Origin of the sequence: Escherichia sp. WS33 (assembly GCF_046486385.1) — a bacterium.
Lineage (GTDB): Bacteria > Pseudomonadota > Gammaproteobacteria > Enterobacterales > Enterobacteriaceae > ECMA0423.
The window spans coordinates 1-57,671 of the sequence record NZ_JBJQLJ010000023.1; the positions used below are offsets into that span (position 1 = coordinate 1).

52 protein-coding genes and 1 pseudogene (1 of these 53 running past the window's edge) are annotated in these 57,671 nt (G+C 50.9%); 27 read left to right on the top strand and 26 right to left on the bottom strand.

What is annotated here, in order from left to right; genetic code table 11:
- Positions 1-180 precede the first annotated feature (180 nt).
- The gene (gene gcd / locus ACJHXA_RS17400; protein ID WP_001307572.1) at positions 181-2,571 is read right to left on the bottom strand and encodes a quinoprotein glucose dehydrogenase; all 2,391 of its coding nucleotides are present in this window, start codon (positions 2,569-2,571) and stop codon (positions 181-183) included.
- Positions 2,572-2,776: 205 nt separating this feature from the next.
- Here gcd and hpt point away from each other — a divergent pair, with 205 nt between their 5' ends.
- Positions 2,777-3,313: a hypoxanthine phosphoribosyltransferase gene (hpt, locus tag ACJHXA_RS17405; RefSeq protein ID WP_000683335.1), complete on the top strand. Its 537-nt coding sequence runs from the start codon at positions 2,777-2,779 to the stop codon at positions 3,311-3,313.
- 40 nt (positions 3,314-3,353) lie between these two features.
- On the opposite strand, the gene can is transcribed toward hpt, so the two are convergent.
- Positions 3,354-4,016 carry a carbonate dehydratase gene (gene can, locus ACJHXA_RS17410; protein ID WP_000651599.1) on the bottom strand — a complete coding sequence of 221 codons (663 nt, stop codon included), beginning with the start codon at positions 4,014-4,016 and terminating at the stop codon, positions 3,354-3,356.
- A gap of 108 nt (positions 4,017-4,124) precedes the next feature.
- Here can and ACJHXA_RS17415 point away from each other — a divergent pair, with 108 nt between their 5' ends.
- From ACJHXA_RS17415 to ACJHXA_RS17430, 4 genes are all read left to right on the top strand, one after another.
- Positions 4,125-5,051, top strand: a complete 927-nt coding sequence (locus ACJHXA_RS17415) for an ABC transporter ATP-binding protein (RefSeq protein ID WP_000150637.1) — start codon at positions 4,125-4,127, stop codon at positions 5,049-5,051.
- Positions 5,048-5,818, top strand: coding sequence for an ABC transporter permease (locus tag ACJHXA_RS17420; protein ID WP_000972203.1), 771 nt, complete (start codon positions 5,048-5,050; stop codon positions 5,816-5,818). The genes ACJHXA_RS17415 and ACJHXA_RS17420 overlap by 4 nt, the downstream gene beginning before the upstream one ends.
- A 104-nt stretch (positions 5,819-5,922) precedes the next feature.
- Positions 5,923-6,363, top strand: coding sequence for a PTS sugar transporter subunit IIA (locus ACJHXA_RS17425; RefSeq protein ID WP_000901989.1), 441 nt, complete (start codon positions 5,923-5,925; stop codon positions 6,361-6,363).
- Between the two features lie 63 nt (positions 6,364-6,426).
- Positions 6,427-7,656 (top strand): polysaccharide deacetylase family protein, encoded by a 1,230-nt coding sequence (locus ACJHXA_RS17430; RefSeq protein WP_000277877.1) that lies wholly within the window; start codon positions 6,427-6,429, stop codon positions 7,654-7,656.
- Between the two features lie 3 nt (positions 7,657-7,659).
- Here ACJHXA_RS17430 and panD read toward each other — a convergent pair whose 3' ends face one another.
- On the bottom strand, positions 7,660-8,040 hold the full coding sequence (panD, locus tag ACJHXA_RS17435; RefSeq protein ID WP_000621515.1) for an aspartate 1-decarboxylase: 381 nt from the start codon (positions 8,038-8,040) through the stop codon (positions 7,660-7,662).
- A gap of 273 nt (positions 8,041-8,313) precedes the next feature.
- Between panD and rpnC the strand changes: the two genes are divergently transcribed.
- Complete coding sequence (gene rpnC, locus ACJHXA_RS17440) at positions 8,314-9,216, top strand: recombination-promoting nuclease RpnC (protein WP_000339945.1); 903 nt, start codon at positions 8,314-8,316, stop codon at positions 9,214-9,216.
- 73 nt (positions 9,217-9,289) lie between these two features.
- Here rpnC and panC read toward each other — a convergent pair whose 3' ends face one another.
- The 15 genes from panC to thpR form a co-directional block, all read right to left on the bottom strand.
- Positions 9,290-10,141 carry a pantoate--beta-alanine ligase gene (gene panC, locus ACJHXA_RS17445; RefSeq protein ID WP_000905383.1) on the bottom strand — a complete coding sequence of 284 codons (852 nt, stop codon included), beginning with the start codon at positions 10,139-10,141 and terminating at the stop codon, positions 9,290-9,292.
- 11 nt (positions 10,142-10,152) lie between these two features.
- Entirely contained in the window at positions 10,153-10,947 is a 795-nt protein-coding gene (gene panB / locus ACJHXA_RS17450) for a 3-methyl-2-oxobutanoate hydroxymethyltransferase (protein ID WP_000805455.1), read from the bottom strand.
- Positions 10,948-11,059: 112 nt separating this feature from the next.
- Complete coding sequence (locus ACJHXA_RS17455; RefSeq protein WP_001331232.1) at positions 11,060-12,403, bottom strand: fimbrial-like adhesin; 1,344 nt, start codon at positions 12,401-12,403, stop codon at positions 11,060-11,062.
- A complete protein-coding gene (locus ACJHXA_RS17460) occupies positions 12,387-12,983 on the bottom strand; it encodes a fimbrial-like protein (protein WP_000553764.1) in 597 nt (198 codons plus the stop codon). Before ACJHXA_RS17460 ends, ACJHXA_RS17455 begins: the two co-directional genes overlap by 17 nt.
- A gap of 26 nt (positions 12,984-13,009) precedes the next feature.
- Positions 13,010-13,612, bottom strand: a complete 603-nt coding sequence (gene yadL, locus ACJHXA_RS17465; RefSeq protein ID WP_000143205.1) for a fimbrial-like protein YadL — start codon at positions 13,610-13,612, stop codon at positions 13,010-13,012.
- A gap of 14 nt (positions 13,613-13,626) precedes the next feature.
- Complete coding sequence (locus tag ACJHXA_RS17470; RefSeq protein ID WP_000591057.1) at positions 13,627-14,196, bottom strand: fimbrial protein; 570 nt, start codon at positions 14,194-14,196, stop codon at positions 13,627-13,629.
- A 16-nt stretch (positions 14,197-14,212) separates the two neighbouring features.
- On the bottom strand, positions 14,213-16,813 hold the full coding sequence (htrE, locus tag ACJHXA_RS17475) for a Yad fimbria usher protein HtrE (protein ID WP_000153176.1): 2,601 nt from the start codon (positions 16,811-16,813) through the stop codon (positions 14,213-14,215).
- Positions 16,814-16,847: 34 nt separating this feature from the next.
- Positions 16,848-17,588 carry a fimbrial chaperone gene (locus tag ACJHXA_RS17480; protein ID WP_000465930.1) on the bottom strand — a complete coding sequence of 247 codons (741 nt, stop codon included), beginning with the start codon at positions 17,586-17,588 and terminating at the stop codon, positions 16,848-16,850.
- A gap of 104 nt (positions 17,589-17,692) precedes the next feature.
- Positions 17,693-18,277 carry a fimbrial protein gene (locus tag ACJHXA_RS17485; RefSeq protein ID WP_000038438.1) on the bottom strand — a complete coding sequence of 195 codons (585 nt, stop codon included), beginning with the start codon at positions 18,275-18,277 and terminating at the stop codon, positions 17,693-17,695.
- A 369-nt stretch (positions 18,278-18,646) separates the two neighbouring features.
- Complete coding sequence (gene folK / locus ACJHXA_RS17490) at positions 18,647-19,126, bottom strand: 2-amino-4-hydroxy-6-hydroxymethyldihydropteridine diphosphokinase (RefSeq protein ID WP_000215124.1); 480 nt, start codon at positions 19,124-19,126, stop codon at positions 18,647-18,649.
- Positions 19,123-20,520, bottom strand: coding sequence for a polynucleotide adenylyltransferase PcnB (gene pcnB, locus ACJHXA_RS17495; protein WP_203226324.1), 1,398 nt, complete (start codon positions 20,518-20,520; stop codon positions 19,123-19,125). Before pcnB ends, folK begins: the two co-directional genes overlap by 4 nt.
- Positions 20,521-20,579: 59 nt before the next feature.
- Positions 20,580-21,476 carry a tRNA glutamyl-Q(34) synthetase GluQRS gene (gene gluQRS, locus ACJHXA_RS17500; RefSeq protein ID WP_000132718.1) on the bottom strand — a complete coding sequence of 299 codons (897 nt, stop codon included), beginning with the start codon at positions 21,474-21,476 and terminating at the stop codon, positions 20,580-20,582.
- A 66-nt stretch (positions 21,477-21,542) separates the two neighbouring features.
- Positions 21,543-21,998: an RNA polymerase-binding protein DksA gene (dksA, locus tag ACJHXA_RS17505; RefSeq protein WP_001155227.1), complete on the bottom strand. Its 456-nt coding sequence runs from the start codon at positions 21,996-21,998 to the stop codon at positions 21,543-21,545.
- 177 nt (positions 21,999-22,175) lie between these two features.
- On the bottom strand, positions 22,176-22,880 hold the full coding sequence (gene sfsA, locus ACJHXA_RS17510) for a DNA/RNA nuclease SfsA (protein WP_000396036.1): 705 nt from the start codon (positions 22,878-22,880) through the stop codon (positions 22,176-22,178).
- A gap of 14 nt (positions 22,881-22,894) precedes the next feature.
- Entirely contained in the window at positions 22,895-23,425 is a 531-nt protein-coding gene (gene thpR, locus ACJHXA_RS17515; protein ID WP_001294700.1) for an RNA 2',3'-cyclic phosphodiesterase, read from the bottom strand.
- Between the two features lie 73 nt (positions 23,426-23,498).
- On the opposite strand from thpR, the pseudogene hrpB reads away from it, so the two are divergent.
- The 6 genes and pseudogenes from hrpB to fhuB all read left to right on the top strand — a co-directional run.
- Positions 23,499-25,925: pseudogene (hrpB, locus tag ACJHXA_RS17520) on the top strand (ATP-dependent helicase HrpB); the annotation flags it as partial.
- 198 nt (positions 25,926-26,123) lie between these two features.
- Positions 26,124-28,658: a bifunctional glycosyl transferase/transpeptidase gene (gene mrcB / locus ACJHXA_RS17525; RefSeq protein WP_000918166.1), complete on the top strand. Its 2,535-nt coding sequence runs from the start codon at positions 26,124-26,126 to the stop codon at positions 28,656-28,658.
- Positions 28,659-28,877: 219 nt separating this feature from the next.
- A complete protein-coding gene (fhuA, locus tag ACJHXA_RS17530; RefSeq protein WP_000124438.1) occupies positions 28,878-31,121 on the top strand; it encodes a ferrichrome porin FhuA in 2,244 nt (747 codons plus the stop codon).
- Between the two features lie 50 nt (positions 31,122-31,171).
- Positions 31,172-31,969 carry a Fe3+-hydroxamate ABC transporter ATP-binding protein FhuC gene (fhuC, locus tag ACJHXA_RS17535; protein ID WP_001315242.1) on the top strand — a complete coding sequence of 266 codons (798 nt, stop codon included), beginning with the start codon at positions 31,172-31,174 and terminating at the stop codon, positions 31,967-31,969.
- A complete protein-coding gene (gene fhuD, locus ACJHXA_RS17540; RefSeq protein WP_000015997.1) occupies positions 31,969-32,859 on the top strand; it encodes a Fe(3+)-hydroxamate ABC transporter substrate-binding protein FhuD in 891 nt (296 codons plus the stop codon). The genes fhuC and fhuD overlap by 1 nt, the downstream gene beginning before the upstream one ends.
- The gene (gene fhuB, locus ACJHXA_RS17545; RefSeq protein ID WP_000044100.1) at positions 32,856-34,838 is read left to right on the top strand and encodes a Fe(3+)-hydroxamate ABC transporter permease FhuB; all 1,983 of its coding nucleotides are present in this window, start codon (positions 32,856-32,858) and stop codon (positions 34,836-34,838) included. The genes fhuD and fhuB overlap by 4 nt, the downstream gene beginning before the upstream one ends.
- Positions 34,839-34,872: 34 nt before the next feature.
- Here the strand turns inward: fhuB and hemL are convergent, their stop codons facing one another.
- Positions 34,873-36,153, bottom strand: a complete 1,281-nt coding sequence (gene hemL / locus ACJHXA_RS17550; RefSeq protein ID WP_000045305.1) for a glutamate-1-semialdehyde 2,1-aminomutase — start codon at positions 36,151-36,153, stop codon at positions 34,873-34,875.
- 165 nt (positions 36,154-36,318) lie between these two features.
- Between hemL and yadX the strand changes: the two genes are divergently transcribed.
- The 4 genes from yadX to erpA are packed head-to-tail and all read left to right on the top strand — an operon-like array spanning position 36,319 to position 38,225.
- A complete protein-coding gene (gene yadX, locus ACJHXA_RS17555; protein ID WP_211180485.1) occupies positions 36,319-36,366 on the top strand; it encodes a protein YadX in 48 nt (15 codons plus the stop codon).
- Between the two features lie 11 nt (positions 36,367-36,377).
- Complete coding sequence (clcA, locus tag ACJHXA_RS17560; protein ID WP_000845394.1) at positions 36,378-37,799, top strand: H(+)/Cl(-) exchange transporter ClcA; 1,422 nt, start codon at positions 36,378-36,380, stop codon at positions 37,797-37,799.
- A 23-nt stretch (positions 37,800-37,822) separates the two neighbouring features.
- The gene (gene yadW / locus ACJHXA_RS17565) at positions 37,823-37,888 is read left to right on the top strand and encodes a small protein YadW (RefSeq protein WP_120795373.1); all 66 of its coding nucleotides are present in this window, start codon (positions 37,823-37,825) and stop codon (positions 37,886-37,888) included.
- On the top strand, positions 37,881-38,225 hold the full coding sequence (gene erpA, locus ACJHXA_RS17570; protein ID WP_001295564.1) for an iron-sulfur cluster insertion protein ErpA: 345 nt from the start codon (positions 37,881-37,883) through the stop codon (positions 38,223-38,225). Before yadW ends, erpA begins: the two co-directional genes overlap by 8 nt.
- Positions 38,226-38,271: 46 nt before the next feature.
- On the opposite strand, the gene ACJHXA_RS17575 is transcribed toward erpA, so the two are convergent.
- From ACJHXA_RS17575 to mtnN, 3 genes are read right to left on the bottom strand one after another with little or no spacing between them, the layout of a single operon-like run.
- Entirely contained in the window at positions 38,272-38,895 is a 624-nt protein-coding gene (locus tag ACJHXA_RS17575) for a TRIC cation channel family protein (protein WP_000964221.1), read from the bottom strand.
- Between the two features lie 37 nt (positions 38,896-38,932).
- Positions 38,933-39,733, bottom strand: a complete 801-nt coding sequence (gene btuF / locus ACJHXA_RS17580) for a vitamin B12 ABC transporter substrate-binding protein BtuF (RefSeq protein WP_001129927.1) — start codon at positions 39,731-39,733, stop codon at positions 38,933-38,935.
- Positions 39,726-40,424, bottom strand: coding sequence for a 5'-methylthioadenosine/S-adenosylhomocysteine nucleosidase (gene mtnN / locus ACJHXA_RS17585; protein WP_000689844.1), 699 nt, complete (start codon positions 40,422-40,424; stop codon positions 39,726-39,728). Before mtnN ends, btuF begins: the two co-directional genes overlap by 8 nt.
- An 83-nt stretch (positions 40,425-40,507) precedes the next feature.
- On the opposite strand from mtnN, the gene dgt reads away from it, so the two are divergent.
- The 3 genes from dgt (at position 40,508) to cdaR (ending at position 44,891) form a co-directional block, all read left to right on the top strand.
- The gene (dgt, locus tag ACJHXA_RS17590) at positions 40,508-42,025 is read left to right on the top strand and encodes a dGTPase (protein WP_000057067.1); all 1,518 of its coding nucleotides are present in this window, start codon (positions 40,508-40,510) and stop codon (positions 42,023-42,025) included.
- Positions 42,026-42,154: 129 nt separating this feature from the next.
- Positions 42,155-43,579: a serine endoprotease DegP gene (degP, locus tag ACJHXA_RS17595; protein WP_000753946.1), complete on the top strand. Its 1,425-nt coding sequence runs from the start codon at positions 42,155-42,157 to the stop codon at positions 43,577-43,579.
- A gap of 154 nt (positions 43,580-43,733) precedes the next feature.
- Positions 43,734-44,891 carry a DNA-binding transcriptional regulator CdaR gene (gene cdaR, locus ACJHXA_RS17600; protein WP_000929439.1) on the top strand — a complete coding sequence of 386 codons (1,158 nt, stop codon included), beginning with the start codon at positions 43,734-43,736 and terminating at the stop codon, positions 44,889-44,891.
- An 88-nt stretch (positions 44,892-44,979) separates the two neighbouring features.
- Here cdaR and ACJHXA_RS17605 read toward each other — a convergent pair whose 3' ends face one another.
- The 4 genes from ACJHXA_RS17605 to map all read right to left on the bottom strand — a co-directional run bounded on the left by ACJHXA_RS17605 (position 44,980) and on the right by map (position 50,064).
- The gene (locus ACJHXA_RS17605; protein WP_000272188.1) at positions 44,980-45,366 is read right to left on the bottom strand and encodes a DUF3461 family protein; all 387 of its coding nucleotides are present in this window, start codon (positions 45,364-45,366) and stop codon (positions 44,980-44,982) included.
- Positions 45,367-45,680: 314 nt separating this feature from the next.
- Positions 45,681-46,505, bottom strand: a complete 825-nt coding sequence (gene dapD, locus ACJHXA_RS17610; protein ID WP_001186650.1) for a 2,3,4,5-tetrahydropyridine-2,6-dicarboxylate N-succinyltransferase — start codon at positions 46,503-46,505, stop codon at positions 45,681-45,683.
- 30 nt (positions 46,506-46,535) lie between these two features.
- Complete coding sequence (gene glnD / locus ACJHXA_RS17615; RefSeq protein WP_001094583.1) at positions 46,536-49,208, bottom strand: bifunctional uridylyltransferase/uridylyl-removing protein GlnD; 2,673 nt, start codon at positions 49,206-49,208, stop codon at positions 46,536-46,538.
- A 61-nt stretch (positions 49,209-49,269) separates the two neighbouring features.
- The gene (gene map, locus ACJHXA_RS17620; protein WP_001018194.1) at positions 49,270-50,064 is read right to left on the bottom strand and encodes a type I methionyl aminopeptidase; all 795 of its coding nucleotides are present in this window, start codon (positions 50,062-50,064) and stop codon (positions 49,270-49,272) included.
- Positions 50,065-50,431: 367 nt separating this feature from the next.
- Between map and rpsB the strand changes: the two genes are divergently transcribed.
- From rpsB to rseP, 8 genes are all read left to right on the top strand, one after another.
- A complete protein-coding gene (gene rpsB, locus ACJHXA_RS17625) occupies positions 50,432-51,157 on the top strand; it encodes a 30S ribosomal protein S2 (protein ID WP_000246884.1) in 726 nt (241 codons plus the stop codon).
- Between the two features lie 257 nt (positions 51,158-51,414).
- Entirely contained in the window at positions 51,415-52,266 is an 852-nt protein-coding gene (tsf, locus tag ACJHXA_RS17630) for a translation elongation factor Ts (RefSeq protein ID WP_000818114.1), read from the top strand.
- A gap of 146 nt (positions 52,267-52,412) precedes the next feature.
- Positions 52,413-53,138 (top strand): UMP kinase, encoded by a 726-nt coding sequence (gene pyrH / locus ACJHXA_RS17635; RefSeq protein WP_000224573.1) that lies wholly within the window; start codon positions 52,413-52,415, stop codon positions 53,136-53,138.
- Between the two features lie 290 nt (positions 53,139-53,428).
- Complete coding sequence (gene frr / locus ACJHXA_RS17640; RefSeq protein ID WP_000622418.1) at positions 53,429-53,986, top strand: ribosome recycling factor; 558 nt, start codon at positions 53,429-53,431, stop codon at positions 53,984-53,986.
- A gap of 91 nt (positions 53,987-54,077) precedes the next feature.
- A complete protein-coding gene (gene ispC, locus ACJHXA_RS17645) occupies positions 54,078-55,274 on the top strand; it encodes a 1-deoxy-D-xylulose-5-phosphate reductoisomerase (RefSeq protein ID WP_000811923.1) in 1,197 nt (398 codons plus the stop codon).
- A 188-nt stretch (positions 55,275-55,462) separates the two neighbouring features.
- The gene (gene ispU, locus ACJHXA_RS17650; RefSeq protein ID WP_001295562.1) at positions 55,463-56,221 is read left to right on the top strand and encodes a (2E,6E)-farnesyl-diphosphate-specific ditrans,polycis-undecaprenyl-diphosphate synthase; all 759 of its coding nucleotides are present in this window, start codon (positions 55,463-55,465) and stop codon (positions 56,219-56,221) included.
- A 12-nt stretch (positions 56,222-56,233) separates the two neighbouring features.
- On the top strand, positions 56,234-57,091 hold the full coding sequence (gene cdsA / locus ACJHXA_RS17655) for a phosphatidate cytidylyltransferase (RefSeq protein ID WP_000922446.1): 858 nt from the start codon (positions 56,234-56,236) through the stop codon (positions 57,089-57,091).
- A gap of 11 nt (positions 57,092-57,102) precedes the next feature.
- On the top strand, positions 57,103-57,671 hold the beginning of the coding sequence (rseP, locus tag ACJHXA_RS17660) for a sigma E protease regulator RseP (protein WP_001295561.1). 784 nt of this gene lie beyond the right edge of the window; 569 of the gene's 1,353 nt are visible here — the first part of the coding sequence; it begins with the start codon at positions 57,103-57,105; its stop codon lies off the right edge, out of view.

The window sequence follows — 57,671 nt, forward strand, 5'->3', positions numbered from 1 at the left end:
GCGCTGTGTCTGGCATGCCTGCAATCCGGGAAACCGGACCAGGAAAAAACTTGCAGGCCATAACAGTATCTACGCTAGCTGTGCAATCCATTGATTTTGCACAATTTTGTAGGCTGGATAAGGCGTTCACGCCGCATCCGGCATGAACAACGCGCACGTTGTCAGCAATCTGAGCAAGTCTTACTTCACATCATCCGGCAGCGCATAAGCCACAATATAGTCGCCCATCTTCGTACCAAATGAACCGTGACCGCCTGCGGAGATCACCACATACTGCTTACCATTCACTTCATAGGTCATTGGCGTAGCCTGACCACCCGCTGGTAAACGACCCTGCCACAGTTTTTCACCGTTGCTCATGTTGTAAGCGCGCAGGTAGTTATCTGCCGTAGCGGCGATAAACAGCACGTTACCCGCCGTGGAGATTGGCCCGCCCAGCATCGGCATACCCATATTGAACGGCACCGGTACAGGCATCGGGAACGGCATACTGTCCTGCGGCGTACCAATACGTTTCTTCCACACCACTTCATTGGTTTTCAGATCCAGCGCCGAGATATAACCCCATGCTGGCTGTTTACATGGCAGACCAAACGGTGAGAGGAACGGGTTGAGCGTGACACCATACGGTACACCGTACTGTGGCTGAATGCCGGATTCCGTACCCGTGCCTTTGGCATCTTTCGGCTGCTCCATCGGGTTACCCGGACCGCGTGGGATCAGTTTCGAAACAAACGGCAGTGCCATTGGGTTGGCAATTGCCACTTCACGATTTGGATCAACGGAAATCCCGCCCCATTCAAACATTCCCAGGTTACCCGGGAAGACCAGCGTGCCCTGTTCAGATGGCGGCGTGAAAATGCCTTCATAGCGCAACTGGTGGAACATCACGCGGCACACCAGTTGGTCAAACATGGTGGCTCCCCACATATCCGCACCGCTCAAATCTTTCTTCGGACGGAAGCTCAGTTCAGAGAACGGCTGGGTCGGAGTAACGTAATCGCCTTTCGCAGCACCTTGCGGCACCGGTTTTTCCGGGGCCGGAACCACCAGTTCGCCATTGCGACGATCGAGCACAAAAATGTTGCCGGTTTTCGCCGGAGCGTAAATAACTGGCACTTTCTGACCATTAACGGTGATGTCCGCCAGCGTCGGCTGTGCCGGAAGATCCATGTCCCACAGGTCGTGGTGAACGGTCTGGTAGCTCCACGCCAGTTTCCCGGTAGTGGCATTCAGCGCCAGAATCGAGCTGGCATAACGTTCCTGTTCCGGTGTGCGGTTACCGCCCCAGATATCCGGCGTGGTCACGCCCATCGGCAGATAGACCAGATCCAGCTTCGCGTCATAGGCCGCTGGTGCCCAGGAGTTTGGCGAGTTAAAGGTAAAGGTGTGTTCGTCAGACGGGATTGCGTTCGGATCTTTCGCGCCGGGATCAAAAGCCCACAGCAGCTCCCCGGTGTTGACATCAAAACCACGGATCACGCCAGACGTTTCGCGGGTTGAGAAGTTATCGGTAACTGAACCGGCCATCACGATGGTTTTATCGGTGATAATCGGTGGCGAAGTCGGTTCATACAGACCCGGTTTGGTGTCTGGCATATTGCTTTGCAGATTGAGCACGCCTTTATTGGCGAAGGTTTCGCACAGTTTGCCGTTTTCAGCGTTAATCGCAATCAGTCGACCATCATTGACCGGAAGAATGATACGACGCGGGCAATCCGCCATCACTTCCGGCGAAGCCGTTTCTGCTTTGGCTTCATGATAAGAGACGCCACGGCAGGTTACGTGCTGGAAAGACTCGTTAGTTTTCAGCTCAGGATCGTAATGCCATTTCTCTTTGCCGCTGGCGGCATCGAGCGCAAACAGGCGCTGGTGAGCGGTACACAGGTAAAGGGTGTCGCCCACTTTAATCGGCGTCACTTCATTGGTGATTTCGCCCGGATCGTTCGGCTGCTTCACATCGCCAGTACGGAACACCCAGGCTTCTTTCAGATTATGGACGTTATCGGCGTTAATTTGTTTCAGAGGTGAAAAGCGTTGACCTTCCTGATTGCGACCATAGGCAGGCCAGTCCTGATCGGCAACGGGTGAGATAGCTTCCGCAGGTGTGGCATTGGCGCTTAAGGTGCCGTTGATTTCCTGCGGATCGTTAAATCCGGCCCAGGTCAGGATACCACCGCTAATCAGCAGTGCCACCACCAGTGCGGCAACTGCGCCGCTGGCAGGAATGACCAGGCGACGCCAGACAAACGGCAGGATCAGCCAGATGCCGAAGAAGACCAGAATGTCGCTGCGCGGAGTCAGCGCCCAGAAGTCGAAACCAACTTCCCAGACGCCCCAAATCATGGTGCCGAGCAGCAGGGCTGCGTACAGCCAAAGCGCGGCACGTTTACTGCGCCACAGCATCCAGGCGACGCCGAGCATCACAAGACCAGCGATAGGGTAGTACCAGGAGCCGCCAATCGCGACCAGCCAGCCTCCGCCAATGAGTAGATACAGCCCGCAAAGCGCTGCAAAAAGGGCTGTTAGCGTGACGAGTAATCGTCGCGAGCCTGTATTGTTAATTGCCATAAAGAGACACCATTTCAATTCATTAATATTTTAGTAGCAATTAATTATAGGTTTTAACATGTGTGATCGTCATCACAATTCGAGCTTTATTAACAGATTCCGCGAATGAATAGTTTTACTGGTATACTGCGTGTCTTGCGCTTTGTTGCGGTGCCAAAACCTGCCCGTGCGAAGTGATTTGTTTTTAAATCATATGGTTAGAGATATGAAACATACTGTAGAAGTAATGATCCCCGAAGCGGAGATTAAAGCGCGTATCGCCGAACTGGGTCGTCAGATTACTGAGCGTTACAAAGACAGCGGCAGCGATATGGTGCTGGTTGGTCTGCTGCGTGGCTCATTTATGTTTATGGCGGACCTGTGCCGTGAAGTTCAGGTATCTCATGAAGTCGACTTTATGACCGCCTCCAGCTACGGTAGCGGCATGTCCACCACCCGTGATGTGAAAATCCTCAAAGATCTGGATGAAGATATCCGTGGCAAGGACGTGCTGATTGTTGAAGATATCATCGACTCGGGGAATACACTGTCGAAAGTGCGTGAGATCTTAAGCCTGCGCGAACCGAAGTCGCTGGCGATTTGTACGCTGCTGGATAAACCGTCCCGTCGTGAAGTGAACGTCCCGGTAGAATTTATCGGTTTCTCGATCCCGGATGAGTTTGTGGTGGGTTACGGCATTGATTACGCACAGCGTTACCGTCATCTGCCGTATATCGGCAAAGTGATTCTGCTGGACGAGTAAGTGTGAAGTTGCCGGATGTGTTGCATCCGGCATGGCATTTTTATTTGTGGTTGGCGTGTTTCAGCTTGAGGTTGGAAATCCCGTGACGGTAACGTTGCTCAAGGGTTTCGCGGTTGGTCGCTGTGACATCCAGATCACGCAGCAAGCCGTCGTGAATGCCGTAGGCCCAGCCGTGAATGGTAACTTTCTGCCCGCGTTTCCACGCTGATTGCATAATGGTGGAGTGGCCCAGGTTATACACCTGTTCCATGACGTTCAGTTCACACAAGGTATCCAGACGGCGCTCTTGCGGCATTTCGCCGAGCAATGAGCTATGTTTGAACCAGATATCGCGGATATGCAGCAGCCAGTTGTTGATAAGCCCCAGTTCCGGGTTTTCAACTGCGGCTTGTACGCCGCCGCAACCGTAGTGGCCACAGATAATAATGTGTTCAACTTCGAGTACATCCACTGCATACTGAACCACGGAAAGGCAGTTCAGGTCAGTGTGAATGACCAGGTTAGCAACATTACGGTGAACAAAGAGTTCGCCCGGCTCAAGACCGGTTAAACGTTCTGCAGGAACGCGACTGTCGGAACATCCAATCCATAGAAAGCGCGGTTTTTGCGCTTGTGCCAGTTTCTCAAAAAACCCGGGATCCTCTTCCACCAGCATTTTTGACCATAGTGCATTGTTGCTGATGAGTGTATCTATGTCTTTCATGGAGGTTAACGACCTGTAACCAAATAATTACGTTTGGCTAATATAGGGCAACTCCGGGACGATTTAAACCACAGATAAAGTGTAAGAACGTAAGGTAAGTAAAAATTTATGACCATTGCACTGGAACTTCAACAGCTTAAAAAAACCTATCCAGGCGGCGTTCAGGCGCTTCGTGGGATAGATTTGCAGGTCGAAGCGGGTGATTTTTATGCGCTTCTCGGGCCGAACGGGGCCGGGAAATCGACCACTATCGGTATTATCAGCTCTCTGGTAAATAAAACCTCCGGGCGGGTCAGCGTATTTGGTTACGATCTCGAGAAGGATGTCGTGAACGCTAAACGTCAGTTGGGACTGGTGCCGCAGGAATTTAACTTCAACCCGTTTGAAACCGTGCAGCAAATTGTGGTGAATCAGGCAGGGTACTATGGCGTGGAGCGCAAAGAAGCGTACATCCGCAGCGAAAAGTATCTTAAACAACTCGATCTATGGGGAAAACGCAACGAACGTGCGCGTATGTTATCTGGCGGGATGAAGCGCCGTTTAATGATTGCCCGTGCGTTAATGCATGAACCTAAACTACTGATTCTCGACGAACCGACCGCAGGCGTGGATATTGAACTTCGCCGCTCAATGTGGGGCTTTTTGAAGGATTTAAACGACAAAGGCACCACCATCATTCTCACCACACACTACCTGGAAGAAGCAGAAATGCTGTGCCGCAATATCGGCATTATTCAACACGGTGAGCTGGTGGAAAATACCTCGATGAAGGCGCTGCTGGCGAAGCTGAAATCGGAAACCTTTATTCTCGATCTCGCACCGAAAAGTCCGTTACCGAAGCTCGATGGCTATCAGTATCGACTGGTCGATACCGCGACGCTGGAAGTTGAAGTGCTGCGTGAGCAGGGGATCAACAGCGTATTTACGCAGTTAAGTGAGCAGGGCATTCAGGTATTAAGTATGCGTAACAAAGCTAACCGTCTGGAAGAGCTGTTTGTTTCACTGGTTAATGAAAAACAAGGAGATCGCGCATGATGCATCTTTACTGGGTGGCGCTAAAAAGCATCTGGGCGAAAGAGATCCATCGCTTTATGCGTATCTGGGTGCAGACGCTGGTGCCGCCAGTCATCACCATGACCCTTTACTTTATTATCTTCGGTAACCTGATTGGTTCGCGTATTGGCGATATGCATGGCTTCAGCTATATGCAGTTCATCGTACCGGGGCTGATCATGATGTCGGTGATCACCAATGCCTACGCCAACGTTGCGTCATCATTTTTTGGTGCCAAGTTCCAGCGTAATATTGAAGAGCTGCTGGTAGCGCCGGTTCCGACTCACGTCATTATTGCCGGATATGTCGGCGGTGGCGTGGCGCGTGGTCTGTTTGTTGGCATTCTGGTGACGGCAATTTCACTGTTTTTTGTGCCGTTTCAGGTGCATTCGTGGGTATTCGTTGCCTTAACCCTGGTGCTCACGGCGGTGTTGTTCTCCCTTGCGGGTTTGCTGAACGGTGTGTTTGCCAAAACGTTCGATGACATCAGCCTGGTGCCAACCTTTGTGTTAACGCCACTCACGTATTTGGGTGGGGTCTTTTACTCACTGACTTTGTTGCCGCCGTTCTGGCAAGGGCTGTCGCACCTGAACCCAATCGTTTATATGATCAGTGGTTTCCGCTACGGCTTCCTCGGTATCAATGATGTTCCGCTGGTCACTACTTTTGGCGTACTGGTGGTCTTTATTGTGGCGTTTTATTTGATCTGTTGGTCGCTGATCCAACGTGGACGTGGTTTGCGTAGCTAAGGCTATTTCCTCTCCTCTGGATTTGGGGGAGAGGAGTTTTGACGGCTATCACCCTTTATCAACAATGGTCAGGGTAGACTGATTTTCGGCTAAGGAGGAAGGCGATGTTAGGTTGGGTAATTACCTGTCACGATGACCGGGCGCAAGAGATACTGGATGCGCTGGAGAAAAAACATGGGGCGCTTCTTCAGTGCCGGGCCGTGAATTTCTGGCGTGGGTTAAGCTCTAATATGCTCAGCCGCATGATGTGCGATGCTCTGCATGAAGCGGACTCTGGTGAGGGTGTCATCTTCTTAACCGATATAGCCGGAGCGCCACCGTACCGCGTGGCTTCATTATTAAGCCACAAACACTCCCGTTGCGAAGTGATTTCTGGTGTCACGTTACCGTTAATTGAACAGATGATGGCTTGCCGTGAAACCATGACCAGTTCAGAGTTTCGCGAGCGTATTGTCGAACTGGGTGGGCCGGAGGTGAGTAGTCTTTGGCACCAACAACAAAAAAATCCGCCTTTCGTCCTCAAACATAATTTGTATGAGTATTAACCCACGATTCTTATAGCGCTTTTGCTACAATAAAAGCGTTGTTTCACCCTCGGTTATTTTTTCATGTACAAACAAGCTGTTATTCTCCTGCTGATGCTGTTTACCGCAAGTGTCAGTGCCGCGTTACCTGCCCGTTATATGCAAACCATCGAAAATGCTGCGATCTGGGCGCAAATTGGCGACAAGATGGTGACCGTGGGGAATATTCGGGCCGGGCAAATCATTGCCGTGGAGCCCACTGCCGCAAGTTATTACGCATTTAATTTTGGCTTTGGTAAAGGGTTTATCGATAAAGGGCATCTCGAGCCAGTTCAGGGGCGACAAAAAGTTGAAGACGGTTTGGGTGACCTCAACAAGCCGCTGAGTAATCAGAACTTAATTACCTGGAAAGATACGCCGGTCTATAACGCGCCGAGTGCGGGCAGTGCGCCATTTGGGGTACTGGCGGACAATTTGCGCTACCCGATTTTGCATAAACTGAAAGACAGGTTAAATCAAACCTGGTATCAGATCCGTATTGGCGATCGACTCGCCTATATCAGCGCGCTGGATGCCCAACCCGATAATGGCCTGCCGGTGCTAACCTATCACCATATTCTGCGCGATGAAGAAAACACCCGTTTTCGCCATACTTCGACGACCACCTCGGTACGCGCTTTCAATAACCAGATGGCCTGGCTGCGCGACAGGGGATACGCGACACTGAGCATGGCGCAGCTGGAAGGTTACGTGAAGAATAAGATCAATCTCCCTGCGCGAGCGGTGGTGATTACCTTTGATGATGGCCTCAAGTCGGTGAGCCGCTATGCGTATCCTGTATTGAAACAATATGGCATGAAGGCGACGGCGTTTGTTGTTACCTCGCGCATCAAACGTCACCCGCAGAAGTGGAACCCAAAATCGCTGCAATTTATGAGCGTTTCTGAGCTTAACGAAATTCGCGATGTTCTTGATTTTCAGTCACATACCCATTTTTTGCATCGGGTGGATGGCTATCGCCGACCCATATTACTGAGCCGTAGTGAGCACAATATTCTGTTTGATTTTGCACGTTCACGCCGCGCTCTGGCGCAATTTAATCCGCATGTCTGGTATCTTTCGTATCCGTTTGGCGGATTTAATGACAAAGCCGTGAAGGCAGCAAACGATGCCGGATTTCACCTGGCGGTGACAACCATGAAAGGCAAAGTAAAACCGGGGGATAATCCGTTGTTACTAAAACGACTTTATATCTTAAGAACGGATTCGCTGGAGACGATGTCGCGGCTGGTGAGTAACCAGCCGCAGGGATAACAATCAAGCAACCTGTACCGGAATCGCTTTCGCGGTACGTTTCATTTCATTGTCGCCTTCAAAATAGGCGACATTGGGTCGCCAGGTGCGAGCTTCTTCATCTGGCATGGTAACGAAGCTGGCGATGATGACAATATCGCCGACGCTGGCGCAGTGGGCCGCCGCACCGTTAACAGAAATAATTCTCGAACCGCGTTCTGCCGCGATGGCATAAGTGGAGAAACGCTTGCCGTTGGTGACATTCCAGATATCGATGGCTTCGTTTTCGAGAATACCGGCTGCGTCAAGAAAATCCTGGTCAATGGCGCAAGAACCTTCATAGTGCAGGTCCGCATGAGTCACTTTCACGCGGTGGAGTTTGCCCTGCAGCATCGTGCGAATCATAACTTCTACCTTTCTACCCTGTCGTTAACGAAGCAGGCGGTGCCTGCTTTGAGGAAATTCTCACGCAGTATTGCCCGATTTTTGATGAGTGTCTACTCATCTGATGGCATTTGCGTCAGCAGTTTGCGTACCGCGCCGAAGCGTGCCATGTATCGCCTGTAACGAATTGAAATTTCTCTGAACGCTGCTCGGTAAACACTAAAGAGGCGGCTGACGACGGCGCGCCTTGACTGGATACTGCCTTCACGCAAGACAACACGGAAGACAGGGAAGATGGATGCACCGAGTACCACACCGCATGACGCGGTATTTAAACAATTTTTAATGCATGCGGAGACGGCTCGCGACTTTCTGGAGATACATTTGCCAGTGGAATTACGAGAACTTTGTGACCTCAACACGCTTCATTTAGAGTCGGGGAGTTTCATTGAAGAGAGCCTGAAAGGACACAGCACGGACGTGCTCTATTCCGTGCAAATGCAGGGCAATCCCGGTTATCTGCATGTTGTGATTGAACACCAAAGCAAGCCGGATAAGAAAATGGCCTTTCGCATGATGCGTTATTCTATTGCTGCCATGCACCGGCATCTGGAGGCGGATCACGATAAGCTGCCGCTGGTGGTGCCGATACTGTTTTATCAGGGCGAGGCCACACCTTATCCGCTCTCAATGTGCTGGTTTGATATATTTTACTCGCCGGAGCTGGCACGACGCGTCTATAACAGTCCTTTCCCGCTGGTGGATATCACCATCACACCGGATGACGAAATCATGCAACATCGGCGGATTGCGATTCTCGAACTACTGCAAAAACATATTCGCCAGCGCGACTTAATGTTATTGCTGGAGCAACTGGTCACGCTGATTGACGAAGGGTACACTAGCGGAAGTCAGTTAGTTGCCATGCAAAACTATATGCTGCAACGCGGTCATACTGAACAAGCGGATTTGTTTTATGGTGTGCTGAGAGACAGGGAAACGGGAGGGGAGTCTATGATGACGCTGGCGCAGTGGTTTGAAGAGAAAGGGATTGAGAAGGGGATTCAGCAGGGAAGACAGGAGGAAAGGCAAGAATTCGCCCTGCGTCTTCTAAGTAAAGGAATGTCTCGGGAAGACGTTGCAGAGATGACAAATTTATCTCTTGCTGAGATTGATAAGGTAATTAACCTTATTTAAGTTACCTGTGTTATGACAGATGACGTGGGGTAAATTAATAACTGGCGCCATCAGCCGTAGCGCCAGTTAAGTATTACGCCAGCTCGACCATTTTGTTGTCGATCAGGCGAGCATCGCCAAGCCAGGCGGCTACCAGAATTACTGCCCGTTTGCTGGTTTCAGAAACTTCCAGCAATGTGTCGGCATCGCGAATCTGAATATCATCGGCGCGGAAGCCTTTTTCATTCAGTTCTTGCCCCGCAATGGTAATAATTTCATCGAGATCCCGTTCCCCAGCCTGCAATTTGTCAGCAATCGAACTTAAAACTTTGTACAGACCAGGCGCAATTTTGCGTTGTTCCGCCGTCAGATAACCGTTACGGGAACTTAGCGCCAGACCGTCTTTGGCGCGCATAATTGGCACACCGACAATCTCAATATCGAAGCCCATATCGGCAACCATTTTGCGGATCAGCGCCAGTTGCTGAAAGTCCTTTTCACCGAAGCAGGCGATGTCCGGCTGGACCAGGTTAAACAGCTTGCTGACGATAGTCGAAACGCCGCGAAAATGCCCCGGACGGCTCGCGCCTTCCAGCATGGTCGAAAGCCCGGGAACGTCAACGTAAGTATGGGTTTCAGTACCGTTCGGGTAGATCTCTTTTACCGAAGGGGCGAAAACTAAATCCACTTTACGTTTGTTTAGCTTCTCGCAGTCCTCCTGCAAGGTCCGTGGATAACGTGCCAGATCTTCCGGGCGGTCGAACTGCATCGGGTTAACGAAAATACTGACGACGACCACATCGGCGCGGGCTTTGGCTTCGTCGACCAGCTTCATATGGCCATCGTGCAGATTACCCATAGTAGGCACCAGCGCCACGCGCTTGCCTTCCATACGCAGGCGGCGAATTTGCTGACGCAGCAGCGGCAGGGTTTCGATAATTAACACAACGTGACTCCTTAATGGAAACTGTGTTCTTCGCCCGGATAAACGCCGGACTCCACTTCAGCCATATACTGCCGCACAGCCGCGCGGATGTCGCCCGTTTCGGCGAGGAAATTTTTAGCGAATTTAGGAATGTGACCGCCGGTAATGCCGAAGGCGTCGTGCATCACGAGGATCTGCCCGTCAGTGACGTTGCCTGCGCCAATGCCAATAACCGGGATCGCCAGTGCTTCGGTAATACGTTTTGCCAGTTCAACCGGCACGCATTCCAGCACCAGCAGCTGTGCCCCAGCGGCTTCTAAGGCTAATGCATCGCTGAGCAGTTGATCGCCCGCTTCATCGCCGCGCCCCTGAACTTTGTAGCCACCGAAAATATTCACTGACTGTGGGGTTAAACCTAAGTGACCACATACAGGAACGGCACGTTCGGTCAGCATTTTTACGGTTTCGACCAGCCACTCACCGCCCTCAATTTTGACCATATTGGCACCGGCACGCATAACCGTTGCGGCGTTTTCAAAGGCTTGTTCCGGCGTGGCATACGCCATAAACGGCAGGTCAGCCAACAGCAGGCAGTTTGGCGCGCCGCGACGTACGGCGGCAGTGTGGTAGGCGATATCCTCGACGGTAACGGGAAGGGTGGAGTCGTGGCCCTGAACCGTCATGCCCAGCGAATCGCCTACCAGCATGACGTTAAGTCCTTCATCAGCAAATAGTTTCGCGAAGCTGTAGTCGTAAGCGGTGATGGTCGCGAAACGCTTTTTATCCTGCTTACATTTCTGAAGTGAAGCAATGGTGGTCGGTTTCATAACGTGTCCTGATAAATGATGTCGTGTTGCCTGGCATTTTATCAGTCACATTGGTGGGGGCAATGATTTATCAATTACCGCACCGCCAGATGATGGCGGTGCGGTGGACTTATTAAGGGTAGGTTACCTGGAAAGTACTGGTGGCTTTAAACTCACCAGCTTCTATTGGTATAGTTCCATCCTGTTGTAGCGTGGCCTGGAAATGGAGAGGGTATGTTATACCTGTATCTTGATCCGGGTAAACTCCTCCTGTTGTATCGTCTTTGCCTCTCGGGTCGTAATCTTTATAAACAGAATTTGAATCATTAGGTTTCAATGTCATTAGAGGATTTTTACTAGTTGCTAAACCTTCTATGAGTACACCGACTCCTTTTGCTGCGTCATTACCTGTGAGAGTATTACCAAGGAGTTGCCCGTTTTCAGTACCAACCTTTGTTGAAACTAATTTTGTCTCAATATTAGTCACACGAACGCAGTTTTGAAGTGAAATATCAAAAGGAACCGGTGTGGCACCGTTTCTGATTTGTTCTGCACTATATTCACCCATTTTTACCGTAGAACCAGTCACAGAAGTTCCACTAAGCATAGCGGTAAAACAAGTGGGATTAGTCAACTTGACATTGAGCAGATCGAAATCGATTTTGATAAAATAACTATGCTCATTTATACCTTGGCCTGCGCCATAGGCTTTAAATGAATACAGATAATTTGATGAGCTGGATAATTTGATCTGTTGAGTTACTGTTGGATCAAAGTTTGTATCTGTATAGAATTCAATTGTAAGGGTCTGATAAATACCACCTACAGCCCAGTATTTACGGGTGCTATTCGCATTATTGCAACTCCAATATAACACGTCTTCGCTTGGATTATACCACGAAAAATATTGTTCTGCAGAGTCACCAATGTATATCCCAGGTGAACTAACGTTAGTTACGGTACCGTAAGCTGACCACATGTTTGAAATTAATAATGTGTAATACAAACCAGGAACTGATGTATTAAATAATTTATGGGAGCCATACATTTTACCTGAGTCAACCATTGCATTTTCAATACGCATTGCGCTACCACTTGTGCTATCACTTCTGTTGCAATAAAGAAAACCACCACCAGAAGCGGTATCTAACTGACTCCACTGTAATTTTACACCTGTAGGTCCAAGCTGCGTCGGTTTGTAGAAAACTAAATTATTTGTACTTGTTGCATATCTGAATATGACAGTAGCATCGCCATTCGGCCCCGTTTCTCTCCATTTTTGATCTGACGGACCAACGCCGTAACTATTCCCAACAATATATCCTACGTTATCATCAGTGCCAGCACTCGCGGTATAACAACTCAAGCACAGAATTAAAAAAAGAAAATGTCTGAAGAATTTCTTCATTATCACTCCACCATCTACTGCTGTAACAGTCGCAGTTATTTGTTTTGATCTATTATTCGTAGTACACATCAACTAATATATGACTCATTACCTGGCCAGATATGACATCCAGCGCGGGATCGATTTTTTGCATTCTGGCATAAAATTTCCATGAAGAATTATGCAGGGCAGAAGTCATTACTGGATACACGGAACGAGAATTTCCTGCTGAACTAATAACATTGAATATATTGGTCGGGTCCTGAATGGAAAAGAGAACGACACCGACATTTTTAGCCCCGGTTGCGACTTCATTGGCAAATATTTGCCTTGAACCTGCAGCCATGACACCGCTAAGGGCTCTAAAATCAATATGTAACTGATTAAGCACATCGCCAGTTCCCTGTAATGCACAGTCTGATACTGTGACAGTGAACTCTTTTCCACCTGGTTGATAGCTTTCAGGAGTAACATTATCTGAAAAATATCCCACCCCAACGACGCCAAGATCAATATTACCCTGGTTACTGATTCCGCTTTTGCAAGTGCTGTTTTTTACATTGGCAACAAGGTCAATATCCTGCCCAGCGATGGCTGGATAGGTAATGGGAAACTGTAGTGACAGAAACAGAATTATTCTCTTCATCAGCTTACGTTGAGTGGGATGCATATATAGTTCCTGGATCTGTCAGTCTGTTAGTTATAGGTTACTGTAAATGTGGCAGGTGCAGAAAATTTACCCGCAGTGACATTGCTTACGGTTTTATTTTTTTCGACGACCAGTCGAGCACTCATCGGATAATAAACAACCGCGTTGGCTGCATTGGAGATAGTGACCTCTTGAGATGCTGGTGTCACACAACTAAATTGTGTTGCGCTCCCTGTTGCCGGAGTTTCGGTGCTCCAGACTTCAACGGCGACGGCACTTGCTTTATCTGCGGCTGTGGATCCATTTGCGAACCCCGCACCGTCATTAGCAGTACCTTCGCATGTGGCTCGCTTGGTTAATTTTATTTGTGCTTTTTTATTGGGGATACCCGCACAGTCTTTGAATTTGAGTTTGAATGTTTTAACTTTGGTCTTGGCATTGATTTCAGAAATATATACATCGCCAAAGTCAACAACAGAAATGTCCTGATCAGAGTCATTTACTAATGTAGCAGTACAAGTACCTATTTCTACGGTAGTAATCACGGTCAGCCCAATGCTGTCTGTTGCCGCATAAGAGGGTACGCTGAACAATGAGGCAGCCAAAACGACACTGCTGGATAATCCATAACGTAAATTTTTAAATGTCATCTTAATTATCCTTCTTATTGATAGATGAAATTAAACGTTGCCAGTGCACGAAAATTCCCCGGTACGCCTTGCCCTGCATCTGTTTCACGTAGCGCAACGGTCATTTCAAGACCCTTATCGGGCTGCATCTCGTCTGTGCTCCAGCGTATCTTTTCCGCACTGTTAGGTTTAAGGAAAGTGGCATCATCAGTAGTCCGTTTTTTGAAACCCATACCGATATTACTTGTCGTCGAAGATGAATCACCAGACTGCGGTATAATAAGCTTAGGTGAGCTTGATGATGCATTTCCGGTCAGAGTGGTATCAATCCAACTGATGCCACTGCTGCACCCACTAGCAACCAGTTTAAAATCAGCCTGAGATTCTGTCGTTTTATTCGCGATCTTATCCAGACCCATCTTAGGGATTCTCAATGTGTAGTTATTATTGCCATCATTCGTGACGTTATTACCAGTAAGTGTGATGTTACAGGTTGTCGCTTTGACAGTGGCTGTAAACTCTACATTAATATCCGTTGCAAATACTGATGGTGATAATAATATTCCCATCAGTATCGCTATTTTATGTGGCGTTATTTTTATCATTTGACGTCCCTTGTAGTTACTGAATCTGACACCGAATTCCATTCAGAATAATAGATTGCGCTATTTTTTCTGCTTCTGAACTTTGTTGATAATGCGCAAGACAACTTACGGGTTTACTTTCTTCGAGCCATTTAATGCTGATATTTCCCTGCTGCTCAATACCACGAACAAATGCTTGTCCACCCTGTCCAACATTACCAATGACATTGCCTTGCTCATCATAAATATCTGCAGCAAATGGAATATTTTTACCATCACTTCGTGTGATGTTCATAATGGCTGATTGCCCTTGCACGGTTTCAAAATCAGCAAAGACGACTGAACCCTGACGCGGTACAGCTACTGCACTGGTACTTTTTAATTCAACATCGTTCTCAAGATCGTTGATATCCAGCGCGATACGGTTTTCATGATAAGGAGAAAGAGCGCTGGTGACACCATAACCCCATCGATCGATAGTACTGTTGCCATAATTTATTCGCGCTCCTTGAGCACCTGGAGCCTGAACTACCGCCAGTGTATCGGAGTCGCTAAAACTGTCATTACTGAAGGTCAGGCCGCCGCTATGCAATACAAAACCACCGTCGGTGCTGAGAGACACTTGACGACTGTTATCGCTATTTGCAGAAACTGAACCTGCCAGGGTTCCCCACGGTGATTCATAGCTGGCATAACCCCCAACATAACTCAAATCTTTGCTGGCTTTATTCATCGTATAGCCAGTATTTACGCTATAACTGAGGCGAGCGTTATCACTATAGCCACTGCTACTGACGTTGAGTTGGTTATTACCCTTAAAGTCACTGCTCATTTGAGTATCAATACTCTGGAAACCTGAAGTCCGTTGTTCAGTGCCAAGTAATTTTTCAATAGGAATGGTGAAACTGAGATAAACGCTATCGTCAGTGTCGCCGTCTTCATTCCATGAACGCTGGGCACTGACACTGTAGCTGCCCCAGGATGCACTGTTACTGTAGCCAATAGAGTAATTGCTACGATTTTGTCCGGAAGCCCAGTAATCGGACCAACTTCCGGAAAGATAAAATGAACCGTAATCTTTTTTCTCAAATTTTAGCGGTTGGTTAATACTGACCGTAACCTGATTTTTCATGCGCGAGTAATTACGCATGGATTTCGGTTCAAGATCTTGTTCGGGATGTTTCACTTCATCAATTAGAGTTAGTGCATCATTAAGACCAAGGTAATTCTGTGTCGAATAGCGATAGGCCGCGATATTCAGTGAAGTACTTGTTTCTTCGAATAACTTGTTCCAGGAAACACGATAACTTTGTCCCTGATATGTTTTATCATCCGGTATACGAACATTGGAGTGAGTCACATCGAAAGAAAATGCACCGACTGAAGTATTCAGACCAAGACCTAACAAACCAGCGGTATAGTTATTATCGGTAATCTGAATACCAGTATAACCCGTTAGATAGTTATTCAGACCGTAGTAGTAGCTGGCCTGAAATAAATTAGGCTCATCCTGAATATCATCTTTTAAGACCTGGCCGCCGCTAATATCCCAACGTCCAACGCCAGGGCGTAACATTTGAACGACCGATGAAAAAGGTTGCGAGAATGTCCGCTTTGAGCCATCGGATTCTTCGACAGTAACAATAAGATCGCTGCCGTAACCTGACGGACTCAGATCATCAATGACGAAAGCGCCTGGCGGCACAGTCGTTTCATAAATCTTATAGCCACCTTGCGTAATAGTGACTTTGGCGTTGGTATTAGCAACGCCATGAATGATAGGCGCAAAACTCGCTAATGTCGGAGGCAACATGCGGCTGTCGCTGTATAAACGAATGCCGCGTATACTGACAGAATCAAAGGTTTCGCCCGTTGTATAAGACTCACCAAGAATGAGTTGAGAACGCAGCGAGGCGATATCACGCTGTATATACCGATTCTTAAAATCATAATTACTGCCAGAATCGGTCATCCAGTTGTAGTTGCCTGAGGCACGCAGTCGCCATGCACCTAAATTCATCCCACCGTTAAAAGCAGCATAAATGCTGTCATTTCTTCGACCAGGAGTTTCACTATGATATCCGTTGAGGTTGTATGACAACATGGCCGCATTAATGCCATTTTCCCATAACGATGGATCAACATAGTTTTGGTAATTTTTCATTACCCATGCCTGAGGAACGTCTATATCCAGACGTTGCTCGTTAACGTCATAACGAACAGAAGCCTGAGGGATAATTTCCGTCAAATTAAGGCAATTGCCGAGTGTTTCATCCCTGGCAAGCAGAACGGCTTTTTCGTTATTTATATCGGGAGAATTTATATGAAACTGCAATAAATTCTTAAGTGTGATACAGGCTTGTGCGTTTTTTTTTCCTTCAATTTCAATAAATGTAATGCTTTGGTTAATAATAGGTTGATCGTTGACATAAACACTGACGTCGTACATACCCGGTATAGCAGGGTTACCTTCACTATACCGGCTGAGATCAATATTTGAGGCATTCTGCCCCATCAGGAAGGTATGGTCATATTCAACAAGTTCAGCACAGAAAGCACTATTGCAATACAGCAGCGCGCAAAACGTAGCGATACGGGTCAGATGATTATGATAATTTTTAGTTGGTTTTATAGTCACGTTATGCTTCCTGCGGAATTATATCCTTGCCTGATTACAGACTGGCATTACCTTCAATGGCGCCACCAAAATCATTAATGGCGTAAAAATGTACTTTTGCAGAACTTGCTTTGCCATTAAGGCCAGTGACTTTCATGACCTCATCACTAAATGGTGCAATCATTTTCACATCAATCGGATAGCGTTTACCGCTAGCTTCTAAATCACCACTGCTAAAAGAGACGTAGTAAGGGGTTGGATTGGTCACTCGCAATGACGCCTTACCTTCTGAACCTGACCAGAACCACTTCAGGGCTAACGGGGCTTCAGAGGGATTTCCCTTCAATCCATCCGGGCGATAGAAAAGTTTTATACGTGTGCGAAATGCCAGTTGCAGCAGACTTTGATTCGCGACCTTTTCTGCATCTGGTTTTGGTGGAACTTCCAGTACGTTAAACCAGAACACGCTCTCTCTGTCTTTAGGCAGTGAGGTGCTGGCTGTGTACATTAATTTGATTGTTTGCCCACGTTTGGCATCAATACGCGATACTGGCGGCGTGGCAGTAAAAGGGACTGTAATACTGCCAGGCTCAGCGTTGTCATCGCCAGTATCTAACCAACTCTGGACAAGCAACGGGTTATTCCCTTTATTTTCCAGACGTACGTTGACACTTTTTTGATCGCTTTTATATATTACGCGAGTACCCGAAATGACAATGTCCGCAATAGACGATGAACTAAAAGCCATACAGGTTACGAAGCATAAAGCTGTTGTATGTTTGGTGTTAAAAAACATAAACCATCCCTGACAGAGTTAATTAAAACAGGGAATAATATAAAAATAGAAATTATTAACACTATTCCCTGTATATTCATTCAATCAATTTAATTGGTGAATACTTACTGATAAGTAATGGTGTATGCAGTGTTAGTTTTTACATAACCAGCAGTTGCTGTTTGGTCTGCGACGGCACGAACGTAAGACGCTTTAAAATCATAAACAGCAGATTTTGTCGTTGCATCCAGGGCTTTAGTATACACATCGCCAGGGTTGTTAATTTGAACCTGTTTGATAGTGGAACCATCAATATTGTGCAGAGCGATATTCACGCCGTCAGACGGGTTGTTAATAGACATGTCGTTGTTCAGCGTTCCTTTGCTATTACCAAAGAAAACAGAACCGAAGGTCATTTTAGCTGTACTACCTGGATTCGGATTTGCTTTGCTGCAGTCAACGGTGATGCTGAAAGGTTTGGCTTTAGCGCCAACGGTGTCATTCAGCACGCCAGCATCGATTTCACCAACAGTTGCAGTTTGCAGCAGGATCAGACCATCTTTATTACCGCCGTCAACGCGGGTTTCACAGGTGTTATCAACAACCAGACCACTGATATTTAACTGACCACCATCCATATCAGCAGAAGCAGTACCTGCAACCATTGCCAGCATAAGACCAGACAGGGCAAAACCTAATTTTTTAGACATAAAAATCCTTGAATAAAATTCCATTAGTCAGACTACTGGTTTGAAGAATGACTATTCATGACACAAATGTTATAAGCAGATGCTAGATATTAATGAGCAATGATATTTGTTACCAAAATTTACAACCATTGTTCATTAGGACGCCTATTGTGCACTTTAAGGGCTTTTGAACAAATTAAATTTTCTTAATTCAAAATTAAGCAAAAATAAATTCACAAGTGCAATTGGTTAGGGTATGGCGATGGGATTGATATTTATCTGCGGGAATTTATATTATGTTTCTGCAAAAATGTTTAAACTAAAATTTTTATTAAGGAAAGAGAGGATGTATGATTTTCAGAAAATATTTATATTCGTAATATAAATAAATTACCATTTGCTTAATTTGTCAAATGCTCTTGTATGTAAGACTTCACGCAACGTCTCCCCATCAGGAAACGCCAGCTCCGGTGCAATCTCAAACAGCGGCCACAGCATAAATCCACGATTCTTCATATCGTAGTGCGGAACGGTCAGGCGTTCGGTATTTATCACTTCATTACCAAACAGCATGATATCGAGATCCAGCGTGCGTGGTCCCCAGCGTTCAGCTTTACGAACACGACCCTGTTGCAGTTCTATGCGCTGTGTATGGTTGAGTAACTCTTCCGGGGCGAGCGAAGTTTCAAGCGCCACGGCGGCGTTGAGGTAATCGGGTTGATCTTGCGGCCCCAGCGGTGGGGTGCGGTAAAACGAAGAAACGGCAAGAATGTGGCTTTCAGGGATATCGCCTAATGCTTTCAGGGCAGCATTGACCTGCTCCAGCGGAGAGGCCAGATTGCTGCCTATGGCAATATACGCCACTGTCATGCGGTACCCTCACGACGCGGTGCGCGTTTGCGTGGACGACGAGTACGACGACGCGGTGACGGTTCTTCATCCAGCTCGTTAAGCATCCCTTTTTGATCTGGTGGTGCGGAAACCTGGAACTCACCCCACCATTTCACCAGACGCTGCAGTTCAGCATTACGTTCAACTTCAGCTCGCAAGGCCAACAGGTCATAAGCCGCACGGAACTTAGGATGCTCCAGCAGTTTCCATGCGCGTTTACCCTGACGACGGGACATACGCAACTGCAACTGCCAGATATCGCGGGTTAACGTCGTCAGACGTTTCGGGATTGCCAGTGAACGGCAGGCTTCGTCCAGCACGTCGTTCATCGCCAGCGCGAAAGCGTCGTGATAGGTCAGGCCGCTTTCCTGGGCAATCTTCTGTGCCGTCTCCAGCAGTGGGTACCAGAACATGGCGGCAAACAGGAACGCCGGGTTCACGCGCATATCGTTATGGATACGCGTATCGGTATTCTTCAGCACCTGTTCAATGATCCGCTCCATCGGGCTGTCGCCATTTTCCGTGAAGTAGCGGGTAATGGTCGGGAACAGCGGCTGGAACAGATGATATTCACACAACAGCTTATAGGTATCGTAACCGTAGCCCGCTTGTAGCAGTTTAAGCGATTCTTCAAACAGGCGTGCCGGTGGGATATCGTTCAACAGGGTAGCGAGGCGAGGGATCGGTTCTGCGGTTTCCGGGCTGATGCGCATACCCAATTTGGCGGCAAAACGTACCGCGCGCAGCATACGTACCGGATCTTCACGGTAGCGCGTTTCCGGGTTACCAATCAGACGGATAACGCCGTCCTTCAGATCCTTCATACCGCCAACGTAATCACGGACGGTAAAATCCGCTACGCTGTAATAGAGGCTGTTGATAGTGAAATCGCGGCGCTGGGCGTCTTCTTCGATGGAGCCGAAAATGTTGTCGCGCAGCAACATGCCGTTTTGCCCGCGTTGGGAGGTCGTGCGGTCGCTGACGTTACCTTCGTGGTGTCCACGGAAGGTCGCAACTTCGATAATCTCCGGGCCAAACATCACATGAGCCAGACGGAAACGGCGACCCACCAGGCGGCAGTTACGGAACAGTTTGCGCACCTGCTCAGGCGTGGCGTTAGTGGTTACGTCAAAATCTTTCGGCTTTTTGCCGAGTAACAGGTCGCGCACGCCGCCGCCAACCAGCCAGGCTTCGTATCCCGCTTTATTGAGCCTGTACATTACCTTCAGGGCATTTTCACTGATATCTTTGCGGGAAATAGCATGCTGCTCACGCGGGATCACCGTCACCTGTGGACGGGCGACTGCCTGTTCAGCCTCGCTTTCCTCGCGGCTTAGCACCTTGCGGCAAAAATTAGCGACTCGGGTAAAAATAGTACACCTCGGTAGTGTCAAACATCATTCAGGACAAAAAAATAGCGGCTAATCATAGCTCAGCATGACGCATTTGAGAATGTTGAATTTACAATTGCCGACTCGGGCACGGCGGTAAGCCGCCAGTTTTTGACGGCTGACTGAAGGATTTGCTCGACGCTGAAATCCTGCCAGTGTGCTTCTGCCTGCTGCCCCAGAAATTGAAGTGCCGCGATTAGTACCGGGCGTGGATCGCCTTTCGGCAACGCAGGCGCATGATTCTGCTTGGAAAGTTTAGCGCCTTGTGGATTAAGCGCCAGCGGCAGATGAATGTAATCTGGCACTTTCCAGCCAAAAAGCTGGTACAGCGAGATTTGCCTTACTGTTGGTTCAATCAGATCAGCCCCACGCACTATTTCTGTAACGCCCTGGAAATGATCATCAACCACAACAGCCAGGTTGTAGGCGAACAACCCATCACGGCGATGAATGATAAAATCTTCCCGTGCCAGTTTTTCGTCGGCGTGAATAATGCCGCGCAGCTGGTCAGTAAATTGCGTGACCGGATGCTGCTGGCGGATACGCACTGCGGCATTGTCTGGTCCATGATGCAACACCCGGCAATGACCGTCGTAAATACCGCCAATGCTTTGAATACGCGCACGCGTACAGGTGCAGTAATAACTTAGTCCTTGTTCATGTAACCAGGCGAGTGCTTCACGATAGGCGTGGTGACGTTGCGATTGCCAGAGAACATCGCCGTCCCAGTGCAGACCGTAATGTTCCAGCTGGCGCAGGATAGTTTCTGCGGCACCGGGAACTTCACGAGGCGGGTCGATATCTTCTATGCGTACCAGCCAGCGACCTTGCCGGGCGCGAGCCTGCAAATAGCTGCCGAGCGCGGCGATCAGAGAGCCAAAATGAAGCTCGCCGGAAGGAGAGGGGGCGAAGCGGCCAATATACTGTGTGTCTGTCATCTCTTTGAACAAAAAATAAGGCGGGAGCATTTCCCGCCTGTGGTAAACGTGATGGAACGGCTGTAATTAGCCAGCCATCTGTTTTTCGCGAATTTCAGCCAGCGTTTTGCAGTCGATGCACAGATCGGCTGTCGGGCGCGCTTCCAGACGGCGAATACCAATTTCAACACCGCAGGATTCGCAGTAGCCGAAATCTTCGTCTTCCACTTTTTTCAGCGTCTTCTCGATCTTTTTGATCAGCTTACGCTCGCGATCGCGGTTACGCAGTTCGAGGCTGAACTCTTCTTCCTGGGCTGCACGGTCTACCGGGTCCGGGAAGTTGGCTGCTTCATCCTGCATATGTGTAACGGTGCGATCGACTTCATCCCTGAGTTGATTACGCCATGCTTCCAGAATACGACGGAAGTGCGCCAGCTGGGCTTCATTCATATACTCTTCGCCCGGCTTCTCCTGATATGGTTCCACCCCAGCGATGGCGAGAATACTCAGGGACGATGTTTTACGGTTTTGCCCTTCTTGCATGTTGCTTCTCCTTAACACGCACTATCGATCCCCATGTTCGGGGGAAAAATGAGGCCGCTATAAATAGCAGATGCTTTTCCGGATAGCAATTATCTAAACGTAACACTTGACAACTGTGTGAGGAAAAGCGTATTTGCGCACGCGACCAGAATGTAAATTAACCAGTTACTTACTTTACTACAATGTAACCGGCAGTGATTTTTTAAGAGCCATGCCTTCAGCAGAAATTTCCGCTTTGTAAGCCAGAATTTCTACCCCCCTCTGTTGAGCTTCTGACAATAGTTGCGCGTATTTCTCATCGATGTGGCGCGCGGGTGAAAACCGTGTAATGGCTGAATGCAGCACGGCGAAAAAGATAACCGCACGCTGGCCTTCAGCCGCTACGCTCATCAACTCCCGAAGGTGTTTCTGACCTCGTTCAGTGACCGCATCGGGAAAATATCCCTGTTCGTTCTCCGCTAACGTAACCGATTTCACTTCAATATAGCAGTCTGGACGCGAATCCGCCTGCAACATAAAGTCAATACGGCTGCGTTCTGCGCCGTATTTTACTTCGCTTTTCAGCGAGCTATAGCCTGACAGTTCTGAAATTGATTCATTAAGGATAGCCTCTTTCGTCAACCTGTTAGCCCAAAGCGTGTTGACGCAAATAAATGCGCCGCTCTGGCTTTGAGTTAATTCCCAGGTGTGTGGGTATTTCCGTTTGGTGTTGTCTGAAGTCGAATACCAGACGGTATCGCCAGGCGTTGCACAACCGGTCATTGCACCCGTATTCGGGCAGTGTAGCGTTAATTCGCGACCATCGGGTGTGATCACATCGGCTAAAAAACGTTTGTAACGCTGAATTAGCGTCGCGCGCTGTAGAGGGGGAGAGAATTCCATTGCGACAATCCTTGTTATTGCGTTAGCGCCCAGCGTTTTAGCGGCGTGTAGCGTGTGCGTCCACGGGCAAACGAGGAGGCGTAAAGGGTGAACTCCGTCACCGCATAAGACCAGTTAAAACCTGGCGGCGGGATTGTCACCGCCTCGCTGGCGTCGCGCAATAAGGTAATATGTGGATGAAACGGACGATTGCTTTGAAAACAACCGCTGCGGGCAGCCTGTGAACGGAGCATATTCGCCAGCTGGATTAAGCCGCGTGGAGGCTGACGCATCCCTAACCACACCACACGCGAACGCAGCCATTGTCCGGCGTCATCAAGCGTGAGTGTGAAACCAGGTTGACGAATCCGTCCGGCTAAAAGAGAAAGCGCCTTCTCTTTCTCGGCGCTCACTTCGCCTAAAAATGCCAGAGTCAGATGCAAATTATCGGCGGCGACCGGACGTCCCGCCTCAGGTGGGAAGTGTGTGGCGCGCCAATGGATAATCTGTTCGCGGATTTCTGCAGGTAAGTCGATAGCAAAGAACAGACGTTGCGGTTCAGACATGTGAGGCACTCGGTTATGAATTACCGCGATGCTACAATGTGGCGCGAAGAATGTTAACCCTCTGGAGCGTTTTGTGTCGTCGTTGCCCGTTGCTGCCGTCTTATCTGAATTACTTACCGCTCTCGATTGTGCGCCGCAGGTATTATTAAGTGCGCCGACCGGGGCCGGGAAATCAACCTGGCTGCCGCTGCAACTGCTGGCGCATCCCGGCATTAACGGGAAAATTATCCTGCTGGAGCCGCGTCGTCTGGCGGCGCGTAACGTCGCGCAACGACTGGCGGAGCTGCTTAACGAAAAGCCAGGCGATACCGTTGGCTACCGGATGCGTGCGCAAAACTGCGTCGGGCCGAATACCCGCCTGGAAGTGGTTACCGAAGGCGTGCTGACGCGCATGATCCAGCGTGACCCGGAACTGAGCGGTGTTGGATTGGTGATCCTCGATGAATTTCATGAGCGCAGCTTGCAGGCGGATTTGGCGTTGGCGCTGTTACTCGATGTGCAACAAGGTCTGCGTGATGACCTTAAACTGCTGATTATGTCGGCTACGCTGGATAACGACCGCTTGCAGCAAATGCTGCCAGAAGCGCCCGTCGTCATCTCAGAAGGGCGCTCGTTTCCGGTTGAACGCCATTATTTACCGCTGCCCGCGCATCAGCGTTTTGACGAAGCCGTTGCGGTAGCCACCGCCGAAATGCTGCGTCAGGAAAGCGGATCATTACTGTTATTTTTACCTGGCGTCGGAGAAATTCAGCGTGTGCAGGAACAACTGGCTTCGCGCATCGGCAGTGATGTGTTGCTCTGCCCGCTGTATGGCGCGTTGTCGCTGAACGATCAGCGAAAAGCGATCCTCCCGGCACCGCAAGGGATGCGCAAAGTGGTGCTGGCGACCAATATTGCTGAAACCAGTTTAACCATTGAAGGTATTCGTCTGGTGGTGGATTGTGCCCAGGAGCGTGTGGCGCGTTTTGATCCGCGCACGGGGCTTACGCGACTGATTACTCAACGCGTTAGCCAGGCATCCATGACGCAGCGTGCCGGGCGCGCCGGGCGTCTGGAGCCGGGTATCAGCCTGCATTTAATCGCCAAAGAACAAGCAGAACGCGCCGCGGCGCAAAGTGAACCGGAGATCTTACAAAGCGATCTTTCCGGTTTGCTGATGGAATTACTGCAATGGGGATGCAGCGATCCGGCGCAGATGAGCTGGCTGGATCAACCGCCAACGGTGAATCTACTGGCCGCGAAACGCCTGTTACAAATGCTGGGGGCGCTGGAGGGTGAACGGCTTAGTGCGCAGGGGCAAAAAATGGCAGCGCTGGGTAACGATCCGCGTTTAGCGGCAATGCTGGTTAGCGCGAAGAACGACGACGAAGCTGCTACCGCGGCAAAAATTGCCGCCATTCTCGAAGAGCCGCCACGGATGGGCAATAGTGACCTGGGCGTGGCGTTTTCGCGCAATCAACCAGCCTGGCAGCAACGTAGTCAGCAACTGTTAAAACGCTTAAACGTACGTGGCGGTGAGGCAGACAGTTCGCTTATCGCGCCGCTACTTGCCGGGGCGTTTGCCGATCGCATTGCTCGTCGCCGTGGGCAAGATGGACGCTATCAACTGGCAAACGGCATGGGAGCGATGCTCGATGCCAACGACGCGCTAAGCCGCCACGAATGGTTGATCGCACCGTTATTATTGCAGGGCAGCGCCTCGCCGGATGCGCGGATTTTACTGGCGTTACCGGTCGATATTGATGAATTAGTACAACGCTGTCCGCAGCTGGTGCAGCAATCTGACACCGTGGAATGGGATGACGCGCAAGGTACGCTGAAAGCCTGGCGTCGGCTGCAAATCGGTCAGTTGACGGTGAAAGTGCAGCCACTGGCGAAACCGTCAGAAGACGAGTTGCATCAGGCGATGCTTAACGGCATTCGTGAAAAAGGTTTAAGCGTGCTCAACTGGACGGCGGAAGCGGAACAGCTACGCTTGCGTTTGTTATGCGCCGCAAAGTGGTTGCCGGAATATGACTGGCCAGCGGTTGATGATGAAAGTTTATTGGCGACGCTGGAAACGTGGCTGCTGCCACATATGACTGGCGTACATTCACTACGCGGCCTGAAATCACTCGACATTTATCAGGCACTACGCGGATTACTTGATTGGGGAATGCAGCAACGTCTGGATAGTGAATTGCCTGCGCATTACACTGTGCCGACGGGAAGCCGGATCGCCATTCGTTATCATGAAGATAACCCGCCCGCGCTGGCGGTGAGAATGCAAGAGATGTTTGGCGAGGCCACCAATCCGACGATCGCCCAGGGGCGCGTGCCGCTGGTGCTGGAGTTGCTTTCACCTGCCCAAAGGCCATTACAAATCACACGAGATTTGAGCGCCTTCTGGAAAGGAGCGTACCGTGAGGTGCAAAAAGAGATGAAAGGGCGTTATCCCAAACATGTCTGGCCGGACGACCCGGCAAATACTGCACCGACGCGACGGACGAAAAAGTATTCGTCAGGTTGGTTTTCTCCCACCCCCTGTGGGAGTGGGCCGGGGTGCGGGCATCAGCGCGCACGTTCACCCTCACCCTAACCCTCTCCCTCAAGGGAGAGGGGACCGATCGAGCACAAATTTTGAGAGATATCTTCTTCTGTCTTGTAACAGAAGAACAGAAAATCGGGCTTTTGCGCCTGAATATTGCGGAGAAAAAGCATGGCCGGGAATGACCGCGAGCCAATTGGACGCAAAGGGAAACCGACGCGTCCGGTCAAACAAAAGGTAAGCCGTCGTCGTTACGAAGATGACGATGATTACGACGATTATGATGACTATGAGGATGAAGAACCGATGCCGCGCAAAGGTAAGGGCAAAGGCAAAGGGCGTAAGCCTCGTGGCAAACGCGGCTGGCTATGGCTACTGCTAAAACTGGCTATCGTTTTTGCCGTGCTGATCGCCATTTACGGCGTTTATCTCGATCAAAAAATTCGTAGCCGTATTGATGGCAAGGTCTGGCAACTGCCTGCGGCAGTTTATGGCCGAATGGTCAATCTTGAGCCAGACATGACCATCAGCAAGAACGAGATGGTGAAGCTGCTGGAGGCGACCCAGTATCGTCAGGTGTCGAAAATGACCCGTCCTGGCGAATTTACCGTGCAGGCCAACAGCATTGAGATGATTCGCCGTCCGTTTGATTTCCCGGACAGTAAAGAAGGACAGGTGCGCGCGCGTCTGACCTTTGATGGCGATCATCTGGCGACGATCGTCAATATGGAGAACAACCGTCAGTTCGGTTTCTTCCGTCTTGATCCGCGTCTGATCACCATGATCTCTTCGCCAAACGGTGAGCAGCGTCTGTTTGTGCCGCGCAGTGGTTTCCCGGATTTGCTGGTGGATACTTTGCTGGCGACAGAAGACCGTCATTTTTACGAGCATGATGGAATCAGTCTCTACTCAATCGGACGTGCGGTGCTGGCAAACCTGACCGCCGGACGCACGGTACAGGGTGCGAGTACGCTGACGCAACAGCTGGTGAAAAACCTGTTCCTCTCCAGCGAGCGTTCTTACTGGCGTAAAGCGAACGAAGCTTACATGGCGCTGATCATGGACGCGCGTTACAGCAAAGACCGTATTCTTGAGCTGTATATGAACGAGGTGTATCTCGGTCAGAGCGGCGACAACGAAATCCGCGGCTTCCCGCTGGCAAGCTTGTATTACTTTGGTCGCCCGGTAGAAGAGCTAAGCCTCGACCAGCAGGCGCTGTTAGTCGGTATGGTGAAAGGGGCGTCCATCTACAACCCGTGGCGTAACCCAAAACTGGCGCTGGAGCGACGTAATCTGGTGCTGCGTCTGCTGCAACAGCAACAGATTATTGATCAAGAACTCTATGACATGTTGAGTGCACGTCCGCTGGGTGTTCAGCCACGCGGTGGGGTGATCTCTCCACAGCCAGCCTTTATGCAACTGGTGCGTCAGGAGCTGCAGGCGAAATTAGGCGATAAGGTAAAAGATCTCTCCGGCGTGAAGATCTTCACTACCTTTGACTCGGTGGCCCAGGACGCGGCAGAAAAAGCCGCCGTGGAAGGCATTCCGGCACTGAAGAAACAGCGTAAGTTGAGCGATCTTGAAACTGCGATTGTGGTCGTCGACCGCTTTAGTGGTGAAGTTCGTGCGATGGTCGGTGGTTCTGAGCCGCAGTTTGCGGGCTACAACCGTGCGATGCAGGCGCGTCGTTCGATTGGTTCCCTTGCAAAACCAGCGACTTATCTGACTGCCTTAAGCCAGCCGAAAATCTATCGTCTGAATACGTGGATTGCGGATGCGCCAATCGCGCTGCGTCAGCCGAATGGCCAGGTCTGGTCACCGCAGAATGATGACCGTCGTTATAGCGAAAGCGGCAGAGTGATGCTGGTGGATGCGTTGACCCGTTCGATGAACGTGCCGACGGTAAATCTGGGGATGGCGCTGGGGCTGCCTGCGGTTACGGAGACCTGGATCAAACTGGGCGTACCGAAAGATCAGTTGCATCCGGTTCCGGCGATGCTGCTGGGGGCGTTGAACTTAACGCCAATCGAAGTGGCGCAGGCGTTCCAGACCATCGCCAGCGGCGGTAACCGTGCACCGCTTTCTGCACTGCGTTCGGTAATTGCGGAAGATGGCAAGGTGCTGTATCAGAGCTTCCCACAGGCGGAACGCGCTGTTCCGGCGCAGGCGGCGTATCTGACACTATGGACCATGCAGCAGGTGGTACAACGCGGTACGGGTCGTCAGCTTGGGGCGAAATACCCGAACCTGCATCTGGCAGGGAAAACAGGGACTACCAACAATAACGTAGATACCTGGTTTGCAGGCATTGACGGCAGCACGGTGACCATCACCTGGGTAGGCCGTGATAACAACCAGCCGACCAAACTGTATGGAGCCAGCGGGGCAATGTCGATTTATCAGCGTTATCTGGCTAACCAGACGCCAACGCCGCTGAATCTTGTTCCGCCAGAAGATATTGCAGATATGGGCGTGGACTACGACGGCAACTTTGTTTGCAGCGGTGGCATGCGTGTCTTGCCGGTCTGGACCAGCGATCCGCAATCGCTGTGCCAGCAGAGCGAGATGCAGCAGCAGCCGTCAGGCAATCCGTTTGATCAGTCTTCTCAGCCGCAGCAACAGCCGCAACAGCAACCTGCTCAGCAAGAGCAGAAAGACAGCGACGGTGTAGCCGGTTGGATCAAGGATATGTTTGGTAGTAATTAACATCTAAGCGTGAAATACCGGATGGCGAGTTGCCATCCGGTAAAATAACATCCCATCTAAGATATTAACCCTTTCTTTTCATCTGGTTGTTTATTAACCCTTCAGGAACGCTCAGATTGCGTACCGCTTGCGAACCCGCCAGCGTTTCGAATATTATCTTATCTTTATAATAATCATTCTCGTTTACGTTATCATTCACTTTACATCAGAGATATACCAATGGCGCGTTCCAAAACTGCTCAGCCAAAACACTCACTGCGTAAAATCGCAGTTGTAGTAGCCACAGCGGTAAGCGGCATGTCTGTTTATGCACAGGCAGCGGTTGAACCGAAAGAAGACACTATCACCGTTACCGCTGCACCTGCGCCGCAAGAAAGCGCATGGGGGCCTGCTGCAACTATTGCGGCGCGACAGTCTGCTACCGGCACTAAAACCGATACGCCGATTCAAAAAGTGCCACAGTCTATTTCTGTTGTGACCGCCGAAGAGATGGCGCTGCATCAGCCGAAGTCGGTAAAAGAAGCGCTTAGCTACACGCCGGGTGTCTCTGTTGGTACGCGTGGCGCATCCAACACCTATGACCACCTGATCATTCGCGGCTTTGCGGCAGAAGGCCAAAGCCAGAATAACTATCTGAATGGCCTGAAGTTGCAGGGCAACTTCTATAACGATGCGGTCATTGACCCGTATATGCTGGAACGCGCTGAAATTATGCGTGGCCCGGTTTCCGTGCTTTACGGTAAAAGCAGTCCTGGCGGCCTGTTGAATATGGTCAGCAAGCGTCCGACCACCGAACCGCTGAAAGAAGTTCAGTTTAAAGCCGGTACTGACAGCCTGTTCCAGACTGGTTTTGACTTTAGCGATTCGTTGGATGATGACGGTGTTTACTCTTATCGCCTGACCGGTCTTGCGCGTTCTGCCAATGCCCAGCAGAAAGGGTCAGAAGAGCAGCGTTATGCTATTGCACCGGCGTTCACCTGGCGTCCGGATGATAAAACCAATTTCACCTTCCTTTCTTACTTCCAGAACGAGCCGGAAACCGGTTATTACGGCTGGTTGCCGAAAGAGGGAACCGTTGAGCCGCTGCCGAACGGTAAGCGTCTGCCGACAGACTTTAATGAAGGGGCGAAGAACAACACCTATTCTCGTAATGAGAAGATGGTCGGCTACAGCTTCGATCACGAATTTAACGACACCTTTACTGTGCGTCAGAACCTGCGCTTTGCTGAAAACAAAACCTCGCAAAACAGCGTTTATGGTTACGGCGTCTGCTCCGATCCGGCGAATGCTTACAGCAAACAGTGTGCGGCATTAGCGCCAGCGGATAAAGGCCATTATCTGGCACGTAAATACGTCGTTGATGATGAGAAGCTGCAAAACTTCTCCGTTGATACCCAGTTGCAGAGCAAGTTTGCCACTGGCGATATCGACCACACCCTGCTGACCGGTGTCGACTTTATGCGTATGCGTAATGACATCAACGCCTGGTTTGGTTACGACGACTCTGTGCCACTGCTCAATCTGTACAATCCGGTGAATACCGATTTCGACTTCAATGCCAAAGATCCGGCAAACTCCGGCCCTTACCGCATTCTGAATAAGCAGAAACAAACGGGCGTTTATGTTCAGGATCAGGCGCAGTGGGATAAAGTGCTGGTCACCCTGGGCGGTCGTTATGACTGGGCAGATCAAGAATCTCTTAACCGCGTTGCTGGGACGACCGATAAACGTGATGACAAACAGTTTACCTGGCGTGGTGGTGTTAACTACCTGTTTGATAATGGTGTAACACCTTACTTCAGCTATAGCGAATCGTTTGAACCTTCTTCGCAAGTTGGGAAGGATGGTAATATTTTCGCACCGTCTAAAGGTAAGCAGTATGAAGTCGGCGTGAAATATGTACCGGAAGATCGTCCGATTGTAGTTACTGGTGCCGTGTATAATCTCACTAAAACCAACAACCTGATGGCGGACCCTGAGGGTTCCTTCTTCTCGGTTGAAGGTGGCGAGATCCGCGCACGTGGCGTAGAAATCGAAGCGAAAGCGGCGCTGTCGGCGAGTGTTAACGTAGTCGGTTCTTATACTTACACCGATGCGGAATACACCACCGATACTACCTATAAAGGCAATACGCCTGCACAGGTGCCAAAACACATGGCTTCGCTGTGGGCTGACTATACCTTCTTTGACGGTCCGCTTTCAGGTCTGACGCTGGGCACCGGTGGTCGTTATACTGGCTCCAGCTATGGTGATCCGGCTAACTCCTTTAAAGTGGGAAGTTATACGGTCGTGGATGCGTTAGTGCGTTATGATCTGGCGCGAGTCGGCATGGCGGGCTCCAACGTGGCGCTGCATGTTAACAACCTGTTCGATCGTGAATACGTCGCCAGCTGCTTTAACACTTATGGCTGCTTCTGGGGCGCAGAACGTCAGGTCGTTGCAACCGCAACCTTCCGTTTCTAATTTCTCTTTTGGGGCACGGATTTCCGTGCCCATTTCACAAGTTGGCTGTTATGCAGGAATACACGAATCATTCCGATACCACTTTTGCACTGCGTAATATCTCCTTTCGTGTGCCCGGGCGCACGCTTTTGCATCCGCTGTCGTTAACCTTTCCTGCCGGGAAAGTGACCGGTCTGATTGGTCACAACGGTTCTGGTAAATCCACTCTGCTCAAAATGCTTGGCCGTCATCAGCCTCCGTCAGAAGGGGAGATTCTTCTTGATGCCCAGCCGCTGGAAAGCTGGAGCAGCAAAGCGTTTGCCCGCAAAGTGGCTTATTTGCCGCAGCAGCTTCCTCCGGCAGAAGGGATGACCGTGCGTGAACTGGTGGCGATTGGTCGTTACCCGTGGCATGGCGCGTTGGGGCGCTTTGGGGCGGCAGATCGCGAAAAAGTCGAGGAAGCTATCTCGCTGGTTGGCTTAAAACCGCTGGCGCATCGGCTGGTCGATAGTCTCTCTGGCGGCGAACGTCAACGGGCGTGGATCGCCATGCTGGTGGCGCAGGATAGCTGTTGTCTGTTGCTCGACGAACCGACTTCGGCGCTGGATATCGCCCACCAGGTTGATGTGCTGGCGCTGGTGCACCGTTTAAGTCAGGAGCGTGGCCTGACGGTCATTGCCGTGTTGCACGATATCAATATGGCGGCACGCTACTGTGATTATCTGGTCGCCCTGCGCGGTGGTGAAATGATTGCTCAGGGAACGCCTGCGGAAATTATGCGCGGCGAAACTCTCGAAATGATTTATGGCATCCCGATGGGTATTTTGCCGCATCCGGCGGGTGCTGCACCTGTGAGTTTTGTTTATTGATGAGCGGCTTACCTCTTATTTCGCGCCGTCGACTGTTAACGGCGATGGCGCTTTCTCCGTTGTTATGGCAGATGAATACCGCCCACGCGGCGGCTATTGACCCCAATCGTATTGTGGCGCTGGAGTGGTTGCCGGTGGAATTACTGCTGGCGCTCGGCATCGTGCCTTACGGCGTGGCGGATACCATCAACTATCGCCTGTGGGTCAGCGAACCACCATTGCCGGACTCAGTGATTGACGTCGGTTTGCGTACAGAACCTAACCTTGAACTGCTGACCGAAATGAAACCGTCGTTTATGGTCTGGTCGGCAGGATATGGCCCTTCATCAGAAATGCTGGCACGTATTGCGCCGGGTCGCGGATTTAACTTCAGCGATGGCAAACAGCCGTTGGCGATGGCGCGTAAATCGCTGACGGAAATGGCAGATTTACTTAACCTGCAAAGCGCAGCGGAAACGCATTTAGCGCAATACGAAGACTTTATCCGCAGCATGAAACCCCGCTTTGTGAAGCGTGGTGCACGCCCGTTACTGCTGACGACGCTTATCGATCCGCGCCATATGCTGGTCTTCGGTCCAAACAGCTTGTTCCAGGAAATTCTCGATGAGTACGGCATCCCAAATGCCTGGCAAGGGGAAACCAACTTCTGGGGCAGTACCGCCGTCAGTATCGATCGTCTGGCGGCGTATAAAGACGTTGATGTGCTCTGTTTTGATCACGACAACAGCAAAGACATGGATGCGCTAATGGCAACCCCGCTGTGGCAGGCCATGCCGTTTGTCCGCGCCGGACGCTTTCAGCGCGTACCCGCAGTCTGGTTTTATGGTGCGACGCTCTCGGCAATGCACTTTGTGCGCGTTCTGGATAACGCCATCGGAGGTAAAGCGTGAGTAAACGAATTGCGCTTTTTCCGGCGTTATTGCTGGCGCTGCTGGTGATTGTCGCTACGGCGCTGACCTGGATGAACTTTTCGCAGGCGCTGCCGCGCAGTCAGTGGGCGCAGGCCGCCTGGTCGCCGGATATTAACGTCATCGAGCAGATGATTTTTCACTACAGCTTGTTACCACGTCTGGCGATTTCTCTACTGGTGGGCGCGGGCCTGGGGCTGGTGGGCGTGCTGTTTCAGCAAGTGCTGCGTAACCCGCTGGCGGAACCGACGACGTTGGGCGTTGCTACAGGCGCGCAACTGGGGATTACCGTCACCACGCTCTGGGCGATCCCCGGTGCTATGGCGAGCCAGTTTGCCGCGCTGGTGGGCGCTTGTGTCGTTGGCTTAATCGTCTTTGGCGTCGCGTGGGGGAAACGGCTTTCGCCGGTTACGCTTATTCTCGCGGGGCTGGTGGTGAGCCTTTATTGCGGGGCAATTAATCAGCTACTGGTTATCTTCCATCACGACCAGCTGCAAAGCATGTTCCTGTGGAGCACCGGAACGCTGACGCAAACCGACTGGGGCGGCGTTGAGCGTTTATGGCCGCAGCTGCTGGGCGGCGTGATGCTGACGTTACTGCTACTTCGTCCGTTAACCCTGATGGGGCTTGATGATGGCGTGGCGCGCAATCTCGGGCTGGCCTTATCGCTCGCGCGTCTGGCTGCGCTGTCGCTGGCGATAGTCATCAGTGCGCTGCTGGTGAATGCGGTGGGGATTATCGGCTTTATCGGGTTGTTCGCGCCACTGCTGGCAAAAATGCTGGGGGCGCGGCGTTTGTTGCCACGGTTGATGCTGGCGTCGCTGATTGGTGCGTTAATTCTGTGGCTTTCTGATCAAATCATCCTCTGGCTGACTCGCGTGTGGATGGAAGTGTCCACCGGTTCGGTCACTGCGTTGATCGGTGCGCCGCTGCTACTGTGGCTGCTGCCGCGTTTACGGAGCATTAGCGCGCCGGATATGAAGGTCAACGATCGTGTCGCGACTGAACGCCAACATGTGCTGGCGTTTGTCCTCGCGGGCGGCGTGCTGCTGTTGATGGCTGTGGTAGTGGCGCTGTCGTTTGGTCGTGATGCGCACGGCTGGACGTGGGCGAGCGGGGCGTTGCTTGAGGATTTGATGCCCTGGCGCTGGCCGCGAATTATGGCGGCGCTGTTTGCGGGCGTCATGCTGGCGGTGGCGGGCTGTATTATTCAGCGGCTGACCGGAAACCCGATGGCAAGCCCGGAAGTGCTGGGGATTAGCTCTGGCGCAGCGTTTGGCGTGGTGTTGATGCTGTTTCTGGTGCCGGGTAATGCCTTTGGCTGGCTGTTACCTGCAGGCAGTCTCGGGGCGGCGGTGACGCTGTTGATCATTATGATCGCCGCCGGACGCGGTGGATTTTCCCCACACCGCATGTTACTGGCGGGGATGGCGTTAAGTACCGCGTTCACCATGCTTTTGATGATGTTGCAGGCAAGTGGTGACCCGCGAATGGCGCAAGTGCTGACCTGGATTTCCGGTTCGACCTACAACGCGACCGATGCGCAGGTCTGGCGCACCGGAATTGTGATGGTGATTTTGCTGGCGATTACCCCGCTGTGCCGCCGCTGGCTGACCATTTTACCGCTGGGTGGTGATACCGCCCGAGCCGTAGGAATGGCGCTAACGCCGACGCGAATTGCGCTGCTGCTGTTAGCGGCTTGCCTGACGGCGACCGCGACGATGACTATTGGACCGTTGAGTTTTGTTGGTTTAATGGCACCGCATATTGCGCGGATGATGGGCTTTCGACGGACGATGCCGCACATCGTAATTTCGGCGCTGGTGGGTGGTTTACTGCTGGTGTTCGCTGACTGGTGTGGGCGGATGGTGCTGTTTCCATTCCAGATCCCGGCGGGGCTGCTGTCAACCTTTATCGGCGCGCCATATTTTATCTATTTGTTGAGAAAGCAGAGCCGTTAATTGAATGCCTCGCCCGGTGGGCGAGGCAAAATCATCACAACTTCGCAAACACCCGTCGTGCAGCATCGATGGTGTTATTGATATCTTCCATGCTGTGCGCCACGGACATAAAGCCCGCTTCAAACGCTGACGGTGCCAGGTAAACACCTTCGTCCAGCATCATATGGAAGAAACGCTTAAAGCGTTCCACGTCACAGGCCATCACATCCTGATAGCACGTCACGGACTCGGCGTCGGTAAAGAAAATACCGAACATGCCGCCAACGTGGTTAACGACCAGCGGAATTCCGGCTTCTTCTGCCGCTTCCAGCAGACCTTCTGCCAGACGTGTTGTCAGCTCATCCAGCGTTTCGTGAACGCCCGGCTGCGCGACTTCATTCAGACAGGCGAAACCCGCTGCCATCGCAATTGGGTTACCGGAAAGCGTACCCGCCTGATAGACCGGACCCGTCGGGGCCAGCGCATCCATTACATCACGACGACCACCGAATGCGCCTACCGGCATTCCACCGCCGATGATTTTTCCGAGGCAGGTTAAATCTGGCACTACGCCGTAATAATCCTGTGCACCAGCCAGTGCCACGCGGAAGCCAGTCATTACTTCATCGATGATCAGCAATGCGCCAAATTCGTCGCACAGCGCGCGCAGACCTGGCAGGAACTCTGGCAGCGGCGGAACACAGTTCATATTGCCTGCCACCGGCTCAACGATAATACAGGCAATCTCTTGCGGGTATTGCTCAAACGCGGCGCGTACAGAAGCCAGATCGTTATAAGTACAGGTTAAGGTATGTTTGGCGAAATCTGCCGGAACACCCGGCGAGTTTGGCTGGCCTAACGTGAGTGCGCCAGAACCGGCTTTCACCAGCAGGCAGTCAGCGTGACCGTGGTAACAACCTTCAAATTTAATGATTTTGTCGCGACCGGTAAAACCACGGGCCAGGCGGATGGCGCTCATGGTCGCTTCAGTGCCGGAGTTCACCATGCGCACCATATCCATGGTCGGGACCAGTTCGGTCACCAGTTGCGCCATTTTCACTTCCATTTCGGTTGGTGCACCAAAGCTTAAACCACGCTCGGCGGCTTCAATCACGGCATTGCGGATTGCCGGATGGTTATGGCCCAGCACCATCGGCCCCCAGGAACCGACATAATCGATATAGGCTTTGCCATCAACATCGTACAGATAAGCGCCGTCCGCTTTTTCGATAAACAGTGGAGTGCCGCCCACGCCAGTAAAGGCGCGAACAGGGGAGTTCACACCGCCAGGGATCAGCTCGCGCGCTGCGCTGTAAAGATTTTCAGACTTACTCATGGAGGGTTCCTGATTCGTAGAAAAAGTGAATGGCTGCTATTCTATGTTATTCATAACAAGTTAAATACTCGTCAAACATCAGGCTGCTTGTACTGGTGCAATCCTGATTTCTTAGAGTATAAAAGTTTTGTGCATTTGAAACATTACGCTTTGCAAAGGATTTTCATGGAACGTGCGAGTAAAATGCCGTCATCTTATTTGTATGACCAATAAGTGATCATTGGATGAAAACTGATACTCCCTCTTTAGAAACACCGCAGGCCGCGCGCCTGCGACGCAGACAACTGATTCGCCAACTTCTTGAGCGCGATAAAACCCCGTTAGCCATTTTGTTTATGGCGGCAGTCGTCGGCACGCTTGTCGGGCTGGCAGCGGTTGCTTTTGACAAAGGTGTCGCCTGGTTGCAGAACCAACGTATGGGGGCGCTGGTACATACTGCTGATAATTATCCGCTACTGTTAACCGTCGCTTTTCTCTGTTCGGCGGTGCTGGCGATGTTCGGCTACTTTTTGGTGCGCAAATACGCGCCCGAAGCAGGGGGATCGGGGATCCCGGAAATTGAAGGGGCGCTGGAAGATCAACGTCCTGTTCGCTGGTGGCGTGTATTGCCGGTGAAATTCTTTGGCGGGCTGGGGACACTCGGCGGAGGCATGGTGCTAGGGCGCGAAGGACCAACCGTGCAGATCGGCGGCAATATCGGTCGCATGGTGCTTGATATTTTCCGCCTGAAAGGTGATGAAGCTCGCCATACGCTGCTGGCAACCGGTGCTGCTGCGGGGCTGGCTGCGGCCTTTAACGCGCCGCTGGCGGGTATTTTGTTTATTATCGAAGAGATGCGTCCGCAGTTTCGCTATACGTTAATTTCGATTAAAGCGGTATTTATTGGCGTCATTATGTCGACCATTATGTACCGGATTTTTAATCATGAAGTTGCGTTGATTGACGTCGGTAAACTTTCTGATGCGCCGCTTAATACGCTGTGGCTTTATCTGATCCTCGGTATTATTTTTGGCATTTTCGGCCCTATTTTTAATAAATGGGTGCTGGGGATGCAGGATTTGCTGCACCGTGTGCACGGCGGCAATATTACCAAATGGGTACTGATGGGTGGTGCGATTGGCGGTCTGTGTGGATTGCTGGGGTTTGTGGCACCAGCAACGTCGGGCGGCGGTTTTAACCTGATTCCTATCGCTACCGCGGGGAATTTCAGCATGGGAATGCTGGTGTTTATCTTCGTCGCTCGGGTCATTACCACCTTACTCTGCTTCTCTTCCGGCGCGCCGGGCGGTATTTTTGCCCCGATGCTGGCGCTGGGTACTGTGCTGGGAACCGCTTTCGGAATGGTTGCCGTTGAGCTGTTTCCGCAATATCACCTGGAGGCGGGGACGTTTGCTATTGCCGGAATGGGGGCATTACTGGCGGCATCTATTCGCGCGCCGTTAACGGGGATCATTCTGGTTCTGGAGATGACCGATAACTACCAGCTCATTTTGCCAATGATTATTACCGGTCTTGGCGCAACACTATTAGCGCAATTTACCGGCGGGAAACCGCTATACTCGGCGATTCTTGCGCGCACGCTGGCAAAACAGGAAGCTGAGCAACTGGCGCGAAGCAAGGCTGCATCAGCCAGCGAGAATACTTGAACGAAATACCAGGGTATTAGATAATGGCGATTATTATTGGGTTAGAATTTGCCCAATTGCCGATGTCGTTTGGAGCAAAATATGAGTGATGACGTAGCACTGCCGCTGGAGTTTACCGACGCAGCAGCCAACAAAGTTAAAAGCCTGATCGCTGACGAAGATAACCCGAATCTGAAATTACGCGTGTATATCACCGGTGGCGGTTGCAGCGGCTTCCAGTATGGTTTCACCTTTGATGATCAGGTGAACGAAGGCGATATGACCATCGAAAAACAGGGCGTTGGCCTGGTGGTTGATCCGATGAGCCTGCAATATCTGGTCGGCGGTTCCGTTGACTACACCGAAGGACTGGAAGGTTCTCGTTTCATCGTGACCAACCCGAACGCGAAAAGCACCTGCGGTTGCGGTTCTTCCTTTAGCATCTAATCTGTTGTTCATGTGCCGGATAAACTATCCGGCACATCTTCTCTCTTCAACGCCCATTCTCATCCAGCGCAAACGTCGGTAGCTTAAGATGCCAACGAATAGCCGCCAGCCGAATCAATAGCGTCACGACCATGCCCATCATACTGGCTGTTTCCAGTGGTACGGAAAATGTGTAATAAGCCGTAGCGTGGACAATACCGCCGATAATACAGGCAGTTGCGTAGATTTCTGTACGTAAAATCATGGGGATCTCGCGGGCCAGTACATCACGAATGATCCCGCCGCCAACGCCAGTAATGACGCCCATACAAACCGCGATTAACGGACCGGCTTCCGCATTAAAGGCTTTATTCACGCCAATGCCGACAAACACCGCCAGACCAACGGCGTCCAGCACCGGCAACATCCATTTTGGTAAGCGTCTTGGCTGGCGCACCAGCACGATGGTCAGCATGCTGGTGACCATTGCAACGACCAGATCGGTGGGATCTTTCACCCAAAATACCGGGCCGTGATCCAGCGCCATGTCGCGAATTGTTCCGCCGCCTACTGCGGTAACCACGCCCAGTACCAGAACACCAAAAGGGTCCATACGCAATTTTCCGGCTAACAAAACGCCGGAGATGGCAAATACCGCTGTGCCGACTATATCCAGCCAATAGACGAGCATTGTTCAATCCCCACTGAGCACCTGAAAAGGTCAGGCACTAATCTACCTGTGAAAGCGCATTACAGAGCTGTTGTGCAGCGAGGATAATACGTGGGCTTGCACGTTCAAACCAGTCACTCGTGAGAGGAATAACGGGAATTTTGAGCTGTTCACCCCAGTATTGTTTGATTTTAGGAATTTGGTCCGGTCCGCCTGTAATGACAATCGCCTGTGGCGAGCGTGCTAACACCTGTTCGCGGCTAACTTGCGGCCAGGGAACCCGGCTGTCTTTAAAGATGTTTTCTCCGCCACAAACTTCGAGTACCTGGTTCTGAATCGACTCTTTTCCACTGGTAAATGGCGGATTAATGCCGAATTGCAGAAAAACACGTTTTTTAGGTTTATCAGCATATTGCGCTTTCAATTGCGCGTACTGATCCAGCAGGGATTGCGCGGCTTGTTCGGCCTTGTCTGGTTGCGGACTCCAGGGGGCCAGTTGACGTAACGCATTGGCAATTTGTTCAATGCTTGTCGCATCGACCCACATCACTTTTATTCCCAGCGAAGCCAGCTGGTCAACCTGCCGCTCGGCATTACCTCCACGCCAGGCAATCACCAGATCGGGTTTCAGCGCGACAATGCGTTCCAGATTCATCCCCTGCCAGGTGGAAACCTGCTCAATCTTTTGCGCTTGTGGAGGATAGTCGGAATAGCTGCTGACCCCAACCGGCGTGATCCCGGCGGCAAAGGCAAGTTCAGTGTTGGCGGGAGAAAGCGTGATGACGCGCGGCGCGGCGTTGAGCCACAGTGGCGCAAGAAAAGACAGGGCGACCAGCGCCCTGAACAGTGACTTAGCCATGTGCAAGTTTCTGCACCAGTGACTCAACCATCAGGCTGGACTGTTTAGCGGCAACAGCCAGGAACTCATCGAAGCTAAGATGAGACTGTTGATCGGCCACGTCGGAGATGGCGCGTACGACAACAAACGGGACGTTGAAATTGTGGCAGACATGGGCGATTGCCGTCGCTTCCATCTCTACAGCAATGGCCTGTGGGAAGTTGTGGCGGATTTTCGCCAGACCAACAGAACCGTTGATGAAAGCGTCGCCGCTAACAATCAGGCCACGTACAGCGTTAAGATTCAGTTCGGCAATGCAGGCCTCAGCGGCAGCGATCAGTTTATCGTCAGCTTTAAAGCCTGCCGGACAGCCTGGTAACTGACCGTATTCATAACCAAATGCCGTGACATCCGCGTCGTGATAACGTGCTTCGTCCGAGACAACGATATCGCCCACTTTCAGCGTTGGTGCCAGGCCACCGGCAGAACCGGTGTTAATAATCACATCTGGCTTGCAGTGTTCCAACAGCAGAGTGGCACCCAGCGCCGCAGCGACTTTACCGATGCCCGATTTCAGAAGCGCAACCTCGGTTCCATTCAGTTGGCCGGTATAGATTTCGCAACCGCCGAGACTGATAGTTTGACGGTTTTCGATTTTGTCACGCAGCAGCGTAACTTCTTCTTCCATTGCACCAATGATGCCGATTTTCATAGATTTACTCGCGATAAGCCCGATTTGAAGGCATAGTTTACCATGCGCTTACGGGGAAGCGTATTTCTCACGCGGGAGAGGACATGGCACAGATTGATTTCCGAAAAAAAATAAACTGGCATCGTCGTTACCGTTCACCGCAGGGCGTTAAAACCGAACATGAGATCCTGCGGATCTTCGAGAGCGATCGCGGGCGTATCATCAACTCTCCGGCAATTCGTCGTCTGCAACAAAAGACGCAGGTTTTTCCATTGGAGCGCAATGCCGCCGTGCGCACGCGTCTTACCCACTCGATGGAAGTCCAGCAGGTGGGGCGCTACATCGCCAAAGAAATTTTAAGCCGTCTGAAAGAGCTTAAATTGCTGGAAGCATACGGCCTGGATGAACTGACCGGACCTTTTGAAAGCATTGTTGAGATGTCATGCCTGATGCACGATATCGGCAATCCGCCGTTTGGTCATTTTGGCGAAGCAGCGATAAATGACTGGTTTCGCCAACGTTTGCATCCGGAAGATGCCGAAAGCCAGCCTCTGACTGACGATCGCTGCAGCGTGGCGGCACTACGTTTACGGGACGGGGAAGAACCGCTTAACGAGCTGCGGCGCAAGATTCGTCAGGACTTATGTCATTTTGAGGGGAATGCACAAGGCATTCGTCTGGTGCATACATTGATGCGGATGAATCTCACCTGGGCACAGGTTGGCGGTATTTTAAAATATACCCGTCCGGCGTGGTGGCGTGGCGAAACGCCTGAGACACATCACTATTTAATGAAAAAGCCGGGTTATTATCTTTCTGAAGAAGCCTATATTGCCCGGTTGCGTAAAGAACTTAATTTGGCGCTTTACAGTCGTTTTCCATTAACGTGGATTATGGAAGCTGCCGACGACATCTCCTATTGTGTGGCAGACCTTGAAGATGCGGTAGAGAAAAGAATATTTACCGTTGAGCAGCTTTATCATCATTTGCACGAAGCGTGGGGCCAGCATGAGAAAGGTTCGCTCTTTTCGCTGGTGGTTGAAAATGCCTGGGAAAAATCACGCTCAAATAGTTTAAGCCGCAGTACGGAAGATCAGTTTTTTATGTATTTACGGGTAAACACCCTAAATAAACTGGTACCCTACGCGGCACAACGATTTATTGATAATCTGCCTGCGATTTTCGCCGGAACGTTTAATCATGCATTATTGGAAGATGCCAGCGAATGCAGCGATCTTCTTAAGCTATATAAAAATGTCGCTGTAAAACATGTGTTTAGCCATCCGGATGTCGAGCAGCTTGAATTGCAGGGCTATCGGGTCATTAGCGGATTATTAGAGATTTATCGTCCTTTATTAAGCCTGTCGTTATCAGACTTTACTGAACTGGTAGAAAAAGAACGGGTGAAACGTTTCCCTATTGAATCGCGCTTATTCCACAAACTCTCGACGCGCCATCGGCTGGCCTATGTCGAGGCTGTCAGTAAATTACCGTCAGATTCTCCTGAGTTTCCGCTATGGGAATATTATTACCGTTGCCGCCTGTTGCAGGATTATATCAGCGGTATGACCGACCTCTATGCGTGGGATGAATACCGACGTCTGATGGCCGTAGAACAATAACCAGGCTTTTGTAAAGACGAACAATAAATTTTTACCTTTTGCAGAAACTTTAGTTCGGAACTTCGCGCTATAAAACGAATCTGAAGAACACAGCAATTTTGCGTTATCTGTTAATCGAGACTGAAATACATGAAAAAAACCACATTAGCACTGAGTGCACTGGCTCTGAGTTTAGGTTTGGCGTTATCTCCGCTCTCTGCAACGGCGGCTGAGACTTCTTCAGCAACGACAGCCCAGCAGATGCCAAGCCTTGCACCGATGCTCGAAAAGGTGATGCCTTCAGTGGTCAGCATTAACGTAGAAGGTAGCACAACCGTTAATACACCGCGTATGCCGCGTAATTTCCAGCAGTTCTTCGGTGATGATTCTCCGTTCTGCCAGGAAGGTTCTCCGTTCCAGAGCTCTCCGTTCTGCCAGGGGGGCCAGGGCGGTAATGGCGGCGGCCAGCAACAAAAATTCATGGCGCTGGGTTCCGGCGTCATCATTGATGCCGATAAAGGCTATGTCGTCACCAACAACCATGTTGTTGATAACGCGACGGTGATTAAAGTCCAGCTGAGCGATGGTCGTAAGTTCGACGCGAAGATGGTTGGCAAAGATCCGCGCTCTGATATCGCGCTGATCCAAATCCAGAACCCGAAAAACCTGACCGCAATTAAGATGGCGGATTCTGATGCACTGCGCGTGGGTGATTACACCGTAGCGATTGGTAACCCGTTTGGTCTGGGAGAGACGGTAACTTCCGGGATTGTCTCTGCGCTGGGGCGTAGCGGCCTGAATGCCGAAAACTACGAAAACTTCATCCAGACCGATGCAGCGATCAACCGTGGTAACTCCGGTGGTGCGCTGGTTAACCTGAACGGCGAACTGATCGGTATCAACACCGCGATCCTCGCACCGGACGGCGGCAACATCGGTATCGGTTTTGCTATCCCGAGCAACATGGTGAAAAACCTGACCTCGCAGATGGTGGAATACGGCCAGGTGAAACGCGGTGAGCTGGGTATTATGGGGACTGAGCTGAATTCCGAACTGGCGAAAGCGATGAAAGTTGACGCCCAGCGCGGTGCTTTCGTAAGCCAGGTTCTGCCTAATTCCTCCGCTGCAAAAGCGGGCATTAAAGCGGGTGATGTGATCACCTCACTGAACGGTAAGCCAATCAGCAGCTTTGCCGCACTGCGTGCTCAGGTGGGTACTATGCCGGTGGGCAGCAAACTGACCCTGGGCTTGCTGCGCGACGGTAAGCAGGTCAACGTGAATCTGGAACTGCAGCAGAGCAGCCAGAATCAGGTTGATTCCAGCTCCATCTTCAACGGCATTGAAGGCGCTGAGATGAGCAACAAAGGCAAAGATCAGGGCGTGGTAGTGAACAACGTGAAAACGGGCACTCCGGCTGCGCAGATCGGCCTGAAGAAAGGTGATGTGATTATTGGCGCGAACCAGCAGGCAGTGAAAAACATCGCTGAACTGCGTAAAGTGCTCGACAGCAAACCGTCTGTGCTGGCACTGAACATTCAGCGCGGCGACAGCACCATCTACCTGTTAATGCAGTAATCTCCCTCAACCCCTTCCTGAATACGGGAAGGGGTTCTCCTTACAATCTGTGAACTTCGCCACAACTCCATACATCTTCATCATCCTTTGGGCATTTGCACAATGCCGTACGTTACGTACTTCCTTATGCTAAGCCGTGCATAACGGAGGACTTATGGCTGGCTGGCATCTTGATACCAAAATGGCGCAGGATATCGTGGCACGTACCATGCGCATCATCGATACCAATATCAACGTAATGGATGCCCGTGGGCGAATTATCGGCAGCGGCGATCGTGAGCGTATTGGTGAATTGCACGAAGGTGCATTGCTGGTACTTTCACAGGGACGAGTCGTCGATATCGATGACGCGGTAGCACGTCATCTGCACGGTGTGCGGCAGGGGATTAATCTACCGTTACGGCTGGAAGGTGAAATTGTCGGCGTAATTGGCCTGACAGGTGAACCAGAGAACCTGCGTAAATATGGCGAACTGGTCTGCATGACGGCTGAAATGATGCTGGAACAGTCGCGGTTGATGCACCTGTTGGCGCAGGATAGCCGTTTGCGGGAAGAACTGGTGATGAACCTGATTCAGGCTGAGGAGAATACTCCCGCACTTACTGAATGGGCGCAACGGCTGGGGATCGATCTCAATCAACCGCGAGTGGTGGCTATTGTTGAGGTCGACAGCGGTCAGCTTGGCGTGGACAGCGCAATGGCGGAGTTACAACAACTGCAAAATGCGCTGACTACGCCCGAGCGTAATAATCTGGTGGCGATTGTCTCGCTAACCGAAATGGTGGTGTTGAAACCGGCGTTGAACTCTTTTGGGCGCTGGGATGCAGAAGATCATCGTAAGCGAGTTGAACAACTGATTACCCGCATGAAAGAGTACGGCCAGTTGCGTTTTCGCGTTTCGCTGGGCAACTATTTTACCGGTCCTGGCAGTATTGCCCGATCCTATCGTACGGCGAAAACGACGATGGTGGTGGGTAAACAGCGGATGCCAGAAAGTCGCTGCTATTTTTATCAGGATCTGATGTTACCTGTGTTACTCGACAGTTTGCGTGGCGACTGGCAGGCCAATGAACTGGCGCGACCGCTGGCGCGGCTGAAAGCGATGGACAATAATGGCTTGCTGCGACGAACGCTGGCGGCGTGGTTTCGCCACAATGTGCAACCGCTGGCTACGTCAAAGGCGCTGTTTATTCATCGTAATACTCTGGAGTATCGGCTTAATCGTATATCGGAACTGACCGGGCTTGATTTGGGTAATTTTGATGACAGGTTGCTGCTGTATGTGGCGTTGCAGCTGGATGAAGAGCGGTAGGTTATGCGTTAAGGTCGAGGCGGCGCTGGCTCATTCCCCTCAGCCCGAAGGGTAGAGGGGAATGTCCGAGTTAACCGTCAGTTCGGCATTATTTACGCGTTAGTTTTTCCAGATCGGCTTCAATCTCGCTGATCTTATTGGTTACGACTGACTCCAGGTGACGTAAGTCGTCGAGGATCTTACGCTTAAGATCAACTTCGCTGCGGTCACGCTGGCAGATTTGATCAAGCTCATCAATGATATACCGTAGATTCGGGCTGATTTCCTGGACTTCTTTATAACCCTGACCCACACCATCAGCGACGACCGTTTTACGCTGACGCGGATATTTAAACTTAACGCTCTTGGCGAAAAACTCGCCTTTGTCTTTCTGGAAATAGATTTTCAGAATATCGTTGTTGGCTTCCTGCCGGAGGCTGTAACGATCAATTTCTTCAGGATTGGTAATACCCAGACTTTTCAGATTGTCGTACATAGCGTTACCTCAAAATGAGTCAGTAAATTGTGCTTATTTTAGCATTTGGCCTGGCCCGCCCGGCTCGACTGTGATCGCAGAAAGCCTTTTTCTTCCAGACTTCTATCATGGCGTAAAAATCAAAAAATTACCTGCTTTATTGTGGTGATATTCCATGGGATGGATTAACACATTTATCTTCGTTTTGCGAATTACATGACAGTCCGAAACAAGATGAAAAAGTATTTAAAAAAGGGGGGAAGAAGAATGAGTAGGACGAATTATTCTGAGCCAGAAAGCATACGGGCAGCATCATGCTGCCCGTATATGTACTCTTAATCGATGGTACGCAGCAGTTCGTTAATGCCGACTTTGCCGCGAGTTTTCGCGTCAACTTTCTTAACGATAACCGCACAGTAGAGGCTGTATTTGCCATCTTTCGACGGCAGATTACCTGAAACAACCACAGACCCCGCCGGAACGCGACCGTAGTGGATTTCGCCGGTTTCACGGTCGTAAATACGGGTGCTCTGACCAATGTATACGCCCATAGAGATGACGGAACCTTCTTCGACAATCACCCCTTCAACCACTTCGGAGCGTGCGCCAATGAAGCAGTTATCTTCAATAATGGTCGGGTTAGCCTGCAGCGGCTCCAGCACGCCGCCGATGCCCACGCCACCGGAAAGGTGGACGTTTTTACCAATCTGCGCACAAGAACCGACGGTCGCCCAGGTATCAACCATCGTGCCTTCATCAACATATGCGCCGATGTTGACGTAAGACGGCATCAGCACGGTGTTACGGGCAATAAATGCACCCTGACGTACCGCCGCTGGTGGCACAACGCGGAAGCCTTCTTTCTGGAAACGTGCTTCGTCGTAGTCGGCGAATTTCATCGGCACTTTGTCGAAGTAGCGGCTTTCTGCCCCTTCGATCACCTGATTATCATTAATACGGAAAGAGAGCAGCACCGCTTTTTTCAACCACTGATGCGTCACCCACTGACCGTCAATTTTTTCCGCTACACGCAGTGCACCGGAATCCAGCAGGGCGATCACCTGATTTACCGCTTCGCGGGTAACGGTGTCTGCGTTGGCTGGCGTGATCTCGGCACGGCGTTCAAAAGCGGTTTCAATAATGTTCTGTAACTGCTGCATTGTTAAACTCTTTTCATATCAGTAAACACATCACCCTTTATCGTTTGGATTGAGGGCCTCTGTCAACCGCTGATGCACTTCCTGCTGCAACTCGTTATTAAGTGCACGCCGGTCAGCGGTGGCAATTATGAATAAATCTTCTACTCGCTCGCCAATGGTTGTAATTCGGGCACCATGAAGCGAAATTCCCAGATCGGCAAAAATTTTCCCGACTCTCGCCAGCAGTCCTGGCTGGTCGAGCGCGATAAGCTCAAGGAACGATTTGCGGTCGGTATGGGTCGGCAAAAACGTTACTTCGGTTTCAACAGTAAAATGGCGTAATTTGGCGGGTTGGCGACGGGGCTGCGGTGGCTGCCAGCTACTTTGCGTCAGTACTTGCTCCAGACCAAACCGAATAACCTCATGACGATCTGCGGACAGCGGGCTGCCATCGGGTTCCAGCACGATAAAGGTATCCATCGCCATACCGTCGCGAGTGGTGAAAATTTGTGCGTCGTGAACACTTAAATTGCGGCGGTCTAATTCGGCACAGACGGCGGCAAACAGATAGGGGCGGTCCGGGCTCCAGATAAAAATCTCGGTGCCTCCACGCGTAGCCTGCGGGCTAAGCAATACCAGCGGTTTGCTTAAATCATGCTGTAATAAATGGCGGGCATGCCAGGCCAGTTGATTTGGGCTATGGCGGACAAAATAGTTAGCACGACAGCGTGACCAAATTTGGTGCAGCGCCTCTTCGTCGATGTTATCCATGCGCAGTAGTGCCAGTGCCTGGAGTTGGTGATGGCGAACCCGTTCGCGCATATCCGGCGTGTTTTGCATTCCGCGTCGTAGCTGCTTTTCGGTGGCAAAATAGAGTTCGCGCAACAGACTTTGCTTCCAGCTATTCCACAGCGTTTCGTTGGTGGCGCAAATGTCAGCCACTGTCAGGCATACCAGATAGCGCAGACGATTTTCCGTTTGAACTTCTTCGGCAAACTGCTTGATGACTTCAGGGTCCTGAATATCGCGGCGTTGTGCTGTCACCGACATCAGCAAGTGCTGGCGAACCAGCCAGGCAACCAGCTGTGTTTCGCGTGAGTTCAGCCCGTGGAGTTCTGCAAAATGCACTACATCCTGAGCACCGAGAATGGAGTGGTCGCCGCCGCGTCCTTTGGCGATATCGTGAAACAGCGCGGCGATGAAAATCAGCTCAGTTGACGGCAGGCGCGGCCAGACGTCCACACACAACGGATGGCGCTGGCGCGTTTCTTCACTGGCAAAACTCTCCAGTTTCAGCATCACGCGGATAGTATGTTCATCCACCGTGTAGGCGTGGAACAGATCAAACTGCATCTGCCCGACGATATGCGACCATTGCGGCATATACGCGCCGAGCACGCTATGGCGATGCATTGGCAATAGCCCGCGCCGCACCGCTCCGGGGTGACGCAGAATGCTCAAAAACAGTTTTCGTGCTTCCGGAATATTACACAGCGGTTGTTGCAGATGGCGACGGGCATGGCGTAACTGGCGCAGCGTGGTGGAGTAAATGCCGGTGATCGCACTGTTGCGCACCATGGTGTAGAACATACGCAAGATGGCTTCCGGCTGGCGCATAAATAGTGTTTCATCACGCAGGTCGATTAGCGTACCGCGTAGCTGAAACTCATCGTCGAGTGGACGTGGTTTTTCGTCGGCGGGAAGGGCGAGGATGGCTTCATCGAACAGTTGCAGCAGCATCTGGTTGAGTTCACTGACGCGGCGTGTAACGCGGAAGTAATCCTTCATCATCCGCTCGACCGGTTCGTTGCCTTCACCACTGTAATTCAGACGCTGAGCGACGCTAAGTTGGCGATCGAATAACAGACGATTATCGTAACGGCTGACGACCAGATGCAGGGCAAAGCGAATACGCCACAGTATATGCAGACATTCGTTTAATTCCGCCCGCTCCGCTGAGGTTAAGAAGCCAAACCCGACCATTTCATCCAGCGATGTTGCGCCAAAATGACGGCGGGCCACCCATTGCAGAGTGTGAATATCGCGCAAGCCGCCAGGGCTACTTTTGATGTCTGGTTCAAGGTTGTAGCTGGTGCCATGGTAACGCTGATGGCGCTGGTTCTGTTCTTCAACTTTCGCCGCGTAGAACTTGTCGGAAGGCCAGAATCCTTCGCTAAAAATATGTTTTTGCAGTTCGAGGAAGAGCGCAACATCGCCAATTAATAAGCGGGATTCGATTAAATTGGTGGCGACGGTTAAATCCGATAACCCTTCCAGCATGCACTCTTCAAGCGTGCGCACACTATGACCGACTTCCAGCTTTACATCCCAGAGCAGCGTTAACAGCTCGCCCACTTTTTGCGCCTGATCGTCCGGGAGCTTTTTACGGCTTAAAATCAGTAAATCGATGTCAGAAAGTGGATGCAGCTCGCCACGACCGTAGCCACCGACGGCGACCAATGCCAGGTCGGCAATCTGGCTGAATCCCGCTTCAATCCATAATCGTTGCAGGAGCTGGTCGATAAACTCGGTGCGCGCCTCAATCAACTGTTCTGCAGAGATCCCATTGTCAAAGGCATCACCCAGCCAACGCTGGAAAGTATCGATATGGGCTTTTATCCCACCGACGGTTAATTCATCACGGGGCCAGACGCATGGATTTTGCGGTTGACCGGGCAGGGTGGGGAGAGCGGTGTTTGCGTACTGTTCTGGAAGGGTATTCATTGTGCGCCACCCATAAGATTAAATTATCGCATTAAAAAAGCCGGCATTCGCCGGCTTCATCTTATTCGTCGTGCGAGATTATCGCCGGGATGGTGTCATCCTTGCGTAGCGTCAAAATTTCGCAGCCGTTATCAGTCACCACAATAGTATGCTCATATTGTGCAGACAAGCTGCGATCTTTGGTTTTTACCGTCCAGCCATCTTTCATGGTGCGGATCTCTTTTTTACCCGCGTTGACCATTGGCTCGATGGTGAACGTCATCCCAGGTTTCAGTACGACGTTGGTTTCACGGGAGTCATAGTGCAGCACCTGCGGTTCTTCATGGAAGCCGCGACCAATACCGTGTCCGCAATATTCACGAACGACGGAGAAGCCTTCTGCTTCGACAAATTTCTGAATCGCCGCACCGATTTCGCGCAGATTAATGCCTGGTTTGACCATGCGCAGCGCCAGGTACAGGCTTTCTTGCGTGATGCGGCACAGACGTTCGCCCATGATGGTCGGCTTACCGACGATAAACATTTTCGAGGTATCGCCGTGGAAACCATCTTTGATTACGGTGACATCAATGTTAACGATATCGCCATCTTTCAGCAGCTTCGCATCGTCCGGGATACCGTGGCACACCACTTCATTAATAGAGATGCAAACGGATTTCGGATAGCCGTGATAGCCGAGGCAGGCAGAAACCGCGTGTTGTTCATTAACAATGTAATCATTACAGATGCGATCCAGCTCGCCGGTGCTGACGCCCGGTTTAACATACGGTTCGATCATCTCCAGCACTTCGGCAGCCAGTCGGCCAGCGACGCGCATTTTTTCGATATCTTCTGGGGTCTTGATTGAGATAGCCATTAATTCTGTCCATCAGCGTCGGTGATACCGACAATATATATGTAAGTGCCGTCAATGGTATCACACCCGGGCAAATTGAGAATCATTCTGAATTTCGCCAAACGTGCCACTGAAGGTTTTCTATAATAGAAAATTCGACATCTGATGCTGTACACAGCGCCAACAATTATTGGTGTCCATGACGTATTTGTGGTATAAAGCGCGCCGGACTTCCGATCCATTTCGTATACACAGACTGGACGGAAGCGACAATCTCACTTTGTGTAACAACACACACGTATCGGCACATATTCCGGGGTGCCCTTTGGGGTCGGTAATATGGGATACGTGGAGGCATAACCCCAACTTTTATATAGAGGTTTTAATCATGGCAACTGTTTCCATGCGCGACATGCTCAAGGCTGGTGTTCACTTCGGTCACCAGACCCGTTACTGGAACCCGAAAATGAAGCCGTTCATCTTCGGTGCGCGTAACAAAGTTCACATCATCAACCTTGAGAAAACTGTACCGATGTTCAACGAAGCTCTGGCTGAACTGAACAAGATTGCTTCTCGCAAAGGTAAAATCCTTTTCGTTGGTACTAAACGCGCTGCAAGCGAAGCGGTGAAAGACGCTGCTCTGAGCTGCGACCAGTTCTTCGTGAACCATCGCTGGCTGGGCGGTATGCTGACTAACTGGAAAACCGTTCGTCAGTCCATCAAACGTCTGAAAGACCTGGAAACTCAGTCTCAGGACGGTACTTTCGAAAAGCTGACCAAGAAAGAAGCGCTGATGCGCACTCGTGAGCTGGAGAAACTGGAAAACAGCCTGGGCGGTATCAAAGACATGGGCGGTCTGCCGGACGCTCTGTTTGTAATCGATGCTGACCACGAACACATTGCTATCAAAGAAGCAAACAACCTGGGTATTCCGGTATTTGCTATCGTTGATACCAACTCTGATCCGGACGGTGTTGACTTCGTTATCCCGGGTAACGACGACGCAATCCGTGCTGTGACCCTGTACCTGGGCGCTGTTGCTGCAACCGTACGTGAAGGCCGTTCTCAGGATCTGGCTTCCCAGGCGGAAGAAAGCTTCGTAGAAGCTGAGTAATAAGGCTTGATAACTCCCCCAAAATAGTTCGAGTTGCAGAAAGGCGGCAAGCTCGAGAATTCCCGGGAGCTTACATCAGTAAGTGACCGGGATGAGCGAGCGAAGACAACGCATCTGCGGCGCGAAATATGAAGGGGGAGAGCCCTTATAGACCAGGTAGTACACGTTTGGTTAGGGGGCCTGCATATGGCCCCCTTTTTCACTTTTATATCTGTGCGGTTTAATGCCGGGCAGATCACATCTCCGAGGATTTTAGAATGGCTGAAATTACCGCATCCCTGGTAAAAGAGCTGCGTGAGCGTACTGGCGCAGGCATGATGGATTGCAAAAAAGCACTGACTGAAGCTAACGGCGACATCGAGCTGGCAATCGAAAACATGCGTAAGTCCGGTGCTATTAAAGCAGCGAAAAAAGCAGGCAACGTTGCTGCTGACGGCGTGATCAAAACCAAAATCGACGGCAACTACGGCATCATTCTGGAAGTTAACTGCCAGACTGACTTCGTTGCAAAAGACGCTGGTTTCCAGGCGTTCGCAGACAAAGTTCTGGACGCAGCTGTTGCTGGCAAAATCACTGACGTTGAAGTTCTGAAAGCACAGTTCGAAGAAGAACGTGTTGCGCTGGTAGCGAAAATTGGTGAAAACATCAACATTCGCCGCGTTGCTGCGCTGGAAGGCGACGTTCTGGGTTCTTATCAGCACGGTGCGCGTATCGGCGTTCTGGTTGCTGCTAAAGGCGCTGACGAAGAGCTGGTTAAACACATCGCTATGCACGTTGCTGCAAGCAAGCCAGAATTCATCAAACCAGAAGACGTATCCGCTGAAGTGGTAGAAAAAGAATACCAGGTACAGCTGGATATCGCGATGCAGTCTGGTAAGCCGAAAGAAATCGCAGAGAAAATGGTTGAAGGCCGCATGAAGAAATTCACCGGCGAAGTTTCTCTGACCGGTCAGCCGTTCGTTATGGAACCAAGCAAAACTGTTGGTCAGCTGCTGAAAGAGCATAACGCTGAAGTGACTGGCTTCATCCGCTTCGAAGTGGGTGAAGGCATCGAGAAAGTTGAGACTGACTTTGCGGCAGAAGTTGCTGCGATGTCCAAGCAGTCTTAATTATCAAAAAGGAGCCGCCTGAGGGCGGCTTCTTTTTGTGCCCATCTTGTAAATTCAGCTAACCCTTGTGGGGCTGCGCTGAAAAGCGACGTACAATGTCGCTAGTATTAATTCATTTCAATCGTTGACAGTCTCAGGAAAGAAACATGGCTACCAATGCAAAACCCGTCTATAAACGCATTCTGCTTAAGTTGAGTGGCGAAGCTCTGCAGGGCACTGAAGGCTTCGGTATTGATGCAAGCATACTGGATCGTATGGCTCAGGAAATCAAAGAACTGGTTGAACTGGGTATTCAGGTTGGTGTGGTGATTGGTGGGGGTAACCTGTTCCGTGGCGCTGGTCTGGCGAAAGCGGGTATGAACCGCGTTGTGGGCGACCACATGGGGATGCTGGCGACCGTAATGAACGGCCTGGCAATGCGTGATGCACTGCACCGCGCCTATGTGAACGCTCGTCTGATGTCCGCTATTCCATTGAATGGCGTGTGCGACAGCTACAGCTGGGCAGAAGCTATCAGCCTGTTGCGCAACAACCGTGTGGTGATCCTCTCCGCCGGTACAGGTAACCCGTTCTTTACCACCGACTCAGCAGCTTGCCTGCGTGGTATCGAAATTGAAGCCGATGTGGTGCTGAAAGCAACCAAAGTTGACGGCGTGTTTACTGCTGATCCGGCGAAAGATCCAACTGCAACCATGTACGAGCAACTGACTTACAGCGAAGTGCTGGAAAAAGAGCTGAAAGTCATGGACCTGGCGGCCTTCACGCTGGCTCGTGACCATAAATTACCGATTCGTGTTTTCAACATGAACAAACCGGGTGCGCTGCGCCGTGTGGTAATGGGTGAAAAAGAAGGGACTTTAATCACGGAATAATTCCCGTGATGGATAAATAAGGGTAAGATTCCGCATAAGTATCGCGGGGCGTAAGTCTGGTTATAAGGCGTTATTGTTGCAGGCAGTTTGGTCACGGCCAGCGCGCAGCAACCGGTGCGTACACAAGTACGTGAGGATGGCGAGCACTACCCGGGGCCAAAATGGCAAATAAAATAGCCTAATAATCCAGACGATTACCCGTAATATGTTTAATCAGGGCTATACTTAGCACACTTCCACTGTGTGTGACTGTCTGGTCTGACTGAGACAAGTTTTCAAGGATTCGTAACGTGATTAGCGATATCAGAAAAGATGCTGAAGTACGCATGGACAAATGCGTAGAAGCGTTCAAAACCCAAATCAGCAAAATACGCACGGGTCGTGCTTCTCCCAGCCTGCTGGATGGCATTGTCGTGGAATATTACGGCACGCCGACGCCGCTGCGTCAGCTGGCAAGCGTAACGGTAGAAGATTCCCGTACTCTGAAAATCAACGTGTTTGATCGTTCAATGTCTCCGGCCGTTGAAAAAGCGATTATGGCGTCCGATCTTGGCCTGAACCCGAACTCTGCGGGTAGCGACATCCGTGTTCCGCTGCCGCCGCTGACGGAAGAACGTCGTAAAGATCTGACCAAAATCGTTCGTGGTGAAGCAGAACAAGCGCGTGTTGCAGTACGTAACGTGCGTCGTGACGCGAACGACAAAGTGAAAGCACTGTTGAAAGATAAAGAGATCAGCGAAGACGACGATCGCCGTTCTCAGGACGATGTACAGAAACTGACTGATGCTGCAATCAAGAAAATTGAAGCGGCGCTGGCAGACAAAGAAGCAGAACTGATGCAGTTCTGATTTCTTGAACGACAAAAACGCCGCTCAGTAGATCCTTGCGGATCGGCTGGCGGCGTTTTGCTTTTTATTCTGTCTCAACTCTGGATGTTTCATGAAGCAACTCACCATTCTGGGCTCGACCGGCTCGATTGGTTGCAGCACGCTGGACGTGGTGCGCCATAATCCCGAACACTTCCGCGTAGTTGCGCTGGTGGCAGGCAAAAATGTCACTCGCATGGTAGAACAGTGCCTGGAATTCTCTCCCCGCTATGCCGTAATGGACGATGAAGCGAGTGCGAAACTTCTTAAAACGATGCTACAGCAACAGGGTAGCCGCACCGAAGTCTTAAGTGGGCAACAAGCCGCTTGCGATATGGCAGCGCTTGAGGATGTTGATCAGGTGATGGCAGCCATTGTTGGCGCTGCTGGGCTGTTACCTACGCTTGCTGCGATCCGCGCGGGTAAAACCATTTTGCTGGCCAATAAAGAATCACTGGTTACCTGCGGACGTCTGTTTATGGACGCCGTAAAGCAGAGCAAAGCGCAATTGTTACCGGTCGATAGCGAACATAACGCCATTTTTCAGAGTTTACCGCAACCTATCCAGCATAATCTGGGATACGCTGACCTTGAGCAAAATGGCGTGGTGTCCATTTTACTTACCGGGTCTGGTGGCCCTTTCCGTGAGACGCCATTGCGCGATTTGGCAACAATGACGCCGGATCAAGCCTGCCGTCATCCGAACTGGTCGATGGGGCGTAAAATTTCTGTCGATTCGGCTACCATGATGAACAAAGGTCTGGAATACATTGAAGCGCGTTGGCTGTTTAACGCCAGCGCCAGCCAGATGGAAGTGCTGATTCACCCGCAGTCAGTGATTCACTCAATGGTGCGCTATCAGGACGGCAGTGTTCTGGCGCAGCTGGGGGAACCGGATATGCGTACGCCAATTGCCCACACCATGGCATGGCCGAATCGCGTGAACTCTGGCGTGAAGCCGCTCGATTTTTGCAAACTAAGTGCGTTGACATTTGCCGCACCGGATTATGATCGTTATCCATGCCTGAAACTGGCGATGGAGGCGTTCGAACAAGGTCAGGCAGCGACGACAGCATTGAATGCCGCAAACGAAATCACCGTTGCTGCTTTTCTTGCGCAACAAATCCGCTTTACGGATATCGCTGCGTTGAATTTATCCGTACTGGAAAAAATGGATATGCGCGAACCACAATGTGTGGACGATGTGTTATCTGTTGATGCGAACGCGCGTGAAGTCGCCAGAAAAGAGGTGATGCGTCTCGCAAGCTGAGGATAATCCGGCTACAGAGAGTCGCGCTATTTGTTAGCGTAGGGCTTCAGTGATATAGTCTGCGCCATCTGATCGTAAGTAGTTGGCTTTATAAGGTCAGGTATGCCGTGGTTTTACACGGCTTTTTTTTGTATAGGCTTCAGTATTCCTGAGTACCGTAAACCCTGTCAGGGAATAAAAAACGCGTGATGTTGTCTGCTACTCAACCACTTAGCGAAAAATTGCCAGCGCATGGCTGCCGTCATGTTGCGATCATTATGGACGGCAATGGTCGCTGGGCAAAAAAGCAAGGGAAGATTCGTGCCTTTGGGCATAAAGCCGGGGCAAAATCCGTCCGCCGGGCTGTCTCTTTTGCGGCCAACAACGGTATTGAGGCGTTAACGCTGTATGCCTTTAGTAGTGAAAACTGGAACCGACCAGCGCAGGAAGTCAGTGCGTTAATGGAACTGTTTGTGTGGGCGCTCGATAGCGAAGTAAAAAGTCTGCACCGACATAACGTGCGTCTGCGTATTATTGGCGATACCAGTCGCTTTAACTCGCGTTTGCAAGAACGTATTCGTAAATCTGAAGCGCTAACAGCCGGGAATACCGGTCTGACGCTGAATATTGCGGCGAACTACGGTGGACGTTGGGATATAGTCCAGGGAGTCAGACAACTGGCTGAAAAGGTGCAGCAAGGAAACCTGCAACCAGATCAGATAGATGAAGAGATGCTAAACCAGCATGTCTGTATGCATGAACTGGCCCCTGTAGATTTAGTAATTAGGACTGGGGGGGAGCATCGCATTAGTAACTTTTTGCTTTGGCAAATTGCCTATGCCGAACTTTACTTTACAGATGTTCTCTGGCCCGATTTCGATGAACAAGACTTTGAAGGGGCGTTAAATGCCTTTGCTAATCGAGAGCGTCGTTTCGGCGGCACCGAGCCCGGTGATGAAACAGCCTGATGGGGGTCGCTTTTGCTGAAGTATCGCCTGATATCTGCTTTTGTGTTAATACCCGTCGTCATCGCGGCGTTGTTTCTGTTGCCGCCGGTGGGGTTCGCCATCGTAACGCTGGTGGTCTGCATGCTGGCAGCGTGGGAATGGGGACAGCTTAGCGGTTTTACCACTCGTTCGCAGCGAGTATGGTTGGCGGTGTTATGCGGGTTATTGTTGGCGCTGATGCTTTTTCTGTTGCCGGAATATCACCGAAATATTCATCAACCGCTGGTTGAAATCTCACTTTGGGCTTCGCTGGGTTGGTGGATTGTCGCGCTATTGCTGGTGCTGTTTTACCCAGGTTCCGCAGCAATCTGGCGTAACTCTAAAACATTGCGCCTTATTTTTGGCGTGCTAACCATTGTTCCCTTCTTCTGGGGCATGCTGGCGTTACGGGCCTGGCACTACGACGAGAATCATTACAGTGGCGCAATATGGCTGCTCTATGTCATGATCCTGGTATGGGGCGCTGACTCTGGCGCATATATGTTTGGCAAATTGTTTGGTAAACATAAGCTGGCACCGAAGGTTTCTCCGGGTAAAACCTGGCAAGGCTTTATAGGTGGACTAGCGACCGCAGCGGTAATCTCATGGGGTTATGGCATGTGGGCGAATCTCGACGTCGCTCCCGTCACCTTACTCATTTGCTCTATTGTCGCAGCGTTAGCCTCAGTGCTCGGCGATCTGACCGAGAGTATGTTTAAGCGTGAAGCAGGAATTAAGGACAGCGGTCATTTAATTCCAGGACACGGTGGTATTTTAGATCGTATTGATAGCCTGACGGCTGCGGTACCGGTCTTTGCTTGCTTGTTGTTACTGGTATTCAGGACGCTTTAACGGAAGGTAATATGCTGAGTTTTCTCTGGGATTTGGCTTCGTTCATCGTTGCACTGGGTGTACTTATCACCGTGCATGAATTTGGTCATTTCTGGGTTGCCCGGCGTTGTGGTGTTCGCGTTGAGCGTTTCTCAATAGGGTTTGGTAAGGCGCTCTGGCGGCGAACTGATAAGCTCGGCACCGAATATGTTATCGCCCTGATCCCGCTGGGCGGTTATGTCAAAATGCTGGATGAGCGCGCAGAACCGGTCGTTCCGGAACTCCGCCACCATGCCTTCAATAATAAATCTGTTGGCCAACGAGCGGCGATTATTGCCGCAGGTCCGGTTGCAAACTTCATTTTTGCTATCTTTGCCTACTGGCTGGTTTTTATTATTGGTGTGCCTGGCGTACGTCCGGTGGTTGGTGAAATAGCAGCCAATTCGATAGCTGCGGAAGCACAAATTGCACCAGGTACGGAACTAAAAGCCGTAGATGGTATCGAAACGCCTGATTGGGATGCCGTGCGTTTGCAGTTGGTCGATAAAATTGGCGATGAAAGCACCACCATTACAGTAGCGCCATTTGGCAGCGATCAACG

Bases quoted from the DNA above. Each gene is read 5' to 3' on its own strand.
- ispC (WP_000811923.1), top strand. From the start codon at position 54,078: ATGAAGCAACTCACCATTCTGGGCTCGACCGGCTCGATTGGTTGCAGC.
- degP (WP_000753946.1), top strand. From the start codon at position 42,155: ATGAAAAAAACCACATTAGCACTGAGTGCACTGGCTCTGAGTTTAGGT.
- hemL (WP_000045305.1), bottom strand. From the start codon at position 36,153: ATGAGTAAGTCTGAAAATCTTTACAGCGCAGCGCGCGAGCTGATCCCT.
- glnD (WP_001094583.1), bottom strand. From the start codon at position 49,208: ATGAATACCCTTCCAGAACAGTACGCAAACACCGCTCTCCCCACCCTG.
- folK (WP_000215124.1), bottom strand. From the start codon at position 19,126: ATGACAGTGGCGTATATTGCCATAGGCAGCAATCTGGCCTCTCCGCTG.
- ACJHXA_RS17425 (WP_000901989.1), top strand. From the start codon at position 5,923: ATGTTAGGTTGGGTAATTACCTGTCACGATGACCGGGCGCAAGAGATA.
- ACJHXA_RS17470 (WP_000591057.1), bottom strand. From the start codon at position 14,196: ATGATAAAAATAACGCCACATAAAATAGCGATACTGATGGGAATATTA.
- map (WP_001018194.1), bottom strand. From the start codon at position 50,064: ATGGCTATCTCAATCAAGACCCCAGAAGATATCGAAAAAATGCGCGTC.
- mtnN (WP_000689844.1), bottom strand. From the start codon at position 40,424: ATGAAAATCGGCATCATTGGTGCAATGGAAGAAGAAGTTACGCTGCTG.
- fhuD (WP_000015997.1), top strand. From the start codon at position 31,969: ATGAGCGGCTTACCTCTTATTTCGCGCCGTCGACTGTTAACGGCGATG.
- ACJHXA_RS17605 (WP_000272188.1), bottom strand. From the start codon at position 45,366: ATGTACGACAATCTGAAAAGTCTGGGTATTACCAATCCTGAAGAAATT.
- dapD (WP_001186650.1), bottom strand. From the start codon at position 46,505: ATGCAGCAGTTACAGAACATTATTGAAACCGCTTTTGAACGCCGTGCC.
- pyrH (WP_000224573.1), top strand. From the start codon at position 52,413: ATGGCTACCAATGCAAAACCCGTCTATAAACGCATTCTGCTTAAGTTG.
- yadL (WP_000143205.1), bottom strand. From the start codon at position 13,612: ATGACATTTAAAAATTTACGTTATGGATTATCCAGCAGTGTCGTTTTG.
- thpR (WP_001294700.1), bottom strand. From the start codon at position 23,425: ATGTCTGAACCGCAACGTCTGTTCTTTGCTATCGACTTACCTGCAGAA.
- dgt (WP_000057067.1), top strand. From the start codon at position 40,508: ATGGCACAGATTGATTTCCGAAAAAAAATAAACTGGCATCGTCGTTAC.
- rpnC (WP_000339945.1), top strand. From the start codon at position 8,314: ATGGATGCACCGAGTACCACACCGCATGACGCGGTATTTAAACAATTT.
- ACJHXA_RS17430 (WP_000277877.1), top strand. From the start codon at position 6,427: ATGTACAAACAAGCTGTTATTCTCCTGCTGATGCTGTTTACCGCAAGT.
- erpA (WP_001295564.1), top strand. From the start codon at position 37,881: ATGAGTGATGACGTAGCACTGCCGCTGGAGTTTACCGACGCAGCAGCC.
- panD (WP_000621515.1), bottom strand. From the start codon at position 8,040: ATGATTCGCACGATGCTGCAGGGCAAACTCCACCGCGTGAAAGTGACT.
- hpt (WP_000683335.1), top strand. From the start codon at position 2,777: ATGAAACATACTGTAGAAGTAATGATCCCCGAAGCGGAGATTAAAGCG.
- fhuA (WP_000124438.1), top strand. From the start codon at position 28,878: ATGGCGCGTTCCAAAACTGCTCAGCCAAAACACTCACTGCGTAAAATC.
- ispU (WP_001295562.1), top strand. From the start codon at position 55,463: ATGTTGTCTGCTACTCAACCACTTAGCGAAAAATTGCCAGCGCATGGC.
- can (WP_000651599.1), bottom strand. From the start codon at position 4,016: ATGAAAGACATAGATACACTCATCAGCAACAATGCACTATGGTCAAAA.
- ACJHXA_RS17460 (WP_000553764.1), bottom strand. From the start codon at position 12,983: ATGCATCCCACTCAACGTAAGCTGATGAAGAGAATAATTCTGTTTCTG.
- mrcB (WP_000918166.1), top strand. From the start codon at position 26,124: ATGGCCGGGAATGACCGCGAGCCAATTGGACGCAAAGGGAAACCGACG.
- ACJHXA_RS17575 (WP_000964221.1), bottom strand. From the start codon at position 38,895: ATGCTCGTCTATTGGCTGGATATAGTCGGCACAGCGGTATTTGCCATC.
- ACJHXA_RS17480 (WP_000465930.1), bottom strand. From the start codon at position 17,588: ATGTTTTTTAACACCAAACATACAACAGCTTTATGCTTCGTAACCTGT.
- panB (WP_000805455.1), bottom strand. From the start codon at position 10,947: ATGAAACCGACCACCATTGCTTCACTTCAGAAATGTAAGCAGGATAAA.
- rpsB (WP_000246884.1), top strand. From the start codon at position 50,432: ATGGCAACTGTTTCCATGCGCGACATGCTCAAGGCTGGTGTTCACTTC.
- ACJHXA_RS17455 (WP_001331232.1), bottom strand. From the start codon at position 12,403: ATGTGTACTACGAATAATAGATCAAAACAAATAACTGCGACTGTTACA.
- ACJHXA_RS17415 (WP_000150637.1), top strand. From the start codon at position 4,125: ATGACCATTGCACTGGAACTTCAACAGCTTAAAAAAACCTATCCAGGC.
- dksA (WP_001155227.1), bottom strand. From the start codon at position 21,998: ATGCAAGAAGGGCAAAACCGTAAAACATCGTCCCTGAGTATTCTCGCC.
- gcd (WP_001307572.1), bottom strand. From the start codon at position 2,571: ATGGCAATTAACAATACAGGCTCGCGACGATTACTCGTCACGCTAACA.
- clcA (WP_000845394.1), top strand. From the start codon at position 36,378: ATGAAAACTGATACTCCCTCTTTAGAAACACCGCAGGCCGCGCGCCTG.
- btuF (WP_001129927.1), bottom strand. From the start codon at position 39,733: ATGGCTAAGTCACTGTTCAGGGCGCTGGTCGCCCTGTCTTTTCTTGCG.
- sfsA (WP_000396036.1), bottom strand. From the start codon at position 22,880: ATGGAATTCTCTCCCCCTCTACAGCGCGCGACGCTAATTCAGCGTTAC.
- gluQRS (WP_000132718.1), bottom strand. From the start codon at position 21,476: ATGACAGACACACAGTATATTGGCCGCTTCGCCCCCTCTCCTTCCGGC.
- fhuC (WP_001315242.1), top strand. From the start codon at position 31,172: ATGCAGGAATACACGAATCATTCCGATACCACTTTTGCACTGCGTAAT.
- cdaR (WP_000929439.1), top strand. From the start codon at position 43,734: ATGGCTGGCTGGCATCTTGATACCAAAATGGCGCAGGATATCGTGGCA.
- tsf (WP_000818114.1), top strand. From the start codon at position 51,415: ATGGCTGAAATTACCGCATCCCTGGTAAAAGAGCTGCGTGAGCGTACT.
- ACJHXA_RS17420 (WP_000972203.1), top strand. From the start codon at position 5,048: ATGATGCATCTTTACTGGGTGGCGCTAAAAAGCATCTGGGCGAAAGAG.
- ACJHXA_RS17485 (WP_000038438.1), bottom strand. From the start codon at position 18,277: ATGTCTAAAAAATTAGGTTTTGCCCTGTCTGGTCTTATGCTGGCAATG.